Here is a 56,420-nt window from a genome sequence, read left to right on the forward strand (position 1 = left end):
GGCGGCATCGCCCTGCGCCATCCTTCTGGTGGATCGGCCGATTTGAGGCAACAGAATGCGCCTCATTGATCGTACGAAGCTCTAGTCACGCACGACGCCCCTTGCCTTGGCGAGGCGTTCGGCATTCTCGAAAATTTCGTCGAGGCTTTGCTTGCCGGGGCCGCTTGAGCGGGATTCCGTTACGATCTGGCGCAAGTCTTCGATCGTCAATTCCTGGTCGCGGCGGGATCGATCGCGGCGCACGAGATCGCGCACATAGTCGCTTGTGCTCGCATATTCGCCCTTGCTGATCTGGGCTTCGATCCATTCTTTCATAGGGTCGGGCAGTGAAATGGTCATCGTGGCCATGTGGAAACTCCTTGCGCTGATCCTATCATGAATAAGAATAAATCACAAAAACGCTTATTGTGATTTTGCGCGATTTGTCTTCCCTGACGTCACCGAGATCGTGTTCTTGTTCACTGCATCGCTGTAGATTTCCACATCAGCTTTGATGCGATTCAAGATGCTGGCTCACGCCAGCATCTGATGATGCAGCCTTTATCGACCGAGCCCCGCGAGAGCGTTTATCCGCGCTAGCCGCGATGTGCTGTGTCGCCGAAATAGAAAAACTCCCGGTCGTAGTCCTTGATCCCGTCTGCGGTGAGGATCAGGCGGGGCTCTGTGAGTTTTCGTTTTCGTGGCTGTCCATCCACCCAGGCGTCGGCCACCTGCAAGGTTGTCAACGTGGAGGAAATCCCCTTTTGAAGGTAGTGCGTCGGTATGACGACCTTCGGCTTCAAACGCTCGACGATCTCGTCTGCCTGCTTGAAGCTGAGAATATGTTCCGACCCATCGACGGGAAGCGTCGCACATCGACCCGGCCCCAGGCATTCCAGACCTCTTCGGGCGGATTTGCCCTGTTATCGCCCCAGATGAGTGTTCGTATGCCCGCCGTCTCAACCAGATAGGTCACCATGTCGAGATGGCCCGGATTGTTGGGTGGATACGGGTCGGCGCCGAACTCCTTGACGACTTCGATCCACTTGTACCATCCCGGCTGATCTGTTGAATGCTTATCGGCGATGCCACTGATCTCTGCATCGGCGAACGCAAATTTTCCAACCACGCGGTCCAGAACGCTGGTGGCATCGACCTTGTCGATCGCGTCGTGGTCGAAATGGGCGTGGGTCGATAAAACCATATCGACGACAATGCGCGGGAAATCCCGGGGGAACCACAATCCCCAGGCGCCGGAAGGATCATTGCGCCAAGGGTCGAACAACAGAGTGAGCCCCGCCGGGGTGGTCAGCCGGAACGCCGTGTGCCCGAAATAATCGACAACAAGCTCCTTGTTGCCGGCATTCAGGGCGCCGCCTTGCAGCGCACGGACATGCTCATTGTTTCCAGACTGCTTCCAGGCGACGCTTCCGCTGACTGGCGCACAGTTGATTTCCTGCGCCTGGGCATAGCCTGTATTGCCGATGGCGACTGCGGACAAACCGCCCGTTGCAGTCAAGGACAGAAACCGGCGCCGTGAAGGATCCGGTTCAAAGGTCTTATTGTCGTCACTCACTCAATCGCTCCCACACTGGAATGGCTGTTTACATCGCGGCGAGATCGAGCGCTTTCCGCTTCGATCACCGTGTGGTGACGTAGCCTTCCGGAAAAACGGAGACGAGAAATTATCTACTAAATTTATAGAGTAATGCGCAACGCGATCTCATAATTTGGGGAGGGGGAAGAGCAGGCGGCGTGGTGGCCGTGTCATGGTGCACCGGCACCGCTATCCGCGCCGATGCCTGGTGGCGCGACCAAGCGGTCGAGGCGGCTTGATCAAAAAAAGCCGAAAGCCGTTTTACAGGCCTTCGGCTCTCGCTCGCAAAAGCGCGATCAGTTTTTCAGATACACTTCCAGCGTATCGTCCATCGCTTCCAGCCACGGCGTATGATGCTTGGGTGCCATCGTCCCGGTCATCAGCGATGCATAGGCGTTATCGCGGAAGCCCATGATGTTTTCGCCCTTGTGGTGTTCCCATTCCATGAAGGTCTTGTTGGTGCCTTCGACGTCGAACTTCGGATAGTCGGTGTCTGCAAGCAGTTCGATGACGTAATCGCCCTGGAACCAGATCATCTGTTCGGCGTCTTCCAGCGTTTCTTCGCGGGCGCGCCAGGTGTCGAAATGTGCCTTCATCCCTTCCTTGGAGGGCAGCTTGATGCGGTCCATGATGACGTCGCGGGCAAACCAGGCCTGGGCGTCGAACATGTTGAAGGTGTAGAACTGGTCCTGCATGCCGATATACATCAACTGCGGATTGTCCTCGTAGACGACGCCCTTGTAGAGACTGTCGGACCAAAGCCGGTTGGCGGTCTTCAGACGCAGGTCGTCGGGCAGGAACGGGAAATGGTGGAGGTAACCGGTGCACAGGATCAGAGCATCGACCTCCTTGGTCGATCCGTCGGCGAAATGCGCCGTCTTGTTGACAAGCTTCTGCAGGAGCGGCCGTTCCTCGAAGCGTTCCGGCCATTTGAAGCCCATCGGCTTGGAGCGGTAGCTGGTGGTTACGGATTTCGCGCCGTATTTCCAGCATTGCGAGCCGATATCCTCGGCGGAATAGCTGCGGCCGACGATCAGCACGTCCTTGTCCTTGAATTCCAGTGCATCGCGGAAATCATGGGCGTGCAGGACGCGGCCGCCGAAGGTTTTCACGCCTTCGAAATAGGGGACATTCGGTGTCGAGAAATGGCCGGAGGCGACGACGACATAGTCGAACTCCTCGTTATACATCCGGTCCTCGACGCGATTATGTGCCGTCACCGTGAACTTCTTCGTTGCCTCGTCGAACCGCACCATGCGCACCGGTGTGGAGAAGCGCACCCATTTGCGCACGTCGGCCTTTTCGACGCGGCCCTTGATATAGTCCCACAGCACCGCGCGGGGCGGATAGGAGCCGATCGGCTTGCCGAAATGCTCCTCGAAGGAATAATCGGCGAATTCCAGGCATTCCTTGGGGCCGTTCGACCAGAGATAGCGGTACATGCTGCCATGGACGGGTTCGCCATATTCGTCGAGCCCGGTGCGCCAGGTATAGTTCCAAAGGCCGCCCCAGTCGGCCTGTTTTTCGAAGCAGACCACTTCGGGGATTTCAGCACCCTTCTGGGCGGCGGACTGGAAGGCTCTCAACTGGGCAAGGCCCGATGGCCCCGCGCCGATCACGGCTACTCTGGTCATGTCTGTCTGTTCCCTTTGTTATGTCATGGTCAGTTTATTCGGTCGTTGCCGAATGTCTTTATGCCGTTTGCCCCTCACCCTAGCCCTCTCCCCGCAGGCGGGGAGAGGGGACGACAGAGGTTGCCGCTTGTCCCTTCTCCCCGTGCACGGGGAGAAGGTGGCCGACAGGCCGGATGAGGGGCTTTTTCAGTCTAATCCGGATAGATCCCCGCGCTTGTCGGCGCGCCGTCGTCATATTTCGCCAACCAGTCGATCATGATCGGGCGGTTGCGGGTCAGGCCCTTGTAGTCGATGATTTCAGGGGGCAGGCTTTTCAGCACGCGCGGCAGGCGGCGGGCCCATTTGGGCACGGTCACCAGTTCGTCGAGGCTGATCAGGTAGCAGCGGATGACGAAGAGGATGGCGTTGGAACGCGGCAGGCGCCACAGGCTTTGCAACTCCACGCGCAGGTGCATTTTTTCGCCGACATTCTCCGGCGTTACGGTCAGGCGGTCGGGACCCCATTTGTGGTAGTTTTCCGGAGAGGTATCGAGCCTCGGATTGACGGTCATGGTCCAGTTGAGGCGCCGGGTCGGCTTGCCCTGCTGCAGGTTGAGCAGGAATTTCAGCGCCCGGTCGAAGACGCCGATCTGGTGGGCGAGCGGCACCGGGCCGTGCCATTCCATGAAATTCATGCCGATATCGAAATCGAGCGACCAGTCGGCCTGGGTGGTGACCATGCCGGCATCCATCCACAGATTGTTGTCGCGCTGGTCCACGATGCAGAAATCGCCCTGGGCCTGGCGGGTGATATATTCCATCGGCGGATAGGGAAGCGTGGAGGGATCGCCGAAGGTGAAGGTGTCGTCGATACCCAGCGGGCGGTTGATCCAGCGCCAGCGGTCGCCGTCCTTTGTCAGCGTGAAATGCTCGGGATAATCCTGCGCCTGATGCTCCATCAGGAGTTCCAGCACATCCCATTGCGCCGCCATCATATGCGGCAGGGCCTGGCAGCGCAGCGGGTCTTCCTTCAGCACCATCGCCCGGTCCTGCATCTCGGCGACATAGTGCTCGTCAACGTCGATGAGGTTTTCAAAAACGCTGTCGGCCTTGCCGCGGATATGCGGCTCCATGTTGACGGAATACATGTATTCGTCGCGGTCGAAGGGGAAGGGAAAGCGCCTGATATTGGTAAGGCTGTTGCGGAAGGTGAAGTCGTCGCGGAATGTTTCGTTCCTGAACGTGATGGTCATCTGTCCGGTCCCCCTTCTATCTGTAAAAGATTGCTAGAGTTGAAGAACGAGTTGCTGGCCTTTGAACCGCGAGACGCAGATCATGACCTTTCTGCCGGACGCTTTTTCCTCGTCCGACAGGTAGATATCATTGTGTTCCAGCGTTCCGTCGCAGGACGAGACCGCGGTTTCGCACTGGCCGCAGGCGCCGCCACGGCACATGTAGGGGGCGTCGCAACCATGCGCTTCGGCCGCCTCCAGAATGCTCTGGTGTTCGCCAACGGTCATGTGGATGTTGGATTTCTCGAGGAAGACCTGGAACGGCAGGCCGGCGGGTGGCGCCAGGAAGCGTTCCGAATGCAGGTTTTCCTTCGGCCATCCGGCTTTCAGCGCCGTCATCAGCACGCCGTCGATCATGCCGGCCGGGCCGCAGACATAGAGATGCGTGCCCAGCGGCTGGTTGTCGGTGATGGCGGCCACGGGGATATAGCTCTTTTCCTCATCCACATAGACCTTGATGCGGCGCGGGCCGTAGCGGTCGATGAGGTGCTGCCAATAGGCGCCATGCGAGCGCGAGCGGATGGCGTAGTGCAGTTCGAAGGCGATGTTGTCGCGGCTGAACTGCTCCATCATCGCGATGAACGGGGTGATGCCGATGCCACCGGCAATCAGGATATGCTTGCGGCCGCGATGATCCGGCGCGAAGAGATTGACCGGCTGGCTGACGGTCAGCTGATCGCCGGGCTTTACCTGTTCATGCATGAAGACCGAGCCGCCGCGGGAATTGGGCACCCTGAGCACGCTGATTTCATAGGCGCTGTTGTCGTCGGGATTGGACATCAGCGAATAGGGATTGCGGCGTAAAAGGCCATTGTCGTTCATCGAGACGACGACATGGGCACCGCCGGAAAAGAACGGCATGGGATGGCCGTCCAGCCGCTCGAAGCGGAAGCGTTTGACGAGTTCGGTCACATCAGTGACATCGGCGACCCGGACGGGCATGTCTGTGTTGAGGCTCACGGGAACATCTCCTCAGGGGCAGGCGCCGTACCCGGTTCTTCTGCATCGATGTTGACGCCCTGGAAGGCGCCGAGACGTCTGGAATAGTGGTCGCGCACCAGGAGCGGCAAGCCGCAATGGCTGCAGGCAAAGGGGCTCGTCGTCACATTGTCGGTGATGCCCTTGCAGTGCACGCATTGCACCCGGCGCGCCGTCGAGCCGCGATGTTCGGTATGGATCGAGTTGAAATCGATGCCGAATTCCAGCGCCACCTGCATGATCTGGCCGATAAAGCCTTCTGTGCCGGCGATGTAGAGCCGCGTTCCCATCCGGGCCTGCTCCAGACAGGCGCGCAGGCGAAACAGCAACGGCTGAAGTGTCGGCGCCTGCCAGAAGATGTCGGGCGACAAAGCCGAAAGAACCGCGTCATAGGCATTCGGCGCGGCGCCTGCGGCCAGAAAGAGGATTTCCGATTTTGCCAGGAAATCCTTGCCCTTCAGGTCCACCTGGCCGGTGAGGGCGGCCGCCCCTTCGCCCTCGAGGACGAAGAGGTGGCGCTTTGCGTGGGGATCGATGTCGAGCCCCTTATATTCCGGCCTACTTTTGATCCCTTGTACGAGCATGCCGTCAGCCTTGCGCCGTCCGTTTCGTCTTTTTCGGATCATCGAAGGTGATCGTGTGGGCGATCGCCGGTGCGTTGACCGTCTTGCCCTTTACCTGGAGCTTGGTGCCCTGGACGGCATAGGGAACCTCGACGCGCATGATCGCCATCGAGCGGTTGGTGAGCTTGGAATAGGACGGGCAGGTGATGACGCCGACTTTTTTGTCGCCATCCCAGACTTCGTCGCCGAGATCGGCCGGTCCATCGGCCTCGATCAGCAGGCCGAAGATCTTGAAGCGTTCCTTGCCTTTGAGGCGGGCATGTTCCTCGGCGCCGCGAAAACCGGTCTTGCCGGGGCTGACGGTGAAATCGAGGCCGAGTTCCCACAGGCTGTCGCCGGGCTGCTCGTTAGCGAACGGATACATCTGCGAATTGTCGTAGGGGTAGAACAGCAGGTAGCTTTCGACCCGCAGCATGTCGAGAACGCTGAAGCAGACGGGGATGATGCCCATCTCCTTGCCTTCATCGACGATCCGGTCCCAGACCATGCCGGCATCCTGGCCGCGCACGAAGATTTCGTAGCCGCGTTCGCCGGTATAGCCGGTGCGCGAGATCATCACCGGGGCGCCGAACAGGGTCGTCTGCATATGGTGGAAATATTTGAGGTCGCGGATGCCGGGCACGTATTTTTCGAGATAATCGACGGCAAGCGGTCCCTGCAGTGACAGGTCATGCAGGTCGTCGTCGAACAGCACGGCACAATTGCGGCCCTGAGCCTGCTTGACGATTTCCTCGAAACCGGAGCCCGAGCCGTGCACCAGCATCCAGGAATTCGGGCCGGTGCGGTAGACGATGCAATCGTCGGTGAAATGGCCGCGATCGTTCAGCATGCAGGCATAGACGGACTTGCCGGGATAGACCTTCGTCATGTCGCGGGTGGTGATATATTCCAGGATGGCAATCGCATGCGGGCCGACCAGATGCACCTTCTTCAGGCCTGAAACATCCATGATGCCGGCCTTGGTGCGCACGGCGATGTGTTCTTCGGAAATATCCTTGTCATAGGTCCAGGCGGTTCCCATGCCGCTCCAGTCCTCAAGATTGGACCCCAGTGCCCGATGCCGATCGCCCAAGGCGGAGAAACGCCAGCTAAGTGCCATGATTTGTTCCCTTATTTATTTCACTCTGTGGAAATAATTATTCCTGAGTATATTCGCGTTTTCGGGAACGGCAAGCCCGCGATGTGGATTTCTCGCCGGAAAGTGCGGTGTCGCGGATGGTAAAAGACGTGCCGCTTTTGCTTCTTCAGGAGCTAACAGTTGAAGCATTCAACGCCGGAAAAGCGGACTTTTCAAGTGGCGTAATCTGGGAAGGCGAGCACACACGAAAATGCCCGGATCAGGGATCCGGGCACCGGGGACATTATAAGATGAAACGGGAATCAGGCGAGCAGGCCTTCTTCCTTCATGGCGGCGATGAACGAGGCCCAGGCTTTCTGCGGGCTGCGGATGCCGTCGAGGGCGTCGAGGCAATGTTGCAGGGCGCGGCGATAGGCAAGACCACGCTTGCCGGTCCAGCGGCGCAGGAACTCTACGGCGTCCCAGGCGGTCGCGATGATGTTTTCCTGGCTCTGCTGGATGACCACTCTGACGGGGGTTGGAAAGCGTTTGTAACTCAACGTCGTCCTCATGCTGCTTCTTGAAATTGCAGCACTCAAACGTGCGGGATTCAAGAAGGTTCCAACGACGGATTCATTTTGGAATCTGCTTGTGAAAGCATGTTCTGAACGATGGCTGAGGCGTCTTCGATGAACCACGGGATCAGCGCATCGCGCGCATCCGCTCGACCCAGTCAGCCCCGATCTGCCATCGCGTCAGCACATCCAGCGGGTCCTCCGCATCGAGCCGCGAACAGATGCGATAGACCTCCAGAACCTCGGCACTCATCTCGCCGCGATGATAGAGAAAGGTGGCGGCGGCGTAGCGGGTGCGGCCGGACCATGCGATGCCCGGCGGAGTTTTGATCAAATCCCAGTTCTGGCGTGTTTCCTCGTCCATATCGCAACCGTCAGAACTGAGCGGGCGGGGAAGCGGCACGGCGGTCGAGCTTGATGAAGGGGCGCGGCACGATGCGGGCGCGTTTCATCATCTTTTGATATTGCAGTTCGCGCGACGCGTAGATTTCCACCCAGAGATCTTCGGTCAGGCGCGTGCCATAGGGCCGGGTCAGGCTGGCGATGGCGATGTTGCGCTTGGCAAGCGGCGACCAGATTGCGGCACTGACGAGGCCAGCCTCATGCTTTTTCCGGTGATAGAGGATGGCACCGTCAGCCGGAATATTGCCTTCAATTTCAAGGCCGACGAGCACATGTTTGAGAGATTGATTCCGCCTGGCTTCAAGTATCGCTTGATGTCCATTGAAGGTGACTTTTTGCGCATCGACCAGCCAGTCCAGCCCGATCTCGTCGGGCATGCGGGCGCGGTCGGCGCGCAGCGCCGTCTCAGCCGTCATGAAATCGGCATTGGCGACGATAAAGCCGGCTTCGATGCGGGCGCGGTTGAGCGCGGCATAGCCGATGGCGCGGATGCCGTGAAGCTGTCCTGCCGTCCAGAGGCGGTCCCACAGGCTGAGCGCGGCATTGGCGGGGACGAACAGTTCGTAGCCGAGATCGCCGGTAAAGCCAGTGCGCGAGATGGTGACCGTGCCGCCCTCATGCGGGAAATCGGCGAGCTGGAAGGGTTTCAGCCGTTCGATGCCGTCGAAGCCGGCTTTGGAGAGGACCGCGAATGACGTTGGGCCCTGCAGGGCAAGCCCGGCAATCTCAGCCGTTTCTTCCGCGACGGTAACATCAAAGCCGATGGCGCTGTCGAGCAGCCAGGGCAGGTGGCGCTCCTGGCAGCAGAGGCGGAACGTATCGGGCGCGAGCCGGAACAGGGTGCCATCATCGAGCACATGACCGTGGTCGTCGCACCAGGCGGTGTAGTGGACGCGGTCGATGCCGAGCTTCGAGACATCGCGCACGGTCAGCCGGTTGAGATAGCGCTCTGCCTCCGGCCCGGCGATACGATATTTCACCATCGGCGAAATATCGAACAGCGCCGATGTCGAGCGGATGGCGAAATATTCCAGTTCCTCGTCGAAGACCGAATGCGGCGCCTTGTAGCCGGACCAGGTGTACCAGTCGCTGGTTTCGCTGAGGGCTGCGATGCGCGGATGAAACGGGGTCTCGAAGCGCGGCGTGGCGATATGGCTCTGCAGGGCGCGGCGGGGGTTGATCTCCAGCATCATGATCTCTCCGAAAGAATGTGGCGCGCGGCGAGCAGTCCCGGCAGGCCGGAAATGCCGCCGCCCGGATGCGAACCGGCACTGGCGAGGTAGAGGCCGGACAGCGGCGTGGTATAGCCGGCCGCCGCATTGACCGGGCGGTTGACCAGCAGCTGATCGGCCTGCAGCTCGCCATGATGCCAGTGGCCGCCGGGCAGACGATACTGGGTTTCCATATCGGCCGGTGTCATCAGCTGGCGTCCGACGATGCTCTTGCTCAAGCCCGGCGCGTAGCGCTCCAGCGTGTCGAGGATGATTTTTTCGAAGGCCGGTTTGCCATTGTCCCAGCCTCCCTTCAGATCATAGGGCGCAAATTCTACCAGGGCGGACAGCGTCGCGCCGCCGGGGGGCGCGAGTGCGGGATCGGCAAGGCTTGGCAGGGTGATCTCCATCACCGGATCGGGGGAGAATTCACCGTATTTGGCCGGATTGAAGGCATTTTCGACATGGGCGATGGAGCGGGCGATGACCAGCCGGCCGCGATGGTCATCCGGCGAAACGCCGGTGAAGGCGGGCTGCCGGTCGAGGGCCAGATCGAGCTTGGCGACATTGCCTTTCGAGCGGATATTGCCGACGGCGCGGACCAAGCCTGTGCCGAGTTCGGCTGCGTCGCAGAGGTTCAGGAATGTCGCCTGCGGATGGATGGCGCAGACGATAACGGGTGCGTTCAGCTGTTCGCCGTTGGCGAGCACGACGCCGGTTGCGGTGCCGCGATTGGCGAGGATGCGCGCGGCATGGGCGCCCGTGCGGATGACGGCGCCGGCGGCGGTCGCTGCCTTTTCGAACGCCGGGGCAAGGGTGCTCATGCCGCCCTGCGGCACGCATTGTGCACCCGTCTTGCCGCCGGTTTCGCCGGTCAGGCGGTAATAGAGGCCGAGAAGCGAGGTCGGTGATCGCGGCCCGAGATGGATGCCGAGCGTGGCGTCGAAGGCAACGAGACCCTTGAGGCGGTCGTCGGTCAAATATTCGTCGGCGACATCGGCGACATTCATCAGGAGCATGCGCAGGAAGTCGCGGCCTTCCTCGCGGCCTTTGGTAATGAGGCTGAGGCCTGCGCCGGCGAAGGTTCCGAGGTCGTTCAGCTTGATTCTGCCGATCTCCGGCGGCCGGCGCTTGAGGAAGCGTTTGAGAATGCCCGCCTGGAACATCAGCTTCTTGCGCATGGCCGCAAAGGCCTTCGCCTCGGCCGGGCTGACGCCGTCGATTGTCTCGCCATAGGCACCACGCAGGACGGCGTGCCTGCCATCCGGCGAGAGCGCCACGGTCGGCAGGGACGCGCCGGAGGTTTTGGCGGCTTTCAGCTTCAGGAGGTCCTCGACCTCCGGATCGAGCCGGTTGACGATATGGGCGAGGCCGGCGGAGCGGTAGCCGGGGTGGAATTCAAAGCCGCGCATTGCGCCGCCGGTGCTGTCGGCGGCTTCGAGAACGACGACCCTGCGGCCGTTCTGCGCCAGCAGCGTGGCTGCCGTCAGGCCGTTATGGCCGCCGCCGATGACGATGGCATCGAAGTCTGCGGCGTTGAAATTCGTGGTCCGGGCGAGATCAGATGACGTCATGGGCCGGGCTCATTTCTGAAGGTTTCAGTTTCAGGTCACGCAGGATTTCGGCGGCGGCATTGCGGCCGGGCGCGCCCATGACGCCGCCGCCGGGATGGGTGGAAGAGCCGCAGAGATAGAGGCTAGGCACCGGCGTGCGGTATTGCGCGTAACCGGGCACCGGGCGGTTGAACAGCAACTGGTCGAAGGTCAACTCCCCTTGGAAGATATTGCCTTCGGTGAGGCCCACCTCCGCCTCGATCTCGCGCGGCGTGCGCACTTCCATATGCAGGATGCGGTCGCGGAAGCCGGGGGAATAATCGGCGATCTGGCTGACGACGGTCTCGGCAAAGGCGTCGCGGTCGGCATCGGTCCAGTCGCGGCCTTCCAGTTGCGGCGGGCAATATTGCACGAAACAGCTCATGAAATGCTTGCCCGGCGGCGCCATGGTCGGATCGAGCGTCGTCGGGATCACCATATCGACGAAGGGATCGGCGGAATAGCGGCCAGCCTTCCAGTCGTCATAGGCGCGTTCCATCCGCTCCATCGAATCGGTGAAATGCAGATCGCCGCGAATGCAGGAGGAATTCTTCGGCAGCGCCGGAAATTCGGGCAGGCTGTCGAGTGCGATATTGAGCTTGCCAGACGAGCCGCGCATCTTGAAGTGCTTGACGCGGTGGACGAAGGCTTCGGGCAGGGCATCCTCCTCGACCAGCTTGAGGAAGGTGCGCTTGACGTCGGCATTGGAGACCACGAGATTGCCGCGCACCTCCTCGCCATCGGCCAGCACGACGCCGGTGGCGCGGCCGCTGCGGGTCATGATGCGGGCCACATCGGCGCCGGTGCGGATCGTGCCGCCCGATGCCTTGAAGGAGGAGGCGAGCGCCTGGGTCACCGCGCCCATGCCGCCGCGCGCATAGCCCCAGGCGCCGACGGAGCCATCGACTTCGCCCATATAGTGATGCAGAAGCACGTAAGCCGTGCCGGGCGACATCGGCCCAAGCGCCGTGCCGATAATGCCTGACAGCGCCAGATAGGCCTTGATGACATCAGTCTCGAAATATTCGTCGAGGAAGTCCGAGATCGACATGGTCCAGAAGCGCAATGTCTGCGCCATGTCATGGGCGGAGAATTCGCCGAATTTTTTGCCGAGATAGAGCAGTTCGGAAATGTCGCGCGGCTTGAAGGAAAACGGGTCCGGTGCGGTGCGCATCAACAGCGGCTGGATGAAACGGCATTGGCGGGTGACGTCGCGGGCGTAGCGGTCATAGGCTTCGGCATCGCGCTTCGAATAGCGGGCGAATTCGCGGCGATGGCTGTCATGGTCGCGGTAGGAGGCGATATAGTCGCCGTCGCGGGTAAAGACCGCGCCGCCTTCATAGGCGATGACCTGCAGCCCGTGTTTCGGCAGCTCGAGCTCGCGCATGATTTCCGGGCGAAACAGCGAGCAGACATAGGAACAGTTGGAGTAGAGGAAGCCGGGGGTCAGTTCGCGGCTGGTGGCCGCACCGCCCACCCAATCGTTCTTTTCGAGCACCAGCACATCAAGCCCGGCGCGCTGCAGATAGCAGGCCGCGACCAGGCCGTTATGGCCGCCTCCGATCATCACCACATCGTATTTCTTCATGCCTCTGTCTCCCTCATTGCGAAAAATCTGGCATGAAAAGCAGAATGTTGTCCAGTTATATTGAATGAATATTCAGCAAGTATGTTGCAATCCTCTGATAATGCGATAGGATTTCGTGTCAAAGGCCATGCGGTGGAAATGACGGGATGATCGAAACCTCAATGCGGGAACCGGGATATGGCCAGGCAGGTGCATCGGGCTCCGGTTTGGTGATCGCGCGAGTATCTCCGGCCGGCCAGGCACGCGGTTCCGTGACCGTGAAGACGGCGCGCACGGGCTATCCTGGAACGGGCATCCGTAGCTTCAAAGCCAAGCAAAAGGTTCTTGACACCGGGCCGCATTGTCGCGCTCATCTGCCCGGTGAAAAACCGGGCGGGAGCGCATCATGAGCGTCGTTCTCAGCCTGAAGGGCAAGAAGGTTATGGTGAGAATGAAGGCAGTGTCTGCGGCGGAAACCGGCGAAAACGACAGGCGTGGCCGCAAGGCTTCGAAGGAAACACGGCGCCAGCAGCTGGTCGAGGCGACGATCGATTCGCTTGCCAAGCGCGGCTATTCCGAAACGACGCTGGCCGATGTTGCCGATGGCGCGGGCCTGTCGCGCGGCATCGTCAATTTTCATTTCGAGAGCAAGGAAAAGCTCTTGATTGCCACGCTGCAATTCATGGCCGATGAATATGCGGCGCATTGGGGCGCGGCACTCGATAAAGCGGGCGAGGCGGCATCCTCGCAACTCTGGGCTTTGGTGGCGGCCGATTTCGACCGCAAGATCTGCACCAAGCGCAAGCTGGCCGCCTGGTGCGCCTTCTGGGGCGAGGCGAAATCGCGGCCGACCTATCAGGCGCTCTGCGGCGCCCGCGACACCAAGTACCAGGAGCTGTTCGTGGCGCTCTGCGCGCAGATGAAAGCGGAAAAATCCTACACATATGACGCCGAAACCATCGCGCTGGCGCTCAGCGCCATGATGGAGGGCCTGTGGTTCCGGCTGATGATGGGCGATGGGCTGACGCGCGAAAAGGCCCATGCGGCGGCAATCGAATATCTGGTCTCGGTCTTTCCGGGCCATATGACCCATCAGGGTCCGAAATAGGGAACAGCTGAAAACGGAAAAGGAGACCGGCATGCGGATAATGGGAATGGTCAGGGATTTGGGCAGGGCCGCGTTGCTGGCCTCGCTGCTGTCCAGCGCGGCGTTTTCGGCGCGCGCCGCCGACAATATCACCGTCTTCGACTGGTCCGGCTACGAGGATCCGGCCTTCCACCCGGCCTATACCGCAAAGCACGGCACGGAACCGGATTTCAGCTTCTTCGGCGATGAGGAAGAGGCGTTCCAGAAGTTGCGCTCCGGCTTCAAGGCCGACCTTGCTCATCCCTGTTCGCAGAGCGTCAACAAGTGGCGCGAGGCAGGGCTGCTCGAGCCGCTCGATACGTCCAAGCTGACCGGGTGGGACGATATTCTGCCCGGCATCAAGGCGATGAAGGGCCTGATGACCTCCGATGACGGCACGGCCTGGTTCCTGCCGTTCGAGTGGGGCAATACGGTTCTGACCTATCGCACCGACACGGTGAAGCCGGAAGAGGTCCAGTCGCTGAAGGCGTTTGCCGATCCGAAATTCAAGGACCGCGTCTCGATCGGCGATAATGTCGATGATGCCTATGCGCTGGCAAGCCTTGCGATCGGCCTCAAGGACTGGACGAAGATGACCGATGCGCAGTTTTCGGAAGCTTCCGCTTTTCTGCGCGAGGTGCACAAGAATGTCCGCCTCTACTGGACCGACAATACCGAAGTCACCCAGGCGATGGCGAGCGGCGAGGTCGATCTCGCCTGGGCCTGGAACGAGACCGTGACGACGCTGCAAAAAGATGGCGTGCCGGCCGACGTCAAGCGGGATACGACGGAAGGGCTGTCCACCTGGGTCTGCGGCTATGTCCGCCTGAAGGGTGCAGAGGGCGACGCGGACAAGCAATATGATTTCCTGAATTCGATCAGCGATCCGGCCATCAGTACGTACCTCGTCAATGACTGGGGTTACGGGCATGCCAATGCCAAGGGCATGGCTGCGGTTGACCCGGCGATCCTTGTGGCGAAAGGCTATGCCGATGTCGATAAGTTCGTCGACAAGACGCTGTTCCAGTCGCCGATGCCGATCGAGCTGCGCCAGAAGATGATTGCCGAATTCGAGAAGATCAAGGCGGGCTATTGAGCGGATATGATGCAGATGTGATTGTCGCCGGGGCCGGTTTTGCCGGCCTTTCGGCGGCCGATGCCCTGGTGTCGGCCGGTCTCGATGTGATCGTGCTGGAAGCGCGCGACCGGGTTGGCGGGCGAGTGGAAGCCTCGGCTTTTGCCGATGGCGTTGCGATGGATACCGGCGGGCAGTTTATCTGCGACGAGATGCCGAATGTCATGGCCTTGACGCGGCGGTTCAACTTGCCTTTGGCGGAGACGCCGCTGGACGGCGCCTTTCTCATTGAGCCGCAACCGTTTGAGGCGGGGTCGTCCTTTGCGGAATCCGGCCGCATCCGCGCCCGTGCCAACCGGATCGATCCGCGCGATCCCAATATTTCGGGGCTGACGGCGGGGGAATGGCTTGCGCGCCAGAGCGATCCGCCCGGCGCAAAAGCCAGCTATCAGGCGATGGTCGAGGGCCTCTGGTGCCGCTCGATGAGCGAAATCCCGCTCTGGTATCTGATCGACAATGACCGGCGCACGATCAGCAACGGCAACGAGCTGCAATATTTCGCCGAGGGTACGATCCATGCTGCGGCCGAAGCACTGGCGGCAACGCTGGGCAAGCGCCTGCGGCTTGAGGCGCCGGTGGTTCGCATGGACCGCAGCGAGGGTTCGGTGTCGGTGACAACAGGCGCGGGCGGCGTCTTGACCGCGCGGCAGGTGATCATTGCCGTGCCGCCGGTGATGGCTTCGCGCATCGCGCATGTGCCCGATCTCCCCAATGCGCTGAACGGCGCTCTGAGCGCTTGGAAAAGCGGCACGGTGATCAAGGCGCTGGTCCGCTTTGAGCGGCCGTTCTGGCGTGATCGCGGTCTGAGCGGCATGGTGATGTGGCGCGATACGCTGGGGCTTTTCGCCTGCGATGTCAGCAGCCGGCAGGCGTCGGCGCTGGTGATGTTTGCCGGTGGGCCGGTTGCCGTCGAATGGAGCGCGAAGGGACACGCCTTCATCGAGGCGGAAATCTGCCGCCGGCTGGTGGCGGCGCTGGGTCCGCAGGCCGCTGAGGTGGCGGGGCTGTTGATCCGTGACTGGGTCGGCGATCCCTGGAGCGGCGGTGGCTATAGCGATGTGATCACGGATCTCCAGGCCTATGATGCCGAAGACATTCTGCGCGCCGGTGCGCCGCCGGTGCATTTTGCCTCGTCGGAGCTATCCCCGTCATTCCCCGCCTATATCGAGGGCGCCATCGTTGCCGGACGGGAAGCCGCCATGCGGGTGATTGCAGCGCATCAATCGGCCATCGCCACCAGCGCATCCGGATCATAGGCAAGCCGGATCGGTGCGCCGACCGGAATATCGTCCGCGCCGAAATTATTGGTTTCCGACACGGACAGCGGTTTTTCGAGGCCCGGCACATCGACGATCAGGTGGGTGATCTCGCCAAAATAATGCCGGTCGACCACATGGCCGGTCACCTCGCAATCGGCCTTGGCATCGTCCCACAGGACCCGCAGGCGTTCCGGGCGGATGCCGATGGTGATTTGGCCGTTCTCAGCGGTGAAGCCCTTGGGCTTGGCGATGGTGACATTGCCGAATCGGGTGGTCTCGACGGAGAGATTGAGAGCGCTTTCGCCGGTGATCTTTGCCCGCATGAAATTCATGCCGCCGAGAAAATCCGCGACCTGCCGGGTGAGGGGACGCTGGTAGATTTCCTTGGGCGTCGCCACCTGGGCAATCTTGCCGCCGAACATCACGGCGATCCGGTCCGACATGGCGAGCGCCTCGTATTGATCATGGGTGACCAGAACGAAGGTAATGCCGACGGCTTTTTGCAAGGTGCGCAGTTCCACCTGCATTTCCTCGCGCAGCTTCTTGTCGAGCGCCGACAGCGGCTCGTCGAGCAGGAGCACCTTAGGCCGCATCACCAGCGCCCGTGCAAGCGCGACGCGCTGACGCTGGCCGCCGGATAGTTCATGGGCCTTGCGTTTGCCAAGATGCGAAAGCCGAACCTGTTCCAGTGCGTTGCCGACACGCTGGCGTTCGTCGCTTGCGTTCAGCTTCAGGCGCTTGAGGCCGTAGCCGACATTGTCCTCGACATTCAGATGCGGGAAGATCGCATAGTTCTGGAAGACCATGTTGGTCGGCCGCTTGTTGGGCGGCAGGTCGATGGCCGAATGGCCGTCGATGCGGATGTCTCCGGACGTCGGCGTGTCGAAGCCGGCGATCGAGCGCAAAAGGGTGGTCTTGCCGCAGCCGGACGGACCAAGCAGCGAGAAGAATTCGCCGGCGGCAATGTCGAGGCTGACATTGTCGAGCGCGCGATAGATGCCGTAATAGCGGCTGACGGCATCGATCTCGATCATGGGTGTATCAGCCATGGGCGGCGGCTCCAGCTTTGAGGCGGTTTTCCGCGCGGCGGCGCAGGATTTCGGCGGTGGCGACCAGGAGGATCGACAGGGCGATCATCAGGCTTCCGAGCGCCAGCACGCTTGGCAGCTTGGCGGCAAAGCGCAGCTGTCCCCAGATATAGACCGGCAGCGTCGGCTCCGTGCCCGACAGGAAGAAGGCGAGGATGAATTCGTCGAGCGAAATGGTGAAGGAGACGAGCAGGCTGGAGATGATGGCCGGCGCCACCACCGGCAGCGTCACCCTGCGGAAGGTGCCGATGGCGGTTTCCCCAAGGTCGAGCGAGGCTTCCTCCAGCGAACGGTCGAAGCCATCGAAGCCGGAAATCAGCACCGACAGCGCATAGGGCAGGCAAAACACCGTCTGGCCGAGAATGACCGTGACCAGTGACAGTTCCAGGCCGAGCTGCAGCACGATCATCAGCAGCGATACGGCTACGATGATCTCGGGCAGAAACAGCGGCGCCATCAACAGGCCGGTTGCCGCGCGCTGGCCGCGGAACTTGTAGCGGGTGACGGCGCGGGCGGCGCAGATGGCAAGGCCGGTGGACAGGAGTGAGACGCAGATGCCGACGATCAAACTGTTGCGCGCGGCGGCCAGCATCGCCGCATTGCCCCAGAGCGAGGCGTACCATTTGGTGGTGAAGCCGGCGAGCGGGAAGGTGGTGGAGGCTGCATTGTTGAACGAGAAGATCGGCAAAAGCAGGATCGGCAGATAGAGAAAGACAAGGTAAGCCGACACATAGACCGGCAGCCAGCGGGATTTTCGAATGCCGTGACGGCCGCTCATTTGATCCGCCTCACGAATAGCTTCAGCGCCAGCACCATGCAGCCGGCCATGGCCGAAACGATCACCATCGTGGTGACGGAAAGGGCTGCTCCAAGCGGCCAGTTGGCCCCCTTGCCGAACTGCGCCTGGATGGCGGTGGCAATCATCACGCCGTCCTTGCCCCCAACCAGCTTGGGCGTGACGTAATCGCCGACGGTCGGGATCATCACGATCAGGAAGGCGGAAATGACGCCCGGCAGCGACAGCGGCAGCGTGACGCGCAGAAAGCTCCAGACCTTGTTGTCACCGAGATCATGCGCCGCCTCGATCAGCGACCGGTCGATCTTTTCCAGGGAGACATAGATCGGCAGGATGGCAAAGGCCGCCCAGCTATGGACGAGCGTGATGATCACGGCGTTGGAATTGTAGAGCAATGTGGTCACCGGCTGATCGATCAGTCCGGTGGACATCAAGCCGGTATTCAGCACGCCCTGATAGCCGAGGATGACCTTCCAGGACATGACGCGCAGGAGGTAGCTGGTCCAGCAGGGCACGGTGATCAGGAACAGCCAGAGGTTCTTGTGAACGCCGCCATGGAAGGAGATGAACCAGGCGACCGGATAGGAAAAAGTGACGGTGATGAGGCTGACGGCGAGCGAGATGGTGAGCGAGCGCCAGAGCAGGTCGCGGTAGATCGGTTCTGTCAGGGCGACGCGATAATTCTCAAGCGTGAAGCTGCGGTCGATGGTCAGGTAATCCTGGGACCAGAAGCTATAGGCGATGACGATGAGGACGGGCAGGAAGAGCAGCGCCAGCGCGTAAAGCAGGGTCGGCGAGATTAGCGTCAGGCCCTTAGCCTCGTCGCTTGCCGCCCAGCGGCGGCTGCCGGCAAGGGGCGGTTTGCTTTCCACGCCGATTGCGCCCGGCAACGCCACCATCAGCGCCACCCGTGCGGCGCGGTGCCGTGACAACAGTGAAAATGCAGGGATCGTATCATGCCGTCCGTCCCGGGCGGTTTTCCGCCATTCTTTGGTTCCCGCAGAGAGAATGAGCGCAAAACGGGATTGAACGCAAGTGTTTTTTCTGCCAATATTGATTGAACGGACATTCAAAATAGAAGTAATTGATGTTTTATATCAGTTATTTGATTGGAAATATTGTCCATAAATTATCTGTGGAGGCGAAAAAATGGCGGCCAAACGTGAAGACGTGATCAGCTCTTTGGAGGCTTCGGACAGCATGGTTGCCCTGGCCAGAGATCATCTCGTCCAGCCCTGGCCGACGGCGGGCGAGATCGGCGCCGAGGCGCGCGGCGGTATCGTCAGCGGTGACGGTATCTATGTGATCGACGGCGAGGGGCGAAAGCTGATCGACGGTCCCGCCGGCATGTGGTGCGTCAATGCCGGGCATCGGCGAAAGGAGCTCGCCGGCGTGCTCTATGATCAGGCCATGGACCTCTCCTACAATTCGCCCTGGTACACGATGAACGCGCCGTCGGTGACGCTGTCCGCCCGGCTTGCCGATCATGCGCCGGGCGATCTCAATCATGTCTTCTACACGACCGGCGGCTCCTCTGCGGTCGAGACCGCACTGCGCTTCATGCAGTTTTCCAACAATGTGAAGGGGCGTCCGGACAAGAAGCTGATCGTGTCGCGGCAAGGCGGCTATCACGGCTCGACCTATCTGTCGGCCTCGCTGAACGGCCGTCCGCGCGATCACGACTGGATGGACAGCGCCGGCGAGCAGGTGGTGAAACTCGCCTGTCCCAATCCGTTCCGGCGGCCGGAAGGGATGAGCGAGGCTGCGTTCTGCGATGGGCTCGTCGCGGAATTCCGCGCGGTCATCGAGGCGCGGGGGGCCGAGCGCATCGGCGCCTTCATTGCCGAGCCGGTGATGGCATCCGGCGGCGTCATCGTGCCGCCGGACGGTTATCTCAGCCGGATGCGGCAGCTGTGCACCGACAACGACATCCTGTTCATCGCCGACGAGGTGGTGACGGCTTTCGGGCGGCTGGGGCATGTCTTTGCCTCCAGCGATGTCTTCGGCATCGAGCCTGATATGATCACTTTCGCCAAGGGTGTGACCTCCGGCTACTTTCCGCTTGGCGGGGTGATGATTTCGTCGCGCCTGTTTGAGGAATTGCGCCGCTCCAACCACCCCGATGCGATGTTTGCCCATGGGCTGACCTATTCCAGCCACCCGATCGGCTGCGCCGTGGCGCTGAAAAATCTCGATATCCTGGAAGAGGGGCTGCTTGAACATACGCGCGCCATTTCCGGCCATTTCCAGGCGAGCCTGAAGACGCTCGAAGACCTGCCGCTGGTCGGCGAAGTGCGCGGGGCCGGACTGATGGCCTGCGTCGAATGCGTCGCCGACCGTGTGCACAACAATCCGCTGACGCTTGATCTGGATGTCGGCAAACGCATCGACAGGCATTGCCAGGACCTCGGTCTCCTGGTGCGGCCGTTGATCAACATGTGCGTGATGTCACCACCGCTGACGATCACCCTGCCGCAGATCGACGAGATGACCACGATCCTGCGCACCAGCATCCGCCGGACGATGGATGAACTGGTGCGCGAAGGGTTGTGGCACGGCTGAGTTTTGTCTTGGGCATGGCTTCCATTCCCCGCCATGCTCATTTTTAAAGGGCCGGTTTTCCCGGCCCTTTCTTTATGGCTTGTCAGACTGCGGCAAAGCGCAGCCGGCTGTTCATGCCGGCCATTTCCCGCTCGTCCGGGGCGGCGGGCAGGGTCATGACCGGCAGGATGGCGCGAAGGTGGTCGTGGTGGGTGCGCACGCCATATTCGAGATCGGACAGGTAGAACCCGTTGAAGGCTTTGGAGGTCATCGATTCGTTGGACCAGATGGTCAGTTGCACGTCCTCGGCCTGCGTATCGCGGTCGATGCGCTGGGCAAGGTAGCGGGCGGCGCGTTCCCGGCGGCTTTCGTCGCGATGGCGGTAGACGCCGCCGCGCAGCATGGTTTGGCCTGTGGAAAGCGGAAATTCCTGGTAGAACTGCACGGCTTCCGGTGTCACGGCGATTACCGCATTGGCGAAGATGCCGTAGTAGATCCAGGCCTTGCGCAGGTGCTGCGGCAGGTGGGTGGCTTCCGGGGCGATTCTGACATAATTGCGCACGCTCCAGCGCCGGCCGGCATGCGGATTATAGGTGGCAAAGGAGCGGCAGAGGCCGTTGACGAAGGGTTCGTCATAATAGGTCGAGCCATAGAGGTCCTGCAGCGCCGGATGGGCCATCGCCACGTGGTAGCCCTCGTTGTCGACATCACGGACGGATTTCCAGTTGACCGGCGAGGTCTGCGTCCAGAGATTGCCGGCGGGAACCATGTCCTGCGTCTTGTATTCGCTGAGTTCGGCCGCGAAGGGCTGCATCAGTTCGGCGACGGACGGCTGGGGCCCAGGTGCAAAACGGATGAAGACGAAGCCCATCCAGACTTCGAGATCCAGTGCGATCAGCCCGAATTCCTGCTTGTCGAGCGGCGGGAAGGAGCGGGGGCGGGCGGCGCCCCGCAATGTTCCGTCGAGATTATAGACCCAGCCGTGGAACGGACAGACCAGCGCATTGCGGCAGGTTCCCTTGTCATCGGCCACGACGCGCGAGCCGCGGTGGCGGCAGATATTGTGGAAGCCGCGCACGGTGCCATCCTGGTCGCGCAGGATCAGCGCGCGCTCGCCGACGACATCCATCGTGATGTAATTGCCGGGCTCCGGCACATCGGAAACATGGCAGGCGATCTGCCAGTGCTCGCGGAAGACATGCTGTTTTTCAAGCTCCAGCAGCGCGTCGCTGTGATAGCACCAGCCCGGCAGGCCGCTGCGGTCCCAGTCGTTGGGAACGTTGATGTTTCGGGTCATTTCGTTCATGAATTTCCCCATATCTTGCTGAACGTTCATTCAATATAATCACATTTCTCCATAAATAGGAATAGGTTGAGGGAGTGGCGACCCTACGAAATTTTTAGGAATTTTCGGATTTTCGCGGAAATTGCGGCCGCCGCCGTCCGGTCCTTCGGCATTTGCCAGGGGGACGGGAGTATGTTGCGTCAAAGGAACCGCAGTCGTGTCCGGGCCTATCTTTCCAGTTCCGGGTAGACCCGGTCGAGAAAACCCGGCCGAAGTTTTTCGCCCATCAGGCAATCGGTGGGCGGTTTGATCTGAACGGGAATGGCTGGCAGTCGCGCCTGGCTGACCTCCAGGACCAGCTTCTGGCGGATGGCGACGGCAAAATCTTCCGGCTGATGCACCGGCAGCACGAAAGAGCCGGGGCCGCCGATGACGCAATCGGCATAGTAGCGGTCAAGCGAAACCGGCCCGCCGGAGGGGCGGATGAGAATGGCAAGGCCGTTGATGATGATGCCGCTTTCAATGGCGGCATCACGGGCAGGGTCGACCGGAGGGCCCAGATTGTTCGGCCCGTCGCCGGAAATATCGACCACCCGGCGCATGGCATCATAGGGGCTTGCCGCCATCAGTTTCGATGCAAAGGTGATGGCATTGGAAATCGAGGTGCCGCGGCGGGTAAAGACCGGCCGTGAGGCGAGATGTTCGGCAAGACTAGCGGCGTCCTGGGCGTCGTCAATCACTTGCCAGCCGATGACCGAGGTTTCGTTGACGCTGCCCGCCCATTCGAAATAGCTGATGGCGATGCGGCCATTCAGACCCGCAGTCACCGCGTTGATGAAGTCGGGGTGACGCAGCGCCTCGACATAGCCCATGCGCTGAACCTGCGCCTCTTCGATATCCATCGAGCCCGACATATCGACCGCGAGCACCAGCGCCACATCGACCGGAACGGCATCTGCCACCGGCGTCGCCACTGGCGTGGCTGCAATCGTCAGAAACATCGCAAGTGCTGAAAACATCAGGTCATCCAATCGGCGCTCAGGATCGTATGAAACTAAAATGTAACACAAATCGTTGGTTAGGCGACCGTCCGGGAAGCCGGCGGCTTCAACAATCAGTGATTTGTACCTGCGGTCACTTTTTCGACCGATCGACTGGAGTTAGCCTGTAATGCTTCTGAAAAACGAAACCGACACGGTTATTCTCGACCGTTTGCAGCAAGCGGCGTTCAGCTACTTTCTCGATTTCGTCAATCCGGAAAATGGTTTGATTGCCGACACGTCGCTCCCTGGCGCGCCTTCGAGCATCGCTGCGACCGGCTTTGCCCTGTCCGCCTATCCCACCGGCGTCGAGAGAGGCTGGATGAGCCGGGAGGAGGCTGCGGCGATCACGCTGACCACCTTGCGGTTCTTCGCCAAAAGCCCGCAAAGCCGCAGCAAGGATGCCACCGGTTACAAGGGGCTCTATTATCATTTCCTGGACATGAAGACCGGGCTTAGAACATGGCGCAGCGAATTGTCCCTGATTGATAGCGCGCTTCTGATCGCCGGCATGATCACGTCAGCTGCGTATTTCAACCGGGATGACGAGGTCGAGAAGGAAATCCGCTCTCACGTCGATATGCTCTATGCAAGGGCAAACTGGGCCTGGGCGCTGGACGGCGACGGCGCTCTGTGGCTCGGGTGGAAACCGCGCAGCGGCTTTCTGCCCTATCATTGGGAATCCTACAGCGAGGCGATCATCCTCTACACGCTGGCGCTCGCTTCGCCCTCCTATCCGATCGGCAAGGACAGCTACGATGCGTTTGCCGCGAAATTCGACTGGATGACGGTGAAGGGCAAGCCGTTCCTGTATGCCGGTCCCTTGTTCATCCACCTGTTCTCCCACGCCTGGATCGATTTTCGCGGGATCCGCGATGAGGCCGTGGCGGCCCATGATACGGATTATTTCGAAAATACCCGGCGCGCGATTGCCGTTCAGCGCGATTATGCGACGGCCAATCCGGGTGGCTTCACGGGCTATGGTGCCGATACATGGGGGCTGACCTCATGCGATGGCCCGCAGCGTCCGCGCCGCCTGCAGGATGGACGGCGCCAGCAATTTGCCGGATATGCCGCGCGCGGCGCGCCGAATGGCCCCGACGACGGCACGCTTGCGCCCTGGGCGCCCCTGGCATGCCTCCCATTCGAGCCGCAGGCCGCCATATCAGGCACACGCCATATCCTGTCGAGCTATCCCGATGTCATGGCGGATGGGCGGTTTATCGGCAGTTTCAACCCGAGCGTTCCGGGCAAGACGGCGGAAGGGTGGCTCAACAATCGCAGCGTCGGCCTTGACCAGGGATTGCTGGTCATGATGATCGAAAACCACCGCACTGGGCTCTATTGGTCCATGCTGCGCGAAACGGTTGTGATCCGGCGCGGCCTGCGACGGGCGGGTTTTTCCGGCGGCTGGCTTTGAGATCAGGGATCGGGCTTTTGGGGTCCTATCATCAGGTTCCATCATGAGGTAAATGGACCGTCAGAACATTTTAGGCGGCCCCTTGGACGACAACCGGGATCATGGCAGGTTTCGAGACGGTGATGCAGGGCAGGTGGCGGATGCCATCGCCTGGCAGGCGCAGCATTTTCCGCAGGTCGCCATGTCGCAAGGTTTGCCAGGTGGCGACTTTGTCTCCGTCGATCGGGCGTGGCGCCGTGACGGCGAGATGATCGAACGCCTGCTCGCCTATCAGAACCGTTTTGCTTCCGGAATGGATGATCGCGTCAGGGGCGGTCATCTCGTGTCCCTCTACAGCCATCACCTCAGCGTTGCGGTGGCGGCAGTCTATCTGCGCACGGGACTGGTCCCCGGCATGGATCGCCTGGCATTCCGGTTTGAACCTGCCGTTCCCAACGACTGCGGTTCAGCCAATGCCCCCCAGCCATCCGATGCCTGCTGCTTTCATTTTCGCATCGAAAATTTTGCGCGCGGGCATGATTGGGCGGCGTTGTTGCATGATGGTTTCGCCGAAAATTTTACGCCCATGATCGATGCGCTGCAGGCCCGCACCGGCCTTTCGCCCGTTGCGCAATGGCGGCTGGTGGCCGATGGTATTGCGGGGGCGTTTCTGGAGGTCGGTCTGGCCCTGGGTGAGGCGGAGCGGGCGATGGCTGCGGCACTTGCCGTCATCAACGGGGCCGGCTCGCCGCTGTCTTTTGATGCGATGCGCTATCAGCGGATCAGCGCCGTCTGCAATGGGGTTGCCGTTGAGCGCGTATTCCGCTTGCGAAGCGGCTGCTGTCTTTATTACCGGACGCAGGGCGGTGATTTTTGCGATGTCTGCGTTCTCCTGGATGACGAGACAAAAAAAAGCCGCCTGCGCGCTCATGTCGAGCGCACCGGCGGCCTCTGATCACCGTTGCCGCACGGACGAAATCCGCGCGGCAACTTTATGGCTCAGGCCGATTTCAAAAACCGCTCGTTCAAATAGCCCGAGATGACGCCGAGCACGAGCCAGAAGGCCAGCGTCGTGGCCAAGGCGGCAACGGCGAATTCGGCGCCAAGCACGGCAGGAACCGGGCTCGACAAATCCGACGGCTGTGGCGCGCCATAGGCATGCGGCGCAGCGATCAGGACAAGACCGGCGATCTTGGCGACGATCTCGCCACGCAGCACGATGAGATAAAGTCCGGCCACAGACAGAACGATCGCCGCGAGCCACCAGATTTTCCGGTCCTGCAGATCGGCGGCAGGAAAGCCCGGAAGTTCCGGCGGCAGGCCGACGGCCGGCAGGAGATGCACCGCAAGCCAGCCGCAAATGCCCCAGATCGCGCCGTTGCGCAGCGTAATCGGCTGGTTGAACACCAGGCTTGCTCCGGCAAGCAGCAGGCCGAAACCGGCACCGGCCACCAGATTGGCAAGCAGCGTGCCGGAGAAACGGCTCATGCCGAACATGATGCCGCCCTCTTCCTCGTGCTCGCCCTCATGGGCATAGGCGGGCGTAACCGGCGAGAGTGCGGACAACATCTCGCCAATGACCGAGGACCGGTTGAGCGAGGACTGTTGCTGCTGCTGACCTTCGGTCGTGGCGGGCGGCTCGGTTGCGGGTTCCTTGACTTCGAATTCCTCGGCATGAAGGATGAGCGGGACAACCCGCAATTCCTGCGCCGCCGTCATGAAGACGCCCGCGATCAATCCAGCCACCAATGCGGCCAGAAGTGTTTTGACAATCATGTGATACCCCCAAAAATCAAGCGGAGCTGATCGATCTGTCGTGCTCAACGCTTGCTGTGTTTCAATTCCCCACGGCAAAAACCGCCCGATGCGAAAGCATGGGCGCAATCCAGGGCCGCGCGATGTCCTGTCGGAAATCGGCGATCCCTCTCATCGATCAGGTGTGGAAAGCGCAAAGCCTTCCACCGCGCATCAATGGCAAGGGAAGCCGTAGGAGTGGCGGACGTCGTGGGCGGTGTCGTGCAGCACTGCGGAATTGGCAAGGCCTGCACCGAAGACCAGGAAACCACCGATCAACAGGGCAAGAACGGCCGTCGTGATGCGATCGCTGAGAGAAAGTGGAATGCTTGAAACTGTAGTCGTAGCCATGACAACCTCCGTGATGGCGCGTGGAATATATCCCACTCAAATGGGCACCATGCCCTTCATCAACCGGCAGGTTTCCTGGCTCGCGGCGTCAGGCGCTTTCGCGCCAAGGAGCCTGTCTCACCTTCCCGGGGCAGGGCTTGAAAAACCCGTCGCCCTAGTGGCTTTTACCGGCTGAACAAACCGGCATGACAAACTCTGACCGCTCTACAGTCGCGGGGTCGGCCGTGATGAAGGTGCCCAGAATGGGTCCACCCGTCACGTTCCCATTTACTCCCCGAAAGCGCCTCGCCCCCAGGGAACCAATTGATCCCGCAATGATTATGCCGTCGTATCATGCATGTCAATTCGGCGCTGCGACCTCCAATGACGTATTGCAGCTCTTGATTTTTCCCCGCAATGTCTAAATTGGATATGTAGTACAACCTGGTATGCGCTCAAGTTGCAACCCGGTTTTTTCAAGAAACACTCAATGGTTGTTTGAATTGAAAGATACTCTTCTTATTCACCGGAACAATAGTTCTTTAGCAATCTTGGTGTAGAATGCGGCGGCGCTGACACGCGAAGCATCACCCACAGAGAAGACCATGAAAGCGGCGAGGTCCGAACAGGAATTTCAGAATATTCTTCGCCGCTTGGGAATTGCGCTCGACGCTTCTCAGATCGGGGTGTGGGAGCACGATACGCAGAAGGACGAAGTCGTCTGGGATCTGCAAATGCATCGGCTCTACGCAACCGGCAAGACGCAGAAGCGCGTCAAGGCGGCAGTGTGGATGAATGCGATCCATCCCGATGATTTTGTGCAAGCGCAGGCGGATTTCGATCTGGCGATTGCAACAGGCGACGTTTATTCGTCGGAATACCGGATCATCCTGCCGGATGGCGAAACCCGCCATCTGCGCTCGCGTGCCTATTGTTTCGAGGAAGACGGCCATATCACCTTCATCGGTGCCGAGTGGGATGTGACGGCGGATGTGTTGCTCAATCGCGAATTGCGGCGGCAGAAGGCGATTGCCGAAGCGCGCGCCGTTGCGCTGGAAGTGAGCTCCGAGCGGATCCAGCATGCCGCCGAGCACGATTCCCTGACAGGGCTTCCAAACCGCCGCTTTTTCGACCGGCGGCTGGCGGAGCTTGCCGAGGGGGAGGGCCCGGAGAAGCTGGCGATCCTGCATATTGGTCTCGACCGGTTCAAACAGATCAACGACGCGGCCGGTCATGCGGCGGGCGATGATGTCCTGCGGTCGTGTGCGCGGCGTATTGAGGCCGGCGTTCCGAAAAACTCGTTCATCGCCCGCGTCAGCGGTGATGAATTTGCGGTTCTGATCGCAAACTTCGTCTCCCTGGAAGACCTCAAAGCCCGGGCCGAGCGGCTGACGCAGGGGCTGAAGCAGTCGGTCTGGCACAATGACGAGGTCCTGCACACCGGCGGTTCGATCGGCGTCGCCGCAGCCAGCGGACGCAATATTGCGAGCCTTCTGGCGCAGTCCGACATTGCGCTCAACCGGGCGAAAAAGCTCGGCAGGGGACGCGTCGAGGTCTATTCCGCACAGCTGAAAGCGCAGCTCAACGCCGAGCAGCGCATCGGCCGTCAGTTCTCGCATGGTCTGGAGAAAGGCGAGTTCGTTCCCTTCTATCAGGCGCAGGTCGATGCACGGACCCGGCGCGTCGTCGGGATGGAAGTTCTGGCGCGCTGGCGCCATCCCAAGCGTGGATTGATCATGCCGGGGGAATTCATCAAGGTTGCGGCGAGCCTTGGCCGGCTGGACGATCTTGATGCCGCCATCCTGAAGGCGGCGCTTAAGGATCGCGAGGCCTGGACGCGCCGGGGCGTGGATGTTCCGCGCATCTCCGTCAATGTGTCGGCCGCCCGCCTCTCGGATCCATTGTTGATTGACGAACTCAAGCGTCTCGGCGTTCAGCCGGACATGCTGTCCTTCGAATTGCTGGAAACCATTTTTCTCGACGATAGCGAGGATGATGTGTTTGCCAATGTTGCCGGGCTGAAGGCCATGGGCATCGATATCGAGATCGATGATTTCGGCTCCGGCCACGCGTCGATCATCGGGCTGGTCAAGCTGAAGCCGCGGCGGATGAAGATCGACCGGCAGCTGGTCTTGCCGATCACCACATCGCGCGAGCAGAAACGGCTGCTGCGCTCGATCATCGATATTGCCAAGGCGCTGAATATCGAAGTGATTGCCGAAGGGGTGGAGACACAGGAGCACGCCAAGCTGTTGACGCGGCTTGGCTGCGATATCCTGCAGGGCTATGCCATCGCCTATCCGGCCCCGGCCGCCGACATGCTGGCCCGGCTGACGGAAGATGACCCGCAAGCCCTTGCCGTCCAGCACTGACGGCGTTTCCCGTCCTTATTCCTGCTTTGCCAACAGATCCTGCATGACGGCGATGATGCGCCGGTGCTGGTGGGCGTGGCGCGTGCGGATGCTGGTCGCCGCATAGACCGCCTGCTGGATGAGGGGTGCATCCTCGATCGGAAAGGCGGTGCCTTCATCCGCAAGCTTCATTGCGGTGGCGCGCGTCACATAGGCTGCGCCGGCAAGCGTTTTCAACAGGCCGGTGATGGCGATATTCTGTCCTGACGCCAGCGGTGCGGAGGACAGTTGCGGCAGGGCGAGGCGGTGCGCACGGTCGAATGCCGGGGAATAGACGGCCTGGATATAGGTCTCCGGCTGCAATTCGGCGACCGTTTTCACTGTTGTGGCGACCAGCGTATAGGTCATGTCGCCGATGCGCTCGTAATGCAGGTCGGGCAGGTAGTGCGGCGTATAGAGGATGGCGAGATCGAGATCGCCGGCGGCCAGATCGCGGTTCATCTGGTTGGAATAATCGGCTTCCATATAAATTGAGGTCGTCGGCAGATCAGTGCGGACGGCGGACAGCCATTTCCCGGCAAAGGCTTCGGCCAGATCATGCTGGATGCCGAGCCGCATGGAGCGCTCATAGGTTCCGGCATTTTCGACCGCCCGCGTGGCCTCGTGCCATTGGTGCTGTAGCGCCTTGGCATGGTCGAGAAACCGCAGGCCGGATGCCGTCGGCGCCGTGCCGCCCTTGTTGCGGGTAAAGAGCTTGCGGTTGAACTGCGCCTCCAATGCCTTGACGCGGTGGGAGACAGTCGATTGCGTGATGTTCAGCCGCTCGGCCGTGCGGTTGAAACTGCGGGTTTCCATCAGGTCGAGGAAGGTTTCGATGAGGTCGATCTGCATGGGGTGTCCGGTGCGTTGTGGTTCAAACCCCTCCCCAACCCTCCCCACAAGGGGGAGGGGGTTTGCCGGGTATGCCGTTCGCCCTTTGAGTGGAGTCACAAAGGGTGAGGTGAAGCACGGTCGCTCCCTCCCCCTTGTGGGGAGGGTTGGGGAGGGGTCTTGTTTCATCTCCAATCTAATCGAATTCTTCGATCAATAAAGCGAATTCTGACCGCTTGATGCCGGCCTGCTTCGTTGCGAAAACTTGTCCCAAAACAAGGGAACAGACATGTCGAATTTGCCGTCTCATGCACGCGTCGTGATCATCGGGGGAGGTGCTGTCGGCGCGTCCTGTCTCTACCATCTGGCCAAGGCCGGCTGGACCGACTGCGTGCTTCTGGAAAAGAACGAGCTGACGGCCGGATCGACATGGCATGCGGCGGGCAATGTGCCGACATTCTCCTCGTCCTGGTCGATCATGAACATGCAGCGCTATTCGGCGTCGCTTTACCGCGAGCTTGGCGATCTCGTCGATTATCCGATGAACTACCATGTCACCGGCTCGATCCGGCTCGGCCATTCGAAGGAACGGCTGCAGGAATTCAAGCGCGTCGTCGGCATGGGCCGCTATCAGGGCATGGACCTCGACATTCTGTCGCCCGATCAGATCAAGTCGAAATATCCGTTTTTGGAAACCCACGACCTGACCGGCGCGCTCTACGATCCCTATGACGGCGATATCGATCCGGCGCAGCTGACGCAGGCTCTTGCGAAGGGTGCCCGCGATCTCGGTGCCAGGATCTTCCGCTTCTGTCCCGCCACCGGCGCCCGCCGGGACAAGGACGAATGGATCATTTCGACGCCGCAGGGCGACATCCGGTGCGATTATGTCGTCAATGCCGCCGGTTATTATGCCCGCGAGGTCGGCAAATGGTTCGGACGCGATGTGCCGATGATGGTGATGAGCCATCAATATATGCTGTTTGAGGAAATTCCGGAGCTGGCGGCCTGGTCGAAGGAAGCCGGGCACAAGCTGCCGCTTCTGCGCGATGTCGATAGTTCCTATTACCTGCGCCAGGAAAAGTCCGGGATGAATCTCGGCCCTTACGAGAAAAACTGCAAGGCGCACTGGATCACGCCCGATGATCCCATGCCGGAGGATTTCTCGTTCCAGCTGTTCCCCGATGATCTCGAGCGGCTGGAATGGTATCTGAACGACGCCGTCGAGCGCGTGCCCATCCTCGGCACTGCCGGCCTGTCGCGGATGATCAACGGGCCGATCCCCTATGCGCCGGATGGCAATCCGCTGATCGGGCCGATGCCGGGCGTTCCCAATGCATTCGAGGCCTGCGTCTTCACCTTCGGCATCTGCCAGGCGGGGGGTGCGGGCAAAGTGTTGGCCGAATGGGTGACCGAGGGGCAGACGGAATGGGACATGTGGTCCTGCGATCCGCGCCGCTTTACCAGCTACACCGATCAGGATTACTGCATCGCCAAGGGCATGGAAATCTATGGCCATGAATATGCCATGCATTTTCCGAAGCACGCCTGGCCTGCCGGACGCAACAAGAAGCTATCGCCGGTCCACGACCGGATCGCAGCGCTGGGCGCGCAGTTCAAGCCCTATAATGGCTGGGAGCGCGCCAACTGGTACGCCAAGCCGGGCGACGATCTTTCCGAGGCGGCAACGCAGACGTGGAACCGGGCGGGCCCGTGGCAGAAGCGCATCGAGGAGGAATGCCTTGCGGTGCGCGATGCCGCCGGCATTCTCGATCTGCCCGGATTTTCCCGTTTCCGCCTGAAGGGCGAGGGTGCGCGCGATTGGCTGCTGGGTCTGACCACCGGCAAGGTGCCAAAGCCCGGCCGCATCGGTCTGGCCTATTTTTCCGACGACAAGGGCCGCATCGTCACCGAGATGTCGGTCATGGCGCTGGAGGAGGATGTCTTCTTCCTGATCACGGCGGCGACCGCGCAATGGCACGATTTCGAGTGGCTGCAAAAGCATCTGCCGAAGGACGCGGCGTTTACGCTGGATGATGTCACTGAAAGCTTCACCTGCCAGATCCTGTCCGGTCCGAAGTCGCGGGATATTCTGGCTGAGGTTTCCGGCGCCGATCTTACCAAAGGCTGGCTGACGCATCAGCCGGTCCAGATCGCCGGACTGTGGTGCCAGCTGGTGCGCGTGTCCTTTGCCGGTGAACTCGGCTGGGAAATCCACACCAAGATCGAGGATACCGCTACAATCTTCGATGCCGTCTGGGCGGCCGGTCAAAAGCATGGGTTAAAGCCCTTCGGCATGGAGGCGCTGGACAGTCTGCGTATCGAGAAAGGATACCGCGCGTGGAAGGGCGATCTTTCGACCGACTACACCATTTTGCAGGGTGGCCTTGAGCGCTTCGTCGATTGGGCAAAGCCCGACTTCAAGGGCAAGGCGGCGCTGGAGCGCGAGAAGCAGCAGGGCGTGACGAAGCGCTTCGTCACGCTGGTGGTGGACGCTGCAGATTGCGACGCGCCCTACATGTCGACGCTCTGGCATGGCGGAAAAGTGGTCGGCGAAACGACGTCCGGCAACTGGGGTTACCGGATCGGCAAATCGGTGGCGCTCGGCATGCTGCGTGCCGATCTGGCCGAGCCCGGAACCGAAGTCGAGGTCGAGATTTACGGCGACCGCTTCAATGCGGTGGTGCAAGCGGACGAGCCGCTGTTTGATCCCAAGAATGAGAGACTGCGCGCATGAGCAAGCCCATCCCCAAAAAGGCTCGCGCGGTTATTATCGGCGGCGGCGTCTCCGGCTGTTCGGTCGCCTATCATCTGGCGAAGCTTGGCTGGACGGACGTGGTGCTGCTGGAGCGCAAACAGCTGACATCGGGCACGACCTGGCATGCGGCCGGCCTGATCGGGCAGTTGCGCGCCTCGCAGAACATGACGCGTCTCGCCAAATATTCGGCCGATCTCTACACCAGGCTGGAGGCCGAAACCGGCATCGGCACAGGCATGCGCCAATGCGGTTCGATCACCGTTGCACTCACCGAAGAGCGCAAGCAGGAAATCTACCGGCAGGCCTCGCTTGCCCGCGCCTTCGATGTCGATGTGCGCGAAATTTCCCCCGATGAAGTGAAGGCGATGTATCCGCATCTGAACGTTTCGGACGTGGTTGCCGCCGTGCATCTGCCGCTCGACGGACAGTGCGATCCCGCCAATATCGCCATGGCGCTTGCCAAGGGTGCCCGCCAGAACGGCGCGACGATCCTGGAAGGCGTCAAGGTCACGGCGGTTCACAAGAAGGACGGCCGGGTGTCCGGCGTCACCTGCGAGCAAAACGGCGAAACGTTTACGATCGAGACCGAGAACGTCGTCAATGCCGCCGGCATGTGGGGCAGGGAGCTTGCCAACATGTCGGGGGTCACCGTGCCGCTGCATGCCTGCGAGCATTTCTATATCGTCACCGAGCCGGTCGCCGGGCTGCAGCGTCTGCCGGTGCTGCGCGTGCCGGACGAGTGCACCTATTACAAGGAGGATGCTGGCAAGATGCTGGTCGGTGCCTTCGAGCTGAAAGCCAAGCCCTGGGGCATGGATGGGATCAGCGAGGATTTCTGCTTCGACCAGCTGCCGGAGGATTTCGACCATTTCGCGCCGATCCTCGAAAAGGCGGTCGGCCGCATGCCGATGCTGGAAACGGCGGGGATCCACACGTTCTTCAACGGCCCGGAAAGCTTTACGCCCGACGACCGCTACTATCTGGGCGAAGCGCCGGAGCTGAAGGGATATTGGGTCGCGGCCGGGTACAATTCGATCGGCATCGTCTCCTCCGGCGGCGCCGGCATGGCGCTGGCGCAATGGATGAATGACGGCGAGCCGCCGTTCGATCTCTGGGAAGTGGATATCCGCCGGGCGCAGCCATTCCAGAAGAACCGCACCTATCTCAAGGAACGGGTCACCGAAACGCTTGGCCTTCTTTATGCCGACCATTTCCCCTATCGCCAGATGGCGACGGCACGCGGTGTGCGGCGCACGCCCTTGCATGAACATCTGAAGGCACGCGGTGCCGTGTTCGGCGAAGTGGCGGGCTGGGAGCGGGCCAACTGGTTTGCCAGGGACGGCCAGGAGCGGGAATATAAATATAGCTGGAAACGGCAGAACTGGTTCGAAAACCAGCGCGATGAACATCTGGCGATCCGTAATGGCGCCGGTTTGATCGACATGACCTCGTTCGGCAAGATCCGTGTGGAGGGCCGCGATGCTTTGGCCTTCCTGCAAAAACTCTGCGCCAACCAGCTGGATGTCGCCGCAAACCGCATCGTCTATACCCAGATGCTGAATGCCCGGGGCGGCATCGAGAGCGACCTGACGGTCACGCGTCTTTCGGAAACCGCTTTCCTGCTGGTCGTTCCCGGCGCCACGCTGCAGCGCGACCTTGCCTGGCTGCGCAAGCACCTGGCCGATGAATTTGCTGTCATTACCGACGTGACTGCAGCGGAATCGGTGCTTTGCGTCATGGGGCCGAAGGCGCGTGATCTCATGCAAAAAGTCAGCCCCAACGATTTTTCCAATGCCGCGCATCCGTTCGGGTCGGCACGGGAGATCGAGATCGGCATGGGGCTCGCACGCGCGCACCGCGTCACCTATGTCGGCGAACTTGGCTGGGAGCTTTATGTCTCCACCGATCAGACGGCGCATGTGTTCGAGACGCTCGAAGCGGCGGGGGTGGATATCGGCCTGAAACTTTGCGGCATCCATACGCTCGACAGTTGCCGCATCGAAAAGGCCTTCCGCCATTTCGGCCATGATATTACCGACGAGGATCATGTGCTGGAGGCCGGGCTTGGGTTTGCGGTAAAACCGGCAAAGGGCGATTTCATCGGCCGTGACGCGGTGTTGAAAAAGCAGGATGACGGGTTGTCGCGGCGGCTGGTGCAGTTCCGGCTGACCGATCCGGAGCCGCTTCTGTTCCACAACGAGGCGGTGGCGCGCGACGGCAAAATCGTCGGCACGATCACCTCAGGCAATTACGGCCACCATCTCGGCGGTGCGATCGGGCTCGGCTACGTGCCGTGCAAGGGCGAGAGCGAGGCGGATGTGCTGGGTTCGGCCTACGAGATCGAGATTGCCGGAACGCGGGTGAAGGCGGATGTGTCGCTTGCGCCGATGTATGATCCGAAGTCGGAGCGGGTGAGGGTTTGATGCAGGACATCACAAATTCCGCCGCAGGCACCCCCCTCTGTCACTCCGTGACATCTCCCCCGCAAGGGGGGAGATTGGCCGCAGCCGCTGCGGCTCTCTCCACTTTTCCTCGTTCCACACCCGTTCCGTTCGTTTTTGTCGGACAGAGAAACATCCGCGATCGCCCGATCTCCCCCCTTAAGGGGGAGATGTCACGCAGTGACAGAGGGGGGTGCGCCACGCGCTCTTCAGCCTGGAGGAAGTCCCATGCTCGCACCTGACACCAAGATCACGGCAACCTCACCCGCCGACCGCATCGACCAGCTCGTCGCCGCCCACAAGCCCGGCCATGGTCTCGCCCGGCCGTTCTACCGCGACGAGGATATCTATGAGCGGGATCTGGAGCGTGTCTTCCGCCGCCATTGGCATTGCGTCGCGCATGAGAGCGTCATCCCGAAACCAAACGATTTCGAGGTGTTTCGCATGGCGTCCGAGCAGGTGATCCTGACGCGGCATGCGGATGGGACGGTTCATGCCATCCTCAATGTCTGCCGCCATCGCGGCGCCGAGGTCTGTACCAAGGACAAGGGCAATGCCCGTGTCTTCGTCTGTCCCTATCATGCCTGGACCTATGGCAATGACGGGGCGCTCAAGGCGGCCCGGCTGATGCCGAAGGATTTCAAGCGGGAAGATCATGGACTGAAGAAGCTGCATGTGCGCGTCGTCGAAGGCCTCGTCTTCATTTCCTTTGCGGAAAATCCGCTGGATTTCACCGAGGTCGAAAACCTGCTGCATGCCACCTGCGGCCAATATGGCTGGGGACAGGCCAAGGTCGCCCACCGGCAGAGCTATCCGGTCGATGCCAACTGGAAACTGGCGGTCGAAAATTATGTCGAGTGCTATCATTGCGGCCCGGCGCATCCGGAATATTCGCAGACCCATGCACTGGAACAGCCGTTGCACATGATCGAGGCGCTGAATGCGGCGATGGAGGAGCGGACCTGCGCGCTCGGCATCCAGGTCGGTTCCGGCGACCACTGGCAGACCTCGGAAAACGGCAAGGAAACCATTCATGCCTTCCGCTACGCCCTGTATGACGGCGTCAAGACCGGCAGCCAGGACGGTTCGCCGCTTGCGCCATTGATGGGCCGGTTCACCGAATTCGATGGCGGCGTCACCTCCGTCCATCTCGGCGGCACATCATTCCTTGTCTGCTATCCCGACCACGGAATGATCTACCGCTTCATTCCGAAGGGGCCGGAAGCCTGCGAGATGGAGCTGATCTGGCTGGTCAATGGCGCGGCGGAAGAGGGCATCGATTACGACCTCGAAAAGCTGAAATGGCTCTGGACGGTGACCACCGACGAGGACAAGTCGATCATCGAGCATACGTCGCGCGGCGTGCGCTCGCACTATTTCGTGCCCGGCCCCATCGCGCCGATGGAGCAGAACGAGCTGCGCTATATCAACTGGTATCTCGACGAGATTAGCCGGGCCTGACAAAACGGCGGCGCAGTTTACTGCGCTGCCACGCCGCGGATATTGGAGATCTGCGTCGTCCATTTCGGCGCTGCGGGTTCGACACCGAAGCGGGCGGGGAAGGTGAAGAAGGTTTCGAACGTCTGCTCCCGCCCGGCGGGAACGCGGGCAAGGATCAGCGCCGTGTCTTCGCCGACCGTCGTGCAGACGTTGCCGGGGCAATCCTGAAGCGTGACGGTCAGGTTGAAATTGGTGAGATTGGCAGCGCTCCTGTTGACGATCGTGCCGGTGACCCGGTAGCTCGTATCCGGGCGGTTGCGGGTGAATGTCAGCCCTTCCAAGACGAGCTCTTCCGGTGTGATGGCCGGACGGCTCTGGGTAAACGGCGGTGGGTCGGTCTCATTGCTGTCGCCGCTGCCATCTTTCATCCAGACCACGAAGGCCGAAACAAGCCCCAAAGCGACGAGAATGCTCAGCACCGGTTCGGCAAAACGCCGGAAGCGCGATGAGCGCATGGCGAAATATACGATCAGCAGGCCTGCAATCGCAGGAAATATCCAAATCATCAAAGTCCTCCAGTCCCCTATATAGACAGGGCGTTGACGGGATGGAAGCGCGCCGGGGACGATCCGGCCGAGGTTGCGGAACAAACACATCACCAACCCGTTACCTGCTCGTCACCCCCGACATGTTCCAATTGCGGAAAAGGAAGAAACCAATGGCCGAGAAAGCCCTGCAAGACCTGTTCTATGATATGCTCAAGGACGTCTATTATGCTGAGCGCAAGATCCTGAAAACCTTGCCGAAAATGGCCAAGGGCGCGCAGAGCCCGCAGCTGAAGGCAGCATTCGAAAAGCACCGCGAAGAAACCGAAGGCCAGATCGAGCGCCTGCAGCAGGTGTTTGAAATCTTCGGCAAGCGCGCAGTCGGCAAGACCTGCCCGGCGATCGACGGCATTGTCGAGGAAGGCGAGGAGATCCTCGAAGAATTCAAGGGTTCGCCAGCGCTTGATGCCGGCCTTCTGGCTACGGCGCAGGCTGTTGAACACTATGAAATGGCCCGTTACGGCACACTGAAGACCTGGGCAGGCATGCTTGGCCTGAACGATGCGGTCAAGCTGCTCGACGAGACCCTGCAGCAGGAAGGTGCTACCGACCACGCGCTGACAGCGCTGGCAGAGGCCTCGGTCAATGCTTCGGCAATGAAAAAAGCCGCCTAACACCATTGTTTCATGATCACATTGGCCGGAGACCATGTCTCCGGCCAATTCTATTTCAGGCTGATCCAGTAGGAGCCCCGGAATGGAACGGCGGCAAAGCGCGCGTTGATTTCCTTCAAAGACTGATCCGGGTCGATATCGGCAAAGATGTCCGGCCGCAGCCAGTGGGCAAAGGCTTCCGCTGCCAGAATATTCAGCGGTACGGCATTGAAGAAATTCCAGACGCCGTGCACGCGCCCTTTCTGGACGCCCGACAGGTTGGCGAGAACCGGATTTTTAACGGCTTCGCCCAACGTCCGGCGGGCCTCGTCTGCGGGAACGCCCGGCCCGATGGAAAAGACGCTGTAGGTACCGCCCGGCGAGGCGGTGGCAATATAGACCTGCGGATCGGCCTCGATCAGATATTCGCTGCTGACGATGCCGCCCTGGCGCGGCAGGTTCTTATCCGCAATATTGCGGCTGCCGGTAATGCCGATGAATTCGCCAAGGCCGCCTGTGCCATAGGCAAAGCAGCAGCGGTCTGGATTGGGGAACGCGTCCATCAGCACGGTTGGGCCGGGCTGCGGATTGGCGGCGACGCGATCGGTGATGCGCTTGAGGTGTTCCACATAGAAATCGGCAAAGGCGTTTGCCTGTTCTTCCCGCTCAAAAATCTTGCCGAGCAGGCGCATGTTGTCCGGCGTGTTCTTCAAGGGATCGCTGTTGAAATCGACGACGAAGACCGGAACGCCGGTGCTTTCGAGATAGTCGATCGCGCGCTTGCCGAGATCAGTATCGGCCTGCCAGTTTGCCATGATGGCCAAATCGGCTTTCAGCGACAGGATGGTTTCGAAGGACAGGCCGTCGCCGGTGCCATTGCCGATGATCGGCACATCCGCAAGCTTTGGAAACTTCCCGACGAAATCCTTGTAGATCTCCGGGTTGTCGCCCTTGAGGTCTCCCGACCAGCCGGCCAGCAGGCTGACGGGATCGGGGTGAATAAGCGATAGCGCCACCAGGTTGAAGCCGCTGCCAAGCAGGATGGCCTTCGGCTTTGCCTTGATCGTCACCTGCCGGCCGATCGCGTCGGTCAGCGTCAGCGGCCAGCGTTCCTGCGCGTTCGACGCAGAGGTGCAGGCCAGAAACAGACAGAGGGTCAAGAGAAGAAGGCGTTTCACGATCATTGCTTTCTTTGGGCGGGCAGGGCGCAGAGTTCGCCGCAGCTGGGAATACCCGGCAGGAGGTAGCGCAGGCAACAGACCTTGCGGCGGCAGACGATTTCTTCGCCTTCGACGTCGTGGCGCAGGCAGCCGAGGAAAGGGTTGGCGCTTCCATCCGGCAGATGGCTTTGCGAAAACAGCGCGCGCGATGCCCAAGCATCGCCATCTGCAGGGCGCTCCCGTTCGGTCGCGTTGAAGGCATAGTCGAGATAGACGGCCGCGTTGTTCCAGGCGAGTTTTGGCGCGATGCCGCCGAGCGCCTTCAGTTGCGCAACGATTTCCGCGAGATGCTGGCTCACAAGCGGCATGACGAAAGACAGCAAATCGGACTGTCCGCCTTCGCTCCAGTCGCCCTCGCGGGCCAGGCCGAGGGCGCGGGGCAGCCCGTCCTCGGCAAGAGCGATCGTCATTTCTGCAGGAATAACCGGCAAAACATGATCAGCCCTTCGCGCAACGATATAGGGGATGGTCAGCATCGAGAAATAATAGAGCGACCACATGGAAGCGACAGCGCGGCGGTCGGTGCCGCCATGGGTGCGCGCGTAGGTATCAAGAGCTGCGGAAAAACCGCCGGAGCCGAAGAACTCCGAAAGCGGAATGCCGTCTTCCAGTTCCGAAGACAGCATCATCTTTTCGCCGCACCAGGCATGCTCACCGGCAAACACCGCCTTCAGGCCGGATGGCCGGAAGGCGGTGTTCGTGTCGTGGGTGGTGGAGAGGCTCAACGGATCACCAGCTGTATTTCAGCGAGCCGATGACGGCGCGGCCCTGGTCGCGGTAGCAGAAGCCGGCCGAGCACACGGTGTCGCGCTTGTCGAAGACGTTGGTGGCGTTGACCTGCAGCCGCAGGCCATCGTATTTCTTGTCGATGGCTGCAAAATCATAGTGAGCTGCGGCATCGAAGAGGATGCGGGCGCCGTTCCGCGTCGTGTTCTGGTCGTTGCCGTAGCTTGAGCCCAAGAACCGGGCGCCGGCGCCAAAACCGAGGCCAGCCACCGGGCCATCCTCCGGCATCGTATAGTCTGCCCAGAGCGATGCCATGTGACGCGGCACGGAGGAAACGGAATTGCCGACCGTATCGGCGGGGCCCTCGGTAATCTTGATGTCGGTATAGGTATAGGACGCGATCAGCGAGAGACCGTTGTCGAGGCTGGTATTGGCCTCCAGCTCGAAGCCGCGCGACCGCACCTTGCCACGCTGGACCTGAATGTTTTCCGGGCCTGTCGGCAGATCGACGACCTCGTAATAGAGGCTGTTCTTCTGGTCGATATTGAAGAGGGCGGCCGTGATCATCGTATTGCTGCTTGGCAGCAGATATTTGATGCCGATCTCTTCCTGCTGGCTTTCGGTCGGCTTGAACGGCTGGTTTGTTTCCTTGTTGAAGCCGGCATTGGGCGAGAACGCGGTGGAATAGCTGAAATAGGGCGCAAGGCCGAAATCGGTCTCGTAAGTCAGGCCGATGCGGCCGGAAAAGGCCTTGTCCTTCTGCGCGATCGGGTCCGTCAAACCGGTGGTCAGATCGGTATTGTCCGTGTCGGTCGAAACCCAGTCATAGCGGGCGCCGGCGGTCAGCGTCCAAGCGTCATAGCGGATCTGGTCCTGGAGGTAGGTGCCGAGCTGCCATTGGTCCTGGACGACGCGCTCGCTGAAGGGGATGGGGTCCGTGGGGCGGCCCTGCGTTGGATTGTTGGTGTCGAGCGGCGGAGTAAAGCCGGTACCCGCCAGGGACTTGAACCGCAATTTCGTATAATCGACGCCTGCGAGCAGGGTGTGATCGAGCACGCCGGTATCGAACTTCGCCTCCATCTGGTTGTCGATGACGATGGAGCTCAGGCGCTCGTCGAATGTTCCTGCGCTGCTGTCGAGCAAGGTCGGATCGACAGCGTTCGGCGCATAGGCAAAGGCCCAGTCGGCGTCGACGTTGAGCGTCGAGACGCGCAGGTTCTGCCGGAAGGTGAAGACGTCGTTGAGGCGGTGCTCGAATTCGTAGCCGATGCGGGCCTGTGTCTGGACCGAATCGTTGAAGTCGGGATTGCCGGCGAAAATGTCGGTGACCTTGCCGGTCGGGTCATTGTAATAGGCTGCCGAGCCGCCGGTCTTGGTGCGGGAATATTCGCCAAGGATGGTGAACTTCGTGTCCTCGTCCGGCTTCCAGGTAAAGGCGGGCGCGATATAGGCGCGGTCGTCGGGAACGCTGACCTGTTCGGTGTCGGCGCTGCGCAAAAGGCCGGTCATGCGGTAGTACAACGGATCGGTCTCGTTGATCGGGCCGGAGAAATCGAACTGGCCCTGGTAACGGTTATTCGTGCCGTATTGCAGCTGAAGCTCGCGCAGCGGTTCTTCGGTCGGGCGCTTGGTGATCAGGTTGAACAGGCCGCCGGCACCCGATGCACCATAGAGCGCCGAGGAGGGGCCACGCAGGATCGAGACGCCTTCCAGGCCATAGGGTTCGTTCTTGAACAGCGATGAACTGGCGCCGGGCTGGCGCAGATTATCGCGGAACATGCCGTTATAGGTCACGTCGAAACCGCGCACCGTGAAGGAATCAAACCGCGGATCGAAACCGTAGGCGCCGACGCGCGAGCCCGGTGTATAGGCGAGCGTTTCGAGCAGCGTCTGCGGATTGCGGTCCTTCAGCTGCTGTTCCGTGACCGACGAAATCGATTGCGGTGTCTGCAGGAACGGTGTGTCGACCTTGGCGCCGGTGGCGCTGCTGGTGCCGACATAGCCGTCTGCGGTGATGACGCCGCCGCTGCCGCCTGTGACGGTCAGGGTCTCAAGCTCGGTCGCGCCGTCCGTGCCCGTCGTGATTGGCGCTGCGTCCTGGGCAAAAGCCGTCAGCGACAGCGCGAGCAGGGAGGTGCCGGCAAGGGCAAGGCGAGTGGTGAACCGGGCGTGGCGAAGCAGAGGCATGTCATGCACTTTCTGGTAGACTGGCTGGATAGGCGGACGATAAGATGACCCGTTCTATCAAGATTACGTGTCCGGAAAAGCGGAATCTATGAGTTAATTACTCATGTTTTAAAATGGTGTGGGATTTGTGCAACGTTTTTCGGCGGAATATCCAGTTCTTTCCGCTGCTTAGCGCATAAATTGCAAAAGGCCGCGTTATGAACGCGGCCTTGTTATTGTTTCTCACCTATTCTGCGGAAGGTGCCTATCCGTGATTGATCATCACGTGGCGCACGGCGGTGTAGTCCTCCAGGGCGTAGATCGACATATCCTTGCCATAGCCGGACTGCTTGACGCCGCCATGCGGCATCTCGTTGGTCAGCATGAAATGGGTGTTGATCCAGGTACAGCCATATTGCAGGCGCGACGCCGCTTTCATCGCCTTGGAAATATCCTTGGTCCAGACCGAGGAGGCAAGGCCGTAATCGCTGTCATTGGCCCAGGTAACCGCCTGGTCGTTTTCGGTGAAGCGGGTGACGGAGACGACCGGGCCGAAGACTTCGCGGCGGACGATCTCGTCTTCCTGGGTGGCGCCGGCAACGACGGTCGGCTGGAAGAAGAAGCCGTCCTTGCTGCCGGGATTGCCGCCGGTGGTGATCTCGATATGTTTCTGCTCGGTGGCGCGCTCGACGAAGCTTGCCACCCGGTCGCGCTGGCGCTTGGAGATCAGCGGGCCGATTTCGTTTTCGGTGTCATCAGCCAAATTGTACTTGATGGTCGAGACGGCGGAGGTGAGGTCGGCGACCAGCTTTTCATAGATGCCGTCCTGCGCATAGATGCGGCAGGCAGCGGTGCAGTCCTGGCCGGCATTGTAATAGCCGAAGGTGCGGATGCCGTTGACGACGGCTTCGAGGTCGGCGTCGTCGTAGACGATGACCGGGGCCTTGCCGCCGAGTTCCAGATGGGTGCGCTTGACGGTTTTTGCCGCCGCCTGCAGCACCTTCTTGCCGGTGGCGATATCGCCGGTGATGGAGACCATGCCGATCTTCGGATGGTTGATCAGCGTGTTGCCGACCGTGTCGCCGCGCCCGAGGACGACGTTGACGACGCCTTCCGGCAGGATATCGGCGAGCAGGCGGGCCATCTTCAAGGCTGTCAGAGGCGTCTGTTCCGACGGCTTGAAGACGACGGTATTGCCCCCCGCAATAGCCGGTGCCAGCTTCCAGGCCATCATCATCAGCGGATAGTTCCATGGCGCGATCGAACCGATAATGCCAACGGGATCGCGGCGGATCATCGAGGTATGGCCGGGCAGATATTCGCCAGCGACCGTCGCATGCAAGTTGCGGATCGCGCCGGCAAAAAAGCGCCAGCAATCGACGATGGCCGGCAGTTCGTCATTGCGCACCGCATTGATCGGCTTGCCACAGTTCAAGGCTTCCAGCGCCGCAAAGGCATCGGCATCCTTCTCGATCGCATCGGCGATTTTCAGGAGATAGCCGGAGCGCTCGCCGGGTGTCGTCATCGACCAGGTGACAAACGCCTTTTCGGCAGCATCGACGGCGCGCTCGATCTGCGATTGCGAGGCTTCGGCAAGATCGATGATCCGGCCGCCGGTACGCGGATTGAGGATCAGCTCCTCGGCCTCCGTTCCGGCCTCGAATGTCGATCCGATCAGCAATTGGGTGTCCATAGGGGGTCTCCACTGGGGTTGAGTAGGGAGTAGTAATTAGGGGGTAGGCAGTAGGCAGTAGGGAATAGTAGGTAGTAGGTCGCAGTCGAAACGGGTGCATCAGGTAGTGCTACTGCCTATTGCCTATTGCCTACCCCCTAATCACTCCTTCATTTCCCCCCTCCCGCAATCTGATCCCCGTCGCGTGTCAGGTAATAGGCGGCGAGGATTGGCAGGAAGGTGACGAGCATGACCACCATGGCGACGACGTTGGTGACAGGTCTTTGGCGCGGGCGGATGAGTTCTTCGAGCATCCAGATCGGTAGCGTCGATTGCTGGCCGCCGGTGAAGGTGGTGACGATGACTTCATCGAAGGAGAGCGCGAAGGCGAGCATGCCGCCGGCGAGAAGCGCGGTGCCGATATTCGGCAGGATGATATGGCGGAACGTCTGGAAGCCGTCGGCGCCGAGATCCATCGACGCCTCGATCAGCGAACCGGACACGCGCCGGAAGCGGGCAACGGCATTGTTGTAGACGACGACGATGCAGAAGGTGGCGTGGCCAAGCACGATCGTCCAGAACGAGAAGGGAATATCGGCCATCGAGAAGGCAGAGCGCAGCGCAATGCCGGTGATGATGCCGGGAAGGGCGATCGGCAGGATGACCAGCAGCGAAATGGTCTCGCGGCCGAAGAAGCGGGTCTGGCTGACGGCGGCGGCACAGAGCGTGCCAAGGACAAGCGCAATCGCCGTGGCGATGGTCGCGACCTTGACCGACAGGGTGAGAGCGGCCCAGACATCCGGCCGGTTCCAGGTGACGGCAAACCATTGTAGCGTCAGGCCGGGCGGCGGAAACTGATAGCTCTTTTCTTCCGTCGTGAAGGCATAGAGGAAGATCAGCAGGATCGGGATATGCAGGAAGGCAAGGCCGCCGATGGCGGCGATCTTCAAGGGCAGCGGCGCGGAGGTGGAGCGGTCAGAGCGCATCAAAGGCTCCCATACGTTTGGCCACGAAGAGATAGAGGCCCATGATGACGATCGGCACGACGGTGAAGGCGGCGGCGAGCGGGATATTGCCGGCGGTGCCCTGCTGCGCGTAGACGGCCTGGCCGATGAACAGCCGCGACGAGCCGACGATCTGCGGGATGATGTAGTCGCCCAGCGTCAGCGAAAAGGTGAAGATCGAGCCGGCGACGATGCCGGGAAGCGCCAGCGGAAACAAAACGTGGCGGAAGGTCTGCTGCGGCGTGCCTCCCAGATCGGAGGATGCCTCGATCAGGTTGCCGGGCACGCGCTCAAGTGCTGCCTGGATCGGCAGGATCATGAAGGGCATCCAGACATAGACGAAGACCAGGAAGGTGCCGGTATAGCTGACTGAAAGCGAATTGCCGCCGATGATGGGAAGCGACAGCCAGCCGTCGAGCAGCCAGAGCAGGTGAAGCTTGGTGAAGGCCCAGGTGAGGATGCCTTCCTTGGCGAGGATCAGCTTCCAGGCGTAGATCTTGACCAGATAGCTCGACCAGAGCGGCAGCATGATGCCGAGATAAAAGACGGCCTTCCATTTTCCCTTGGCATAGCGGGCCGCATAATAGGCGATCGGGAAGGCGATCAGCGCCGAGAAGATCGTGACCACGGCCGCCATCGTCACGGTGCGGACGATAATGTCGAAATTGGCGTCCGACAGCAGCTGCCTGTAGGTTGCGAACGTGAACTCGTAATTGATCAGGCCGGAGAAATCATCGATCGAGAAAAAGCTCTGCAGCAGAAGGGCAAACAGCGAGCCGAGATAGATGATGCCGAGCCAGAGTACCGGGGGGCCTAGCAGGATGGCGAGAAGCACCTGCGGGTGCTTCCACAGGAAGTCCGACAGCCGTCCCATCAGGCCGGGTCTGTTCGGCAAAATGGTTTCGGTTGTGACGAGCGTGCTCATGCGTCCTCCATCAGGTGAAGGTCATTGCGCGAAAAGCCGAGCTGCACATCGGCGCCGATCTCGGGAACCGGCATGGCGGCGGGGCTGGCGACGATGATCTTTTCGCCGCTGCAATCGACACTGACACGGTTGGTCGCGCCCAAAAAACTGCGGGCGGTGACGGTGCCGGGCAGGGTCAGCTGTCCGGCAGACGCGGTGCCGATGGCGATGGCTTCCGGGCGCAGGCTGGCGGCCTTGGCCGGTAGACCGAGCCGCGCGCAGAGCGCGCTGGAGAGCACATTGGAGGAGCCGACGAAATCGGCGACGAAACGGGTCTGCGGCCGCTTGTAGATATCTTCCGGGGTGCCGAGCTGCTGGATCCGGCCGTCGTTGAAGACGGCGATCCGGTCGGCCATCGAGAGCGCCTCGCCCTGATCATGGGTGACGAAAACGAAGGTGATGCCGAGCGATTTCTGCAGGGTTTTCAGCTCCTCCTGCATCTGCTCGCGCAGTTTGAGGTCAAGCGCGCCGAGCGGCTCGTCCAGCAGAAGCACCTTGGGCTTGTTGACCAGCGCGCGGGCCAGCGCAACACGCTGGCGCTGGCCGCCGGAGAGCTGGCCCGGGCGGCGCTGGCCGAAACCGGGCAGCTTGACCATGGCAAGCGCGTCTTCGGCTGCCTTCCGGCGTTCCGCCTTGCCGACGCCCTTGACCATCAGGCCATAGGCGACATTGTCGAGAATGGAGAGATGCGGAAAGAGGGCATAGTCCTGGAACACCGTGTTGACGCTGCGCCGGTAGGGCGGCACGCCTTCGGCGGTCTCACCAAAAATCTCGATATGGCCGCCGGTCGGCTGCTCGAACCCGGCCATCAGGCGCAGGCAGGTGGTCTTGCCGGAACCGGACGGCCCGAGCATCGCAAAGAACTCGCCGGCCGCGATTTCAAGATCGACCGCATCGACCGCTTTGACGGCACCAAAATGGCGCGAGACGTTTTGGAACAGGACGGCGGCGGTCATGGGGGACTCCGGAAATTGGCGTGTTGCGAACCGGGCATGGCGGTTCAGTACCCTCCCCTTGAGGGGGAGGGTCGGAGCGTAGCTCCGGGGTGGGGTGATCCCTTGTGGATGCGGTGGGTCACCCCCACCCGCGCATTCGCGCGACCTCCCCCCTCAAGGGGGGGGTGAAATCAACGTCCGCCGATGACGCCGATATAGTCGGAGACCCAGCGGTGATAGGGGACGCATTCGCTCTCACTGGCGCATTTCGAGGTTGGGGTCTTCCAGAACTTCACCTTGGCGAAATCGTCATAGCCGTTGGCCTTGCAGCCGCCGTCGGTCAAAAGTTCATTGCCCTTGCAGGCGGCAGCGACTGACGGGTTGGCGCCGAACCAGGCGGAGACATCGCCCTGCACCTTCGGTGACAGCGAATGTTCCATCCACATATAGGCGCAGTTCGGATGCGCGCTTTCGGCATGCAGCATGGTCGTGTCGGCCCAGCCGGTGACGCCTTCCTCGGGAATGGTCGAGGCGATCGGCAGCTTTTCCGATTGCAGCAGGTTGACCTGGAACGGCCAGGAGCCCGACGCAACGACGCCTTCGTTCTTGAAATCGTCAATCTGGATCATCGCATCGTGCCAATAGCGGCTGGCAAGCGTGCGCTGGGTGCGCAGCACGTCGAGCGCTGCCTTGTACTGGTCTTCGTTGAGTTCGTAGGGGTCCTTGATGGCGAGTTCCTTGTTGTGGAACATCAGGTAGTTGGCAGCGTCGGCCACATGGATCGGCCCGTCATAGGCCTGGACGCGGCCCTTGTTGGACTTGCCGTCCGGCAGGGTCATTTCCTTGAATACCACGTCCCAGCTCTTCGGCGCCTCGCCCTTGAAGGCTTCGGTATTGTACATCAGCACGTTCGGGCCCCAGACATAGGGCACGCCGTAGTGCACGCCGTTGACGGTGTACCAGGGCGACGACTGCATGCGCTCGTCAACGGTCTTGAAGCTCGGGATCAGGTCGGTGTTGATCGGCTGGACGCGCTTGCCGGCCACCAGCCGCAGCGAGGCGTCGCCGGATGCGGTGACGAGGTCGAAACCGCCTTCGTTCATCAGCGCGACCATTTCATCGGATGTCGCCGCCGTCTTGACGCTGACCTTGCAACCAGTCTGCTTTTCAAAGCCGGTGACCCAGTCATAGGCCTTGTCGGTCTCGCCGCGCTCGATATAGCCGGCCCAGGCGACGATCGACAGTTCGCCTTCGCCCTTGCCGAGTTCCTTCAGCGGTTCCTGCGCGAAAGCATGGGTGGCGAAAGCGAGGACAAGGGTGAGCGCGGTGCAGGATTTCAGAATCTGCTTCATCTTCAGTCTCCCGGTTTGGTATCCGAATTTTTCGGTTGTGTTCCCGGAAGGAAAGGTGCCCCGATTTCGCCGCTTTCGCAAATTCATTAATCAGAATGTCGCTATCGGTTTTTCCGATATCATGGGATGATCACCGCGAACGGCCGCTGCGAAGGGCCTCTGCGACCCCGATAAAATCCTTGGCCGATTGCGGCAGGCCGGAACCCTTGCGCCAGACCATGCCGACCTGGACGACGGGCAGGGCGCCGGAGACGTCGCGGCTTTCAATGCGGTCGCCTTCCAGCGACCAGGGCCGGTAGACCAGATCGGGCAAAAGCGCGATCCCGGCGCCGGTGGCGACCAGGCTGCGCACCGCTTCCACCGAGCGTGTACGAAAGGCGACATGCGGGCGGGCGCCCAGTGCGGTCAGAAGCTTGCCGGTATTCTCCTCGATTTCATCCACTGTCAGCATGATCAGCGGTTCCTTGGCGATATCGGCGACAGAGATGATATCGGCGGACACCAGCGGGTGGCCGAGCGGCAGCCAGAGCCTGTAGGGCGAGGTCTCGATGATCTCCGCCTGCAGCGCCATGCGGTCGCGCAGGTTGGAAATGACCATGACGGCGACATCCAGTTCGCCGCCGACGAGAAGATGTTCGAGATAGGAGCCGTTATCCTCGATGGCGCTGACCTCGACGCCGGGGCAGGCGCGGCGGTAGCGGGCGAGCAGATCGGAGAGAACATAACCCGCAACCAGCGAGGTAACGCCGAGATTGAGCTTGCCGCCGGTGCGCTCCTCCCGCTCCTGCGAAAACGAGCGGCGGGCATCGGAGACGCCAGCGAGGATTTTGGTTGCGTGGCGCAGGAACTGATGGCCGTTATGGGTGATGTGCAGCCCGCGCGGATGGCGTTCGAACAGTTCCACGCCCAGATCGGTTTCCAGCTCCTTGACCGCTTCGGTGATCGACGATTGCGAAATCGACAGGTTCTGCGCCGCTCGCGTGACCGACCCCTGTTCGGCGACGGCGATGAAATACTGGAGCTGACGGAGGGTGAAGGCCATGGCTGCCAGTCAAACGCAATCTCAACGGGTCACGCAAGGGCCTGACGATATCAATTTATCCAGCCACTTCGATTTGGGTCGTCGTCGTTGGTAAAAACGAGCGATGCTTTCGCATAGATGTTTTCTTCCGGTACGAAGCCCACATCATATCGGCTGTCCGCACTATTGTCCCTGTTATCTCCCATCATAAAATAGTGTTTTGGCGGAACCAAGAACTCGTCAGTGTTATCAGATGCTTCGTCATCAGACACTTCCGTGATCGGATACGTTTTTCCGCCCGGAAGCGTTTCCAAATACTCGATAAGATTTTGGCCGCTATCTCCTAACGCCGGGTTGATGCCGCGTTTTTCCCGGGGTACGATTTCGTCATTAATGTAAAGGCGTCCTGCCAATAGCCGGATGCGATCCCCTGGTTCACCGATGATGCGTTTGACATAGTCGATCGCCGGATCTGGCGGGTAACGAAAAATGACAACGTCTCCCCTTTTGGGCTGAACGCCGAAGGTCCGAAACTCCGGCCCTGTATCGAACGGATAGGAAAACCTTTTATATCCGTAGGCGAATTTGTTCGCGAGCAGACGGTCGCCTTTTTCAAGCGTTGGAAACATAGAGCTCCCAGGTATGGCGAATGGCTGAACAATGAATGTTCTGATCGTTCCTGCGAGAACCACGGGGGTCGCCGCGATGGTCGCTATTCCAATGACGAAAAGAGGAGGCGTAAGGAGGATGATCAGAAGTACGGTTGCGATGTATCTGATTTTTCTTAACTCTGGATACATAGGAAACCTAGTGGGTCAGCTTGCGTCATTTCGCTCCCAAATAACAAACTGTTTTATGGTTGTATAGTGATGGGCACGAACAACCAAATTCCCACCGAACGCGGTATCCTCGCCTTCCACCACCGTTGCGAGGCCTTCTATCCCGCCGATGCGGTCGATGCGCCGATCGAGCAGCAGCGTGCCTGGTATGATGCGCTCTGCGCCGAGTTCGATGCGCCATCGCCGGATAAGCTGACGCGGCAGGACGAGACGGTTGGCGGGCGCATTCCGGTGCGCCGGTACCGGCCCGCCGATATCGCCACGCAAACACGGATTTTCTACATTCATGGCGGCGGTTTTGTCGTTGGATCGCTGGAAAGCCATGATGCGATCTGCGCCGAGATTGCGCATGCGGCAAAGGCCGAGCTGGTGTCGATCGACTACCGGCTGGCACCGGAGCATGTCTGGCCGGCGGCGTTCGACGATTGTTTTAAGGTGCTGCAATGGCTTCTGGCCGATGGGAGGCCGCTGGTCGTTGCGGGCGACAGTGCCGGCGGTAACCTGGCTGCGGGCATGGCGCTGAAGGCAAGGGCTGAGGACATCACGGGCATTGCGGGGCAGGTGCTGATCTATCCGGGGCTGGGCGGCGATCTCGTGTCCGGCTCCTATATTGAGATGGCCGAGGCACTGGGCCTGACGACGGCTGATGTCGCCTATTACCGGGACGTGCTGAAGGCGCCTGCGGAAAACGTGTTTGCGCATCCCTTGAAGGCGGGCGATTTTTCCGGCCTGCCGCCTGCCTATATCACATCGGCGCATTTTGATCCGCTGCGCGATGATGCCGCTCTCTATGCGCAGCGGCTGATCGCTGCCGGTGTCAGCGTTACCTATCGCGACGAGCCGCAGATGATCCATGCATGGTTGCGCGCCCGTCACATGAGTGAGGGCGCGCGCGACGGTTTCGTGCGGTTGTGCCGCGCTGTCAGCGATCTCGTCGGAACGCTCTGATCAGCTCTTGGCCTTGAGGACGAGGACCGGCTTGGCACTGAACTCCGTCGGGAAAAGCGCCTTGAGGTTCTCGATCTTCGGCATGTCGTTGTAGACGATATAGGGATAGGTCGGGTTGAGCGTCAGGAAATCCTGGTGGTATTCCTCGGCAGGGTAGAAGGCGCTCATATCGGACACTTTGGTCACGACGGGCTCGCCGTAGACCTTCGCCTTGTCGAGCTGGGCGATATAGCTCTGAGCGATCTTCTTCTGCTCGCCGTTGGTCGCAAAAATTTCCGAGCGGTATTGCGTGCCGTGGTCGGGCCCCTGATAGTTCAGCTGCGTCGGGTTATGTGCTACCGAGAAATAGATCTGCAGCAGCTGGCCATAGGTGACCATCTTCGGATTATACGTGACTTCGACGGCCTCGGCATGGCCCGTATCGCCGCCGCTGACGGTTTCGTAGATGGCGGTATCCTTGGCGCCGCCGGAATAGCCGGAGACGGCATTCTTGACACCCTTCACATGCTGGAACACGCCCTGCACGCCCCAGAAGCAGCCGCCCGCGAACACGGCTTTTTCCGTGTTCGCGGTCGCCGTCTCATCGATCGCCGGAGGCGGAATGACCACGGCTTCTTCGGCTGCATTGCTGAAGGTCGAGGACATGGCAAACAGGCCGGCGGCAATGGCCGTCACGCCGGCGAGCCCGAAAATGAACGGCCGTCTGGCCGTGTTCGAAATCCTGTCTTTTTCAAGCTGCGGCATGGTAATCCTCCTTCGATGCTTTGGTCACAGACATCCGCTGCCGATCGCAGCGATATGCGCCCTTGCTTTATGAGCAAACTGTGACCAACAGACACGGGCTGGTCAAATCGCAAATGCGTGCGTAACGCCAATGTGACAGGCTTCCCGGCGGGATACACGCGCCTGTGATCCGGTGGAATTGAAGTGGGAGTTGGGGATGAGCGGTATTACCGATCTTGAAACGCTGTTGCGCGAAATGCGTCCGGATCTGCGGGCGGGCGAATATGTCTATTGCAGCGTACCGGCGGATGCGCCCGGGTGGCTTTCACTGAAGCCTTTGGGCTTCTTTCGCGAGGATGAAGGGCTGACGCTGATTGTCGAAAAGACGCAAGCCGACAAAGCCGGGCTCAGCTATGGCCCGGTGATGCGCTGCATCACGCTGACGGTCCATTCCGCGCTTGAGGCCGTCGGGCTGACGGCGGCGGTTGCGGTGGCGCTGACGCGGCATGGCATCAGCGCCAATGTGGTCGCGGCCTATCACCACGACCACATTTTCGTGCCTGCAGACGATGCGGAACGGGCCTTGGCAGCCCTGGCAGAGGCTGCCCCCGTTCTCACATGAAGTCGCGTGGCACGCGCGTCTCTTCGAAGGTTTTTTCGAAGATCTGCGTCTCCCCTTCGAAGGCTGTCACCGACGCCGAGGTCAGCCATTCGGTTGCCGTGCAGGCGATCCGCGAGACAGACACGGTCTTCACCGACCAGTTTTCGCGTTTGGCGATGCAGGTCCAGGTCGAGATACCCGTCATCGACAGCGGATCGTCCGCAGCGATCGTCCAGGTTTCGTCGCGGATGTCCTGCGTGGCAAGGCCGGTATCGGGATGTTCGGTCAGGCCGCCATCCTCGTAGATATGGTAGTGCGTCTGGCCTGTCGTCATATCGCGCTCGACCCGGCGGCTGGTGCTGCCGGACGTGTGCTCGATATATTTCGGCAGCGGATCGGGATTGGCAGGCTCCGGCATGGTAATGCGCTTGTGGTCGCCAAGCTTGGGCAGGGCGAGCCCCAGCGAGGCAAGATCGAGCGTCAGGCCCGGATCTGACGGAGCGGGCAGGATCATCGGCCAGTAGGCGGTCGAGAGCGACAGCCGGATGCGATGACCGGCGCCGAAACGGTAGCCGCAGGCGTCGAGCACCAGTTCGACCCTGGTCTTCTTGCCCTTTTCCATCGGCTTCGGTTCGGCATTGCCGTCGCGATGGGCTAGGTTCAAAACACCGAAGGTCACGCGGGTGGCGCTGCCATCCGGATGGATATCGACGAGGCGGACGGCAAGATTTGCCCAATCGGCATCGCAGGCGAGTTCAACCGTCAGTACCGGCTGGCCGAGATAATCGACGGCCTGTGTCAGCGGTGCGGTTTCGAAAGTCAGCGAACCGGCATCGTCGATGCGCTGGTCGCCGGCCATTTCGGCGTCGGGCTTCAGGGTGAACCATTCGCCGGACGCCGTTCCCGTGTCGAGCGGCGATTTCAGATAGGCGTTATGGTCATGGGCGCCGGCGATCGGCATGCCCTCGTTGAGGCTGCCGAACTGATCGATATAGAAGGTCTGCATGTCCGGCTGCGACCACGTCTCCTTTGCCACCCAGAAACCGGGATCGGCATTGCGGCGCAACGCTGGCTTCGGACCGTCGAGGATGAAGGCGCGCATCTGCGGCAGGGCCTCGGCGCCGGTTTCTTCGCCGCGCAGCCAATGGTTCCACCAGGCAATCGCCTCGCCATGGAAATCGGCGCGCGGTTTCGGCCAGGCGAAATGCGGATATTTGTGCACCCAGGGGCCGATCAGGGCCTTGACCTTGCCGCCCAGACCTTCGGATGCCTTCATCGGCGTGTTGCGGTACCCGTCGGCCCAGCCGGCGATGACCATGGCCGGAACCGGAAAGCCTTCGAAATCCTCGCAGATCGAGCCATGTTCCCAAAAGGCGTCACGGCGCTGGTGCTCAAGCCATTCCTCCATGAAATAGGGCTCGTTTTCCAGCCGCTCCAGCCACATGTCCTTCCATCTGTCGCCGACCAGCGCCGGATCGGGCGAGCGCGACTGATAGGCAAGCATGGTTGCAGCCCAGGAGAGCTGCGCGGACAGATGCGTGCCGTTCTTGTAGTGGATGTCGTCATTGTAGCGATCGACGGTGGAGGCAATCGAGATCACCGCTTTCAGCGCCGGGGGCTTCAGGGCTGCGACCTGCAGGCAGTTGAAGCCGCCCCAGGAAATGCCCATCATGCCGACATTGCCGTTCGACCAGGGCTGGGCGGCAATCCAGGCGATCAGCTCGCAACCGTCGCTCAATTCGCGCGGCGTGTACTCGCCATCGATGACGCCGTCGCTTTCGCCGGAACCGCGGATATCGACACGTACGCCGGCAATGCCGGCGGCCGCAAACACCGGGTAAGTGGATTCGTCGCGGGCGTTGGTGCCGCCGCGCTTGCGATAGGGCAGGTATTCGAGAACTGCGGGGACCGGGTTTGCGTCAGCGCCATCCGGCATCCAGATGCGGGCGGAAAGCCGGGTGCCATCGGACAGAGTGATCCACTCGTTCTCGATCAGGGTAAAGCTGTGTTTCGACATGCTATCCATTTTCGTCATTCCGCTTTTCAATTGTCGAACCAGACGCGGCTTGCCACATAGCCGTTCGAAAGGTCGTTGCCGATATCATGGACGAAACCCTTCACCGATGTGGAGGCGGCGTTCACATAATCGTTGAAGACGGGCAGGATCAGGCCGCCTTCGTCCCGGACCGTCAGCGCCATGGTGTGGTAAAGGTCCTTGCGCTTGGTTTCGTCGAGCTCGGAGCGTGCCTGCAGCAGAAGCTTGTCGAAATCCTCGCGCTTGAAACGGGTATCGTTCCATTCGGCCGTCGAGAGGTAGGAGGTCGAGTAGCGCGAATCTTGCGTCGGACGGCCGCCCCAGTAGGAGGCGCAGAACGGCTGGACGTTCCAGACATTCGTCCAGTAACCGTCTTCCGGCTCGCGCTGGACCTCGATCTGGATACCGGCTTTGCGGGCACTTTCCTGAAACAGCACGGCGGCATCGACGGCGCCGGCAAAGGCGGCGTCGGAGGTGCGCAGCGGGATCGGGCGGTCGTGGCCGGATTTCTTGTAGTGGAAGGCCGCCTTGTCCGGATCGTAAGCGCGCTGTTCGATACCCTCGGGGGCCAGAGCGTAGTTTTCGTTGACCGGATAGTCGTTGCCGATCTTGCCGTAGCCGCCGAGGATGCGGTCGAGAATGGCCTGGCGGTCGATCGCGTATTTCAGCGCCAGACGCAGGTCGTTATTGTCGAAGGGCGCGGTGTCGCAATGCATCAGGAAGCTGTAGAAACCCTTGCCTGCGGTCTTGAGGATCTCGACTTTGGGAGCGCGCTTGAGCATTGGCACGGTTTTCGGATCGATATTGTTGATGAAATGCACCTGGCCGGAGGCGAGTGCCGCGACGCGCGCGGTGTTGTCGTTCATCACGATGATCTCGACACTATCGACGAAACCACGATCGGAGCGCCAGTCGGCAGCGTTCTTTTCGAATGTGGCGCGCAGGCCGGCTTCATAGCTGGTCAGCTTGTAGGGGCCGGTGCCGACCGTGGAGGTGGGATCGCTGACGCCGCCGCCCGGCTGGATGATCAGGTGGTAGTCGGTCAAGATCAGCGGCAGGTCGGCATTGCCCTCGGTCAGCGTCAGGACGAGTTCGCCGCCCTTGTCCTCGATCGTCTTGATCGAGCGCATCAGGCCGAGCGCGCCGGATTTCGAGCCTTCGTCGGCATGGCGCTTCAGGGTGGCGATGACATCGGCCATGGTCAGCGGGCTGCCATCATGGAAGGTAACGCCGCTGCGCAGCTTGAACGTCCACACCGACGCATCGGGAGACGGCGTCCAGGATTCGGCAAGGGAGGGAAGTGCAGCCCCCGTCTTCGGATCGGACTCCACCAGCGTATCGCCCCAGAGATGGCCGATGGTGAACAGGACGGAGCCGCTATAGGTGGCGGGATCAAGAGAATCGGTGGTGGCGCCGCCCTTGAGGCCAAGCTTGAGGTGGCCGCCGCGTTTGGGCTCCTCAGCCCGCGCCTTGCCTGCGATCAGCGTGCCGGAGAAACCGGCCGCAAGGCCCAGTGCCACGGTGCCGCCGAGGAAGGTCCGGCGGTTGACCTCGTTGCTGCCGATCAGGCTGTCGGGCTTCTTGGTGACGTCGCGCATTTGCTGTTCCCTTTGAGGCTGGTTTTCGTCCGGGAGCGTAGCGCGAATAGCGGACTGTACAATTTCGCGACTTGACGCTGGTTGACGCGACTTTACGCTAGGGTGACTTGCTAATGGAGCTGTCCCTTGCCCGAGATCGATGCCTTTACCGAAAATCTGCGCTTTGCCTGCGCCACGCGGCCATCGATTTCGCAGATCTGCCGGGAGATCGGCATCAACCGCCAGCAGTTCAACCGCTATATTTCCGGCGAGGCGCGGCCATCGGCGCACAATCTTTCCCGCATCGCCGCCTTCTTCGGCGTCGGTTCGCAGGACTTCTTTCTGGCCGCGGCCGCCTTCCAGACACGCATGACGCGCCCGGATCAGCGCAGGGTCGATGGCGGACTGTTGCTGGAAGGGCTTCCTGGCGATCTGCCGTCGCTTCGAAGGCATCTGGGTTATTATCAGACCTACCATCTTTCGCCCTCCTGGCCGGGGCTGGTCGTCTGTTCCTGTGCAAGGCTGATGGAAGACAACGGTTCGGTTCAGGTCAAATCGATCGAGCGCATCCGCGACGCGGCCCATGAGATCCGGCAATATTCGAAATATATCGGGCTGGCGGCCTATCTGCGAAACCGCATCTTCATCACCGAGCGCAGCGTCAGCCGGCAGCCGATGATGTCGCAGACCATCCTGGTGCCGTTCGAGGTGCACCAGCGGGTCTATCTGCGCGGGGTGACGATGGGGGTTTCCTGGCGCAAGGAAAACCTGCCTTATGCTTCGCGTGTCATCTGGCGCTACCTGGGGACCAATCCCGACAAGCGGCAGGTCTTGTCCCGCTGCGGCGTGCTGCCGGAACATTCGCGGCAATTGCCGGCAACCGTGCGCGGCTATCTCGAAGCACCGCCGTTCAGCATCCTGTCGGTTCCGGAGAATTTCTAAGCCTTCGCATTGGCGTGCGTTTCAGCATAGAGTTTGGGCGATCGAAGTGGAGAGGAGCTCAGGATGTCGAGGGCCGTTATTGCCGGATGGGTGCTGCTTGGCTTTTCCGCTATGCCGGGTCTTGCCGAAGATGCACCAGCTTCGCCGCTGGCCGGCTGCGCATTGTCGGGTGCGTCCAGCGTCTTCATCGGCGGTGCGCCGGCTTTGAGATTATCGGACGTAGTCAATTGCCCGGCCGATCTCTACGAAGTCGTTCCGGGCATTATGATCGAAGGGCAACCGCTTGTCCGCGTTCGTTCGGGATCATCTGAAAAAGCCGATTGCGCCGCCAAGGGCGAGATGACGGTGACGGCGAACG

Annotated in this window: 51 protein-coding genes and 1 riboswitch (1 of these 52 cut by a window edge); of the genes, 16 read left to right on the top strand and 35 right to left on the bottom strand. The window is 60.9% G+C overall.

What is annotated here, in order from left to right; translation table 11 throughout:
* Positions 1-81: 81 nt before the first annotated feature.
* From ASD32_RS14275 to ASD32_RS14335, 13 genes are all read right to left on the bottom strand, one after another.
* Complete coding sequence (locus ASD32_RS14275) at positions 82-348, bottom strand: type II toxin-antitoxin system ParD family antitoxin (RefSeq protein WP_060638706.1); 267 nt, start codon at positions 346-348, stop codon at positions 82-84.
* Positions 349-575: 227 nt separating this feature from the next.
* Positions 576-782: a hypothetical protein gene (locus ASD32_RS30275; protein ID WP_060638707.1), complete on the bottom strand. Its 207-nt coding sequence runs from the start codon at positions 780-782 to the stop codon at positions 576-578.
* Positions 779-1,555: an MBL fold metallo-hydrolase gene (locus ASD32_RS14285; protein ID WP_060638708.1), complete on the bottom strand. Its 777-nt coding sequence runs from the start codon at positions 1,553-1,555 to the stop codon at positions 779-781. The genes ASD32_RS30275 and ASD32_RS14285 overlap by 4 nt, the downstream gene beginning before the upstream one ends.
* Positions 1,556-1,872: 317 nt before the next feature.
* The gene (locus ASD32_RS14290; RefSeq protein ID WP_060638709.1) at positions 1,873-3,210 is read right to left on the bottom strand and encodes an NAD(P)/FAD-dependent oxidoreductase; all 1,338 of its coding nucleotides are present in this window, start codon (positions 3,208-3,210) and stop codon (positions 1,873-1,875) included.
* 191 nt (positions 3,211-3,401) lie between these two features.
* Entirely contained in the window at positions 3,402-4,442 is a 1,041-nt protein-coding gene (locus ASD32_RS14295; protein WP_060638710.1) for a DUF3445 domain-containing protein, read from the bottom strand.
* Between the two features lie 33 nt (positions 4,443-4,475).
* Positions 4,476-5,441: a PDR/VanB family oxidoreductase gene (locus tag ASD32_RS14300; protein WP_060638711.1), complete on the bottom strand. Its 966-nt coding sequence runs from the start codon at positions 5,439-5,441 to the stop codon at positions 4,476-4,478.
* A complete protein-coding gene (locus ASD32_RS14305; protein ID WP_060638712.1) occupies positions 5,438-6,043 on the bottom strand; it encodes a dimethylamine monooxygenase subunit DmmA family protein in 606 nt (201 codons plus the stop codon). Before ASD32_RS14305 ends, ASD32_RS14300 begins: the two co-directional genes overlap by 4 nt.
* 4 nt (positions 6,044-6,047) lie before the next feature.
* On the bottom strand, positions 6,048-7,181 hold the full coding sequence (locus ASD32_RS14310; protein WP_060638713.1) for an aminomethyltransferase family protein: 1,134 nt from the start codon (positions 7,179-7,181) through the stop codon (positions 6,048-6,050).
* Positions 7,182-7,462: 281 nt separating this feature from the next.
* Complete coding sequence (locus ASD32_RS14315; protein ID WP_200953602.1) at positions 7,463-7,711, bottom strand: DUF982 domain-containing protein; 249 nt, start codon at positions 7,709-7,711, stop codon at positions 7,463-7,465.
* 130 nt (positions 7,712-7,841) lie between these two features.
* Positions 7,842-8,078: a hypothetical protein gene (locus ASD32_RS14320; protein WP_060638715.1), complete on the bottom strand. Its 237-nt coding sequence runs from the start codon at positions 8,076-8,078 to the stop codon at positions 7,842-7,844.
* 10 nt (positions 8,079-8,088) lie between these two features.
* Positions 8,089-9,306 (bottom strand): aminomethyltransferase family protein, encoded by a 1,218-nt coding sequence (locus ASD32_RS14325; RefSeq protein ID WP_244490174.1) that lies wholly within the window; start codon positions 9,304-9,306, stop codon positions 8,089-8,091.
* The gene (locus tag ASD32_RS14330; RefSeq protein WP_060638717.1) at positions 9,306-10,901 is read right to left on the bottom strand and encodes an NAD(P)/FAD-dependent oxidoreductase; all 1,596 of its coding nucleotides are present in this window, start codon (positions 10,899-10,901) and stop codon (positions 9,306-9,308) included. The genes ASD32_RS14325 and ASD32_RS14330 overlap by 1 nt, the downstream gene beginning before the upstream one ends.
* On the bottom strand, positions 10,888-12,507 hold the full coding sequence (locus ASD32_RS14335; RefSeq protein ID WP_060638718.1) for an NAD(P)/FAD-dependent oxidoreductase: 1,620 nt from the start codon (positions 12,505-12,507) through the stop codon (positions 10,888-10,890). The genes ASD32_RS14330 and ASD32_RS14335 overlap by 14 nt, the downstream gene beginning before the upstream one ends.
* A gap of 146 nt (positions 12,508-12,653) precedes the next feature.
* On the opposite strand from ASD32_RS14335, the gene ASD32_RS14340 reads away from it, so the two are divergent.
* Genes ASD32_RS14340 through ASD32_RS14355 form a run of 4 tightly spaced genes read left to right on the top strand, consistent with a single transcriptional unit; the run spans position 12,654 to position 16,003 of the window.
* A complete protein-coding gene (locus tag ASD32_RS14340) occupies positions 12,654-12,896 on the top strand; it encodes a hypothetical protein (RefSeq protein ID WP_060638719.1) in 243 nt (80 codons plus the stop codon).
* Between the two features lie 32 nt (positions 12,897-12,928).
* Positions 12,929-13,594 carry a TetR family transcriptional regulator C-terminal domain-containing protein gene (locus ASD32_RS14345; protein ID WP_156383190.1) on the top strand — a complete coding sequence of 222 codons (666 nt, stop codon included), beginning with the start codon at positions 12,929-12,931 and terminating at the stop codon, positions 13,592-13,594.
* 40 nt (positions 13,595-13,634) lie between these two features.
* Positions 13,635-14,708: an extracellular solute-binding protein gene (locus ASD32_RS14350; protein ID WP_060638720.1), complete on the top strand. Its 1,074-nt coding sequence runs from the start codon at positions 13,635-13,637 to the stop codon at positions 14,706-14,708.
* Positions 14,705-16,003, top strand: coding sequence for an FAD-dependent oxidoreductase (locus tag ASD32_RS14355; protein ID WP_060638721.1), 1,299 nt, complete (start codon positions 14,705-14,707; stop codon positions 16,001-16,003). Before ASD32_RS14350 ends, ASD32_RS14355 begins: the two co-directional genes overlap by 4 nt.
* Here the strand turns inward: ASD32_RS14355 and ASD32_RS14360 are convergent.
* Genes ASD32_RS14360 through ASD32_RS14370 form a run of 3 tightly spaced genes read right to left on the bottom strand, consistent with a single transcriptional unit; the run spans position 15,967 to position 18,789 of the window.
* Positions 15,967-17,040: an ABC transporter ATP-binding protein gene (locus tag ASD32_RS14360; RefSeq protein WP_060638888.1), complete on the bottom strand. Its 1,074-nt coding sequence runs from the start codon at positions 17,038-17,040 to the stop codon at positions 15,967-15,969. The two genes, ASD32_RS14355 and ASD32_RS14360, sit on opposite strands and share 37 nt — an antisense overlap.
* Before the next feature lie 7 nt (positions 17,041-17,047).
* Positions 17,048-17,872: an ABC transporter permease gene (locus ASD32_RS14365; protein WP_060638722.1), complete on the bottom strand. Its 825-nt coding sequence runs from the start codon at positions 17,870-17,872 to the stop codon at positions 17,048-17,050.
* The gene (locus ASD32_RS14370) at positions 17,869-18,789 is read right to left on the bottom strand and encodes an ABC transporter permease (RefSeq protein ID WP_060638889.1); all 921 of its coding nucleotides are present in this window, start codon (positions 18,787-18,789) and stop codon (positions 17,869-17,871) included. Before ASD32_RS14370 ends, ASD32_RS14365 begins: the two co-directional genes overlap by 4 nt.
* A 250-nt stretch (positions 18,790-19,039) precedes the next feature.
* Between ASD32_RS14370 and ASD32_RS14375 the strand changes: the two genes are divergently transcribed.
* On the top strand, positions 19,040-20,452 hold the full coding sequence (locus tag ASD32_RS14375) for an aminotransferase (protein WP_060638723.1): 1,413 nt from the start codon (positions 19,040-19,042) through the stop codon (positions 20,450-20,452).
* 82 nt (positions 20,453-20,534) lie between these two features.
* Here ASD32_RS14375 and ASD32_RS14380 read toward each other — a convergent pair whose 3' ends face one another.
* Positions 20,535-21,737, bottom strand: a complete 1,203-nt coding sequence (locus tag ASD32_RS14380) for an aromatic ring-hydroxylating dioxygenase subunit alpha (protein WP_060638890.1) — start codon at positions 21,735-21,737, stop codon at positions 20,535-20,537.
* Between the two features lie 206 nt (positions 21,738-21,943).
* Positions 21,944-22,735 (bottom strand): DUF1194 domain-containing protein, encoded by a 792-nt coding sequence (locus tag ASD32_RS14385; protein WP_060638724.1) that lies wholly within the window; start codon positions 22,733-22,735, stop codon positions 21,944-21,946.
* A gap of 151 nt (positions 22,736-22,886) precedes the next feature.
* Between ASD32_RS14385 and ASD32_RS14390 the strand changes: the two genes are divergently transcribed.
* Entirely contained in the window at positions 22,887-24,176 is a 1,290-nt protein-coding gene (locus tag ASD32_RS14390; protein WP_060638725.1) for a glucoamylase family protein, read from the top strand.
* An 82-nt stretch (positions 24,177-24,258) separates the two neighbouring features.
* A complete protein-coding gene (locus tag ASD32_RS14395; protein ID WP_060638726.1) occupies positions 24,259-25,110 on the top strand; it encodes a (2Fe-2S)-binding protein in 852 nt (283 codons plus the stop codon).
* A gap of 44 nt (positions 25,111-25,154) precedes the next feature.
* Here the strand turns inward: ASD32_RS14395 and ASD32_RS14400 are convergent, their stop codons facing one another.
* Entirely contained in the window at positions 25,155-25,931 is a 777-nt protein-coding gene (locus ASD32_RS14400) for a CbtA family protein (RefSeq protein WP_060638727.1), read from the bottom strand.
* Positions 25,932-26,123: 192 nt separating this feature from the next.
* Positions 26,124-26,300 (bottom strand): CbtB-domain containing protein, encoded by a 177-nt coding sequence (locus ASD32_RS29010; RefSeq protein WP_082546776.1) that lies wholly within the window; start codon positions 26,298-26,300, stop codon positions 26,124-26,126.
* A gap of 47 nt (positions 26,301-26,347) precedes the next feature.
* A riboswitch (cobalamin riboswitch) is annotated at positions 26,348-26,619 on the bottom strand.
* A 265-nt stretch (positions 26,620-26,884) separates the two neighbouring features.
* Here ASD32_RS29010 and ASD32_RS14405 point away from each other — a divergent pair.
* Entirely contained in the window at positions 26,885-28,651 is a 1,767-nt protein-coding gene (locus ASD32_RS14405) for a GGDEF domain-containing phosphodiesterase (RefSeq protein ID WP_060638728.1), read from the top strand.
* 15 nt (positions 28,652-28,666) lie between these two features.
* On the opposite strand, the gene ASD32_RS14410 is transcribed toward ASD32_RS14405, so the two are convergent.
* Complete coding sequence (locus ASD32_RS14410; protein ID WP_060638729.1) at positions 28,667-29,521, bottom strand: LysR family transcriptional regulator; 855 nt, start codon at positions 29,519-29,521, stop codon at positions 28,667-28,669.
* Positions 29,522-29,789: 268 nt separating this feature from the next.
* On the opposite strand from ASD32_RS14410, the gene ASD32_RS14415 reads away from it, so the two are divergent.
* The 3 genes from ASD32_RS14415 to ASD32_RS14425 all read left to right on the top strand — a co-directional run bounded on the left by ASD32_RS14415 (position 29,790) and on the right by ASD32_RS14425 (position 36,160).
* Positions 29,790-32,237 (top strand): FAD-dependent oxidoreductase, encoded by a 2,448-nt coding sequence (locus ASD32_RS14415; RefSeq protein WP_060638730.1) that lies wholly within the window; start codon positions 29,790-29,792, stop codon positions 32,235-32,237.
* Positions 32,234-34,681, top strand: a complete 2,448-nt coding sequence (locus tag ASD32_RS14420; protein WP_060638731.1) for an FAD-dependent oxidoreductase — start codon at positions 32,234-32,236, stop codon at positions 34,679-34,681. The genes ASD32_RS14415 and ASD32_RS14420 overlap by 4 nt, the downstream gene beginning before the upstream one ends.
* A gap of 246 nt (positions 34,682-34,927) precedes the next feature.
* Positions 34,928-36,160: an aromatic ring-hydroxylating dioxygenase subunit alpha gene (locus tag ASD32_RS14425; RefSeq protein ID WP_060638732.1), complete on the top strand. Its 1,233-nt coding sequence runs from the start codon at positions 34,928-34,930 to the stop codon at positions 36,158-36,160.
* Positions 36,161-36,177: 17 nt separating this feature from the next.
* Here ASD32_RS14425 and ASD32_RS14430 read toward each other — a convergent pair whose 3' ends face one another.
* Positions 36,178-36,705, bottom strand: a complete 528-nt coding sequence (locus tag ASD32_RS14430) for a hypothetical protein (RefSeq protein ID WP_060638733.1) — start codon at positions 36,703-36,705, stop codon at positions 36,178-36,180.
* A 152-nt stretch (positions 36,706-36,857) separates the two neighbouring features.
* Here ASD32_RS14430 and ASD32_RS14435 point away from each other — a divergent pair, with 152 nt between their 5' ends.
* A complete protein-coding gene (locus tag ASD32_RS14435) occupies positions 36,858-37,358 on the top strand; it encodes a ferritin-like domain-containing protein (protein WP_060638734.1) in 501 nt (166 codons plus the stop codon).
* A 50-nt stretch (positions 37,359-37,408) separates the two neighbouring features.
* Here the strand turns inward: ASD32_RS14435 and ASD32_RS14440 are convergent, their stop codons facing one another.
* The 10 genes from ASD32_RS14440 to lepB all read right to left on the bottom strand — a co-directional run bounded on the left by ASD32_RS14440 (position 37,409) and on the right by lepB (position 49,197).
* The gene (locus ASD32_RS14440) at positions 37,409-38,521 is read right to left on the bottom strand and encodes an ABC transporter substrate-binding protein (RefSeq protein ID WP_060638735.1); all 1,113 of its coding nucleotides are present in this window, start codon (positions 38,519-38,521) and stop codon (positions 37,409-37,411) included.
* Entirely contained in the window at positions 38,518-39,186 is a 669-nt protein-coding gene (gene fhuF / locus ASD32_RS14445; RefSeq protein WP_082546780.1) for a siderophore-iron reductase FhuF, read from the bottom strand. The genes ASD32_RS14440 and fhuF overlap by 4 nt, the downstream gene beginning before the upstream one ends.
* Before the next feature lie 100 nt (positions 39,187-39,286).
* Positions 39,287-41,470 (bottom strand): TonB-dependent siderophore receptor, encoded by a 2,184-nt coding sequence (locus ASD32_RS14450; RefSeq protein WP_060638737.1) that lies wholly within the window; start codon positions 41,468-41,470, stop codon positions 39,287-39,289.
* 244 nt (positions 41,471-41,714) lie between these two features.
* On the bottom strand, positions 41,715-43,142 hold the full coding sequence (locus ASD32_RS14455) for a gamma-aminobutyraldehyde dehydrogenase (protein WP_060638738.1): 1,428 nt from the start codon (positions 43,140-43,142) through the stop codon (positions 41,715-41,717).
* A 149-nt stretch (positions 43,143-43,291) separates the two neighbouring features.
* A complete protein-coding gene (locus tag ASD32_RS14460) occupies positions 43,292-44,107 on the bottom strand; it encodes an ABC transporter permease (RefSeq protein ID WP_060638739.1) in 816 nt (271 codons plus the stop codon).
* Positions 44,097-45,050, bottom strand: coding sequence for an ABC transporter permease (locus ASD32_RS14465; RefSeq protein WP_060638740.1), 954 nt, complete (start codon positions 45,048-45,050; stop codon positions 44,097-44,099). The genes ASD32_RS14460 and ASD32_RS14465 overlap by 11 nt, the downstream gene beginning before the upstream one ends.
* Complete coding sequence (locus tag ASD32_RS14470) at positions 45,047-46,045, bottom strand: ABC transporter ATP-binding protein (protein WP_060638741.1); 999 nt, start codon at positions 46,043-46,045, stop codon at positions 45,047-45,049. The genes ASD32_RS14465 and ASD32_RS14470 overlap by 4 nt, the downstream gene beginning before the upstream one ends.
* Positions 46,046-46,215: 170 nt before the next feature.
* Positions 46,216-47,376 (bottom strand): ABC transporter substrate-binding protein, encoded by a 1,161-nt coding sequence (locus ASD32_RS14475; protein WP_060638742.1) that lies wholly within the window; start codon positions 47,374-47,376, stop codon positions 46,216-46,218.
* 130 nt (positions 47,377-47,506) lie between these two features.
* Entirely contained in the window at positions 47,507-48,418 is a 912-nt protein-coding gene (locus ASD32_RS14480; protein WP_060638743.1) for a LysR family transcriptional regulator, read from the bottom strand.
* Positions 48,419-48,468: 50 nt separating this feature from the next.
* Positions 48,469-49,197, bottom strand: a complete 729-nt coding sequence (gene lepB, locus ASD32_RS14485) for a signal peptidase I (RefSeq protein WP_060638744.1) — start codon at positions 49,195-49,197, stop codon at positions 48,469-48,471.
* A 69-nt stretch (positions 49,198-49,266) separates the two neighbouring features.
* Here lepB and ASD32_RS14490 point away from each other — a divergent pair, with 69 nt between their 5' ends.
* Positions 49,267-50,184, top strand: a complete 918-nt coding sequence (locus tag ASD32_RS14490; protein WP_060638745.1) for an alpha/beta hydrolase — start codon at positions 49,267-49,269, stop codon at positions 50,182-50,184.
* Here the strand turns inward: ASD32_RS14490 and msrA are convergent, their stop codons facing one another.
* Positions 50,185-50,829: a peptide-methionine (S)-S-oxide reductase MsrA gene (gene msrA, locus ASD32_RS14495; protein WP_060638891.1), complete on the bottom strand. Its 645-nt coding sequence runs from the start codon at positions 50,827-50,829 to the stop codon at positions 50,185-50,187.
* A 295-nt stretch (positions 50,830-51,124) separates the two neighbouring features.
* On the opposite strand from msrA, the gene ASD32_RS14500 reads away from it, so the two are divergent.
* Positions 51,125-51,529: an ACT domain-containing protein gene (locus tag ASD32_RS14500; protein WP_060638746.1), complete on the top strand. Its 405-nt coding sequence runs from the start codon at positions 51,125-51,127 to the stop codon at positions 51,527-51,529.
* Here ASD32_RS14500 and ASD32_RS14505 read toward each other — a convergent pair.
* A complete protein-coding gene (locus tag ASD32_RS14505; RefSeq protein WP_060638892.1) occupies positions 51,522-53,525 on the bottom strand; it encodes a CocE/NonD family hydrolase in 2,004 nt (667 codons plus the stop codon). The two genes, ASD32_RS14500 and ASD32_RS14505, sit on opposite strands and share 8 nt — an antisense overlap.
* Positions 53,526-53,551: 26 nt before the next feature.
* The gene (locus ASD32_RS14510) at positions 53,552-55,141 is read right to left on the bottom strand and encodes an ABC transporter substrate-binding protein (protein WP_060638747.1); all 1,590 of its coding nucleotides are present in this window, start codon (positions 55,139-55,141) and stop codon (positions 53,552-53,554) included.
* Between the two features lie 126 nt (positions 55,142-55,267).
* On the opposite strand from ASD32_RS14510, the gene ASD32_RS14515 reads away from it, so the two are divergent.
* Positions 55,268-56,062 (top strand): helix-turn-helix transcriptional regulator, encoded by a 795-nt coding sequence (locus ASD32_RS14515; RefSeq protein ID WP_060638748.1) that lies wholly within the window; start codon positions 55,268-55,270, stop codon positions 56,060-56,062.
* A gap of 63 nt (positions 56,063-56,125) precedes the next feature.
* A protein-coding gene (locus ASD32_RS14520) for a PAAR domain-containing protein (RefSeq protein ID WP_060638749.1) crosses the window boundary here: on the top strand, positions 56,126-56,420 show its 5' portion. 47 nt of this gene lie beyond the right edge of the window; the window shows 295 of its 342 coding nt (coding positions 1-295); the start codon lies at positions 56,126-56,128; its stop codon lies off the right edge, out of view.

This window comes from Rhizobium sp. Root483D2 (assembly GCF_001426685.1).
Taxonomy (GTDB): Bacteria; Pseudomonadota; Alphaproteobacteria; order Rhizobiales; family Rhizobiaceae; genus Pararhizobium; species Pararhizobium qamdonense.

What these genes read in the sequence shown, in the direction of transcription:
- ASD32_RS14275 (WP_060638706.1), bottom strand. Translation starts at nt 348, where the DNA reads ATGGCCACGATGACCATTTCACTGCCCGACCCTATGAAAGAATGGATC.
- ASD32_RS14290 (WP_060638709.1), bottom strand. Translation starts at nt 3,210, where the DNA reads ATGACCAGAGTAGCCGTGATCGGCGCGGGGCCATCGGGCCTTGCCCAG.
- ASD32_RS14295 (WP_060638710.1), bottom strand. Translation starts at nt 4,442, where the DNA reads ATGACCATCACGTTCAGGAACGAAACATTCCGCGACGACTTCACCTTC.
- ASD32_RS14305 (WP_060638712.1), bottom strand. Translation starts at nt 6,043, where the DNA reads ATGCTCGTACAAGGGATCAAAAGTAGGCCGGAATATAAGGGGCTCGAC.
- ASD32_RS14310 (WP_060638713.1), bottom strand. Translation starts at nt 7,181, where the DNA reads ATGGCACTTAGCTGGCGTTTCTCCGCCTTGGGCGATCGGCATCGGGCA.
- ASD32_RS14315 (WP_200953602.1), bottom strand. Translation starts at nt 7,711, where the DNA reads ATGAGGACGACGTTGAGTTACAAACGCTTTCCAACCCCCGTCAGAGTG.
- ASD32_RS14320 (WP_060638715.1), bottom strand. Translation starts at nt 8,078, where the DNA reads ATGGACGAGGAAACACGCCAGAACTGGGATTTGATCAAAACTCCGCCG.
- ASD32_RS14325 (WP_244490174.1), bottom strand. Translation starts at nt 9,306, where the DNA reads ATGCTGGAGATCAACCCCCGCCGCGCCCTGCAGAGCCATATCGCCACG.
- ASD32_RS14330 (WP_060638717.1), bottom strand. Translation starts at nt 10,901, where the DNA reads ATGACGTCATCTGATCTCGCCCGGACCACGAATTTCAACGCCGCAGAC.
- ASD32_RS14335 (WP_060638718.1), bottom strand. Translation starts at nt 12,507, where the DNA reads ATGAAGAAATACGATGTGGTGATGATCGGAGGCGGCCATAACGGCCTG.
- ASD32_RS14340 (WP_060638719.1), top strand. Translation starts at nt 12,654, where the DNA reads ATGATCGAAACCTCAATGCGGGAACCGGGATATGGCCAGGCAGGTGCA.
- ASD32_RS14345 (WP_156383190.1), top strand. Translation starts at nt 12,929, where the DNA reads ATGGTGAGAATGAAGGCAGTGTCTGCGGCGGAAACCGGCGAAAACGAC.
- ASD32_RS14350 (WP_060638720.1), top strand. Translation starts at nt 13,635, where the DNA reads ATGGGAATGGTCAGGGATTTGGGCAGGGCCGCGTTGCTGGCCTCGCTG.
- ASD32_RS14360 (WP_060638888.1), bottom strand. Translation starts at nt 17,040, where the DNA reads ATGATCGAGATCGATGCCGTCAGCCGCTATTACGGCATCTATCGCGCG.
- ASD32_RS14365 (WP_060638722.1), bottom strand. Translation starts at nt 17,872, where the DNA reads ATGAGCGGCCGTCACGGCATTCGAAAATCCCGCTGGCTGCCGGTCTAT.
- ASD32_RS14370 (WP_060638889.1), bottom strand. Translation starts at nt 18,789, where the DNA reads ATGGTGGCGTTGCCGGGCGCAATCGGCGTGGAAAGCAAACCGCCCCTT.
- ASD32_RS14375 (WP_060638723.1), top strand. Translation starts at nt 19,040, where the DNA reads ATGGCGGCCAAACGTGAAGACGTGATCAGCTCTTTGGAGGCTTCGGAC.
- ASD32_RS14380 (WP_060638890.1), bottom strand. Translation starts at nt 21,737, where the DNA reads ATGAACGAAATGACCCGAAACATCAACGTTCCCAACGACTGGGACCGC.
- ASD32_RS14385 (WP_060638724.1), bottom strand. Translation starts at nt 22,735, where the DNA reads ATGTTTTCAGCACTTGCGATGTTTCTGACGATTGCAGCCACGCCAGTG.
- ASD32_RS14390 (WP_060638725.1), top strand. Translation starts at nt 22,887, where the DNA reads ATGCTTCTGAAAAACGAAACCGACACGGTTATTCTCGACCGTTTGCAG.
- ASD32_RS14400 (WP_060638727.1), bottom strand. Translation starts at nt 25,931, where the DNA reads ATGATTGTCAAAACACTTCTGGCCGCATTGGTGGCTGGATTGATCGCG.
- ASD32_RS29010 (WP_082546776.1), bottom strand. Translation starts at nt 26,300, where the DNA reads ATGGCTACGACTACAGTTTCAAGCATTCCACTTTCTCTCAGCGATCGC.
- ASD32_RS14405 (WP_060638728.1), top strand. Translation starts at nt 26,885, where the DNA reads ATGAAAGCGGCGAGGTCCGAACAGGAATTTCAGAATATTCTTCGCCGC.
- ASD32_RS14410 (WP_060638729.1), bottom strand. Translation starts at nt 29,521, where the DNA reads ATGCAGATCGACCTCATCGAAACCTTCCTCGACCTGATGGAAACCCGC.
- ASD32_RS14415 (WP_060638730.1), top strand. Translation starts at nt 29,790, where the DNA reads ATGTCGAATTTGCCGTCTCATGCACGCGTCGTGATCATCGGGGGAGGT.
- ASD32_RS14420 (WP_060638731.1), top strand. Translation starts at nt 32,234, where the DNA reads ATGAGCAAGCCCATCCCCAAAAAGGCTCGCGCGGTTATTATCGGCGGC.
- ASD32_RS14425 (WP_060638732.1), top strand. Translation starts at nt 34,928, where the DNA reads ATGCTCGCACCTGACACCAAGATCACGGCAACCTCACCCGCCGACCGC.
- ASD32_RS14430 (WP_060638733.1), bottom strand. Translation starts at nt 36,705, where the DNA reads ATGATTTGGATATTTCCTGCGATTGCAGGCCTGCTGATCGTATATTTC.
- ASD32_RS14435 (WP_060638734.1), top strand. Translation starts at nt 36,858, where the DNA reads ATGGCCGAGAAAGCCCTGCAAGACCTGTTCTATGATATGCTCAAGGAC.
- ASD32_RS14440 (WP_060638735.1), bottom strand. Translation starts at nt 38,521, where the DNA reads ATGATCGTGAAACGCCTTCTTCTCTTGACCCTCTGTCTGTTTCTGGCC.
- fhuF (WP_082546780.1), bottom strand. Translation starts at nt 39,186, where the DNA reads ATGATGCTGTCTTCGGAACTGGAAGACGGCATTCCGCTTTCGGAGTTC.
- ASD32_RS14450 (WP_060638737.1), bottom strand. Translation starts at nt 41,470, where the DNA reads ATGCCTCTGCTTCGCCACGCCCGGTTCACCACTCGCCTTGCCCTTGCC.
- ASD32_RS14455 (WP_060638738.1), bottom strand. Translation starts at nt 43,142, where the DNA reads ATGGACACCCAATTGCTGATCGGATCGACATTCGAGGCCGGAACGGAG.
- ASD32_RS14460 (WP_060638739.1), bottom strand. Translation starts at nt 44,107, where the DNA reads ATGCGCTCTGACCGCTCCACCTCCGCGCCGCTGCCCTTGAAGATCGCC.
- ASD32_RS14465 (WP_060638740.1), bottom strand. Translation starts at nt 45,050, where the DNA reads ATGAGCACGCTCGTCACAACCGAAACCATTTTGCCGAACAGACCCGGC.
- ASD32_RS14470 (WP_060638741.1), bottom strand. Translation starts at nt 46,045, where the DNA reads ATGACCGCCGCCGTCCTGTTCCAAAACGTCTCGCGCCATTTTGGTGCC.
- ASD32_RS14475 (WP_060638742.1), bottom strand. Translation starts at nt 47,376, where the DNA reads ATGAAGCAGATTCTGAAATCCTGCACCGCGCTCACCCTTGTCCTCGCT.
- ASD32_RS14480 (WP_060638743.1), bottom strand. Translation starts at nt 48,418, where the DNA reads ATGGCCTTCACCCTCCGTCAGCTCCAGTATTTCATCGCCGTCGCCGAA.
- lepB (WP_060638744.1), bottom strand. Translation starts at nt 49,197, where the DNA reads ATGTATCCAGAGTTAAGAAAAATCAGATACATCGCAACCGTACTTCTG.
- ASD32_RS14490 (WP_060638745.1), top strand. Translation starts at nt 49,267, where the DNA reads ATGGGCACGAACAACCAAATTCCCACCGAACGCGGTATCCTCGCCTTC.
- msrA (WP_060638891.1), bottom strand. Translation starts at nt 50,829, where the DNA reads ATGTCCTCGACCTTCAGCAATGCAGCCGAAGAAGCCGTGGTCATTCCG.
- ASD32_RS14500 (WP_060638746.1), top strand. Translation starts at nt 51,125, where the DNA reads ATGAGCGGTATTACCGATCTTGAAACGCTGTTGCGCGAAATGCGTCCG.
- ASD32_RS14505 (WP_060638892.1), bottom strand. Translation starts at nt 53,525, where the DNA reads ATGTCGAAACACAGCTTTACCCTGATCGAGAACGAGTGGATCACTCTG.
- ASD32_RS14510 (WP_060638747.1), bottom strand. Translation starts at nt 55,141, where the DNA reads ATGCGCGACGTCACCAAGAAGCCCGACAGCCTGATCGGCAGCAACGAG.